This window comes from Azospirillum sp. P4_B5 (genome assembly GCF_056402275.1).
Map to the genome: position 1 here is coordinate 1 of NZ_JBFUHT010000036.1, position 50505 is coordinate 50505.

Consider the following 50505-nt stretch of genomic DNA (forward strand, 5'->3'; position numbering starts at 1 on the left):
CAGGGGAGGGGATTGAACCTCCCTCTCCTGCGAAGCGGGGGAGGGAAGGGGCCCACGGCGTGAGCCGTGGGAAGGGTGGGGGCCCGGCACGACCACTTCCCCCTCACCCCGACCAGTCCGCGCTGAGCGCCTCCTCCTCCAGGTCCAGCCACGCCCCGGCCAGCGGCCCTACCGTCAGGTCGCCGCCCAGGCCCGCGTCGCCCATGGCTCCGGCGAAGCCGTCCTGCATGTCGGCCAGCGCGGCGGAGGACAGACCGCCGCCGGTCTGCAGCGTCACGTCGAACCGCCGCCCCTCCCCCGCCGCGACGAGTTGCACCGCCCCCAGCGCCGGCAAACGCATCTGCAGGACCAGCGCGCTCCCCGTCTGAAGATCGGCCCCGTCGGATATGGCGCAGAGCAGGCCGCGGCAGCCGCCCGCCGCCGTGCCGTCCATCACCGGGATGCTCATCACCCGCCACTCCCGCCCGTCGGCGGTGCGGCGGTGGCGCGGCGCCAGCGCCAGGTCGAGGTCGTCCAGCAGGGCGCCTCCGTCGAGCTGCTCCAGCAGGCGGCAGCGCTTCGGCCCCAGCCACGCCCGCGCGCCGTTGGCGGTCGCCGCCAGGAAGAAGGCCAGCCCGAGACCGAAGGTGGAATCGCAGCGCGGCAGCCCGCCGCGCAGCTCCTGCGCCGCCCGCGGCTCCAGCGCCTCCACCACCGCCAGCAGATGGCCAACCTCGGCGACCGCGTCCGGCATCAGCACACCCATCAGTATACGACGGCCATCAGTAAACGACGGCGTCCGCTTCGTCCGATTGCGGAAGGACGATCGCCCCGTCGTCGGCCATGGCCTTGGCGACCTGCACGATCTCCGCCTGCGCCTCGTTGACGTCGCGCATGCGCACCGGCCCCATGTTCTCGATCTCGTCCTGGAGGATCATGCGGGCGCGCTCGGACAGGACGGACAGGAAATGGTCGCGCTGCAGCGCCTCCGCCCCCTTCAGCGCGATGGCGAGCTGGCCGGTGTCGCAGCGCCGGATCACCGCCTGGAGCGACACCCGGTCGAGCCGCAGCAGATCCTCGAAGGTGAACATGAGTTGGCGGATGCGGTGGGTCGAATCCGGCATCACCGCGTCCAGGTCGGTGAAGATGTCCGCCATGGTGTCGCGGTCGATGCGGTTGAAGATGTCGGCCATCCGCTCGTGCGTATCGGCGCCGTGGGTGCGGGCGTAGTTCGCCATGAACTCGTTGTGCAGGATGGATTCGATGTCCAGCAGCACCTCGCGCTGCACGGATTCGATTTGGATCATCCGCTCGATCACCTCCAGCCGCAGCGCCGGGGCCAGCAGCGGCAGCACCTTGGCGGCGTGGTCGCTGCGCATGCGCGACAGGATGACCGCCGCCGTCTGCGGGTACTCGCCCGCCAGATAGGTGGCGAGCACGCCCTCGTTCACGTTGGACATCTTCTCCCACATGGTGCGGCCGGCCGGGCCGCGGATCTCGCCCATGATTTCCGACACGCGGTCGTCGGGCAGGAAGCGGGAGAGCATGCGCTCCGTGCTGTCGTAGGAGCCGACGACGGAGCCGGTGTTGGCGAAGCGCTCGGTGAAGCTGCGCAGCAGCGCCTCGACGAGGTTGGAGGTGACGTTGCCCAGGCTGGCCATGGCGCGGCTGACCATGCGGATCTCGTCGTCGTCCAGCTTCTCCATCAGGCGGGAACCGCGTTCCTCGCCCAGCGCCAGGAAGATCACCGCGGTCCTCTCCGACCCGCTCAGGCTCTTGAAATTGTCTCGGATCTTGATCGGCATGCCCATGCTGGCACCTCAGAAGAAGCGGTCGGCGGTCAGGGTGGAGTGGTCGGAATCGTCGTCCCGCTCCAGGGGGCGGTCGCCCTGCAGGCGGTCGTGACGGAAGGCGTTCGCCAGGACGCTGCCGGCGACCAGCACCATGCGGTGCGGCACCAGCGGGTTGGGGTCGAGCGCGTTCAGAAGGGTAATGACGGCCGTCTCGTCGTCCACCGTGACACCCCGCCGCCTGGCGAAGGCAGTCACGCTGTCGGCCATCCCCGACGACCCGGCGGGGGGTGCGGCGGGCGGCGCCGACAGGCCGGCGGAGGGAACGGCGGGCAGCAGCCGGGGCTCGGTCATCGCGTCAGGTTCCCCCATAGGAGCGGATCAGGCTGTTGGCGATCAGGAACCAGCCGTCGGTCAGTACGAAGAAGATGATCTTGAAGGGCAGCGCGATCATCACCGGCGGCAGCATCATCATGCCCATCGCCATCAGCACCGCCGCCACCACCATGTCGATCACCAGGAAGGGCAGGAAGATCAGGAAGCCGATCTCGAAGGCGCGGCGCAGCTCCGACAGCAGGAAGGCCGGGACCAGCACGCGCAGGTCGGCGGTGGCCGCCGTCTTCGGCTGCTCGGCCTCCGGCTTGCCGGAGAAGCCGGCGAAGGCCGACAGGTCCTTGTCCCGCACCTGGGAGGCCATGAAGTTGCGGAACGGCTCGACCATCCGCTCCAGCCCCTGCTCCTGGGTCACCTGCTCGTTCAGCATCGGGCGCAGCCCGTCCTGCCACGCCGTGTCGAAGACCGGCCCCATGATGTGGAAGGTCAGGAACATGGCGAGGCTGATCAGCACCATGTTCGGCGGCGACTGCTGAAGCCCGAGCGCGGAGCGCAGCAGCGACAGCACGACGATGATCCGGGTGAAGGAGGTCGCCATGACCAGCAGGCCCGGCGCCACGCTGAGCACCGTCAGCAGGACGATGCCCTGGATGACGCGCCCGGACAGCGATCCGCTTTCCCCCGTGGCGCCGCCGAGGGCGCTGCCGATGGAGGACAGGTCCAGCCCGCCGCTCTGCGCCCAGGCCGCCGCGGGAAGCAGAACGGCGAGCGCGGCGGGAAGGCCGTACAAGGACAGGCGTCGGATCATGGCGGGAACCCGTGGATGCGGTGCCGGGGGTGTCAATCGATCGCCAGATCGGTGCGCACGATCTCGGTCAACGTGACGCCCAGCCGCTGGTCCTCGACGATCACCACCTCGCCGCGGGCGACCAGACGGTGGTTCACCAGAACCTCCACCGGCTCGTCCACCTTGCGCTCCAGTTCCACCACGGCGCCGCGGCCGAGCTTCAGGAGCTGCGCCACCAGCATGCTGGTGCGGCCGAGCACCACCTGCACGTCCACCGGGACGTTGTAGATGGCGTTCATCGAGCCGCCGGCCACGGCGGCGGCCGGGATGCCGGTGGCGTCCTTCTCGGCGGGCTTGGCGTCGTCTTCCAGGACGTCGAGGTTCAATGGGGCCATGATGCGGTGCTTTCCGTGTCGGTGAAGAGGTCATGTTCGGTGGACAGGGCGGCCAGCGCGCGGTCGCACAGGCCGGCGACGGCGCGCTCCACCGCCGCCGGGTCGTAGCGCAGGCCCCCGGCCTCCCAGGCGGCGTCGAGCCCGCCGGGCGGCAGGGACGGGTCGGCGACGACCTCCAGCGCGCCCTTGAAGCCAAGCGAGTCCGAGTCGGCCAGCCGGGCGCGGACGGGCTCCGCCAGATCGGGATGGACGCGCAGCCGCAACCTCGGCGACCCGCCGGCCAGGCGCAGGGCGTCCGCGGCGAGCCGTTCGGTCTCCGCCGCCCCGATCCGCTCCAGCAGCGCCGGGGCGAGGCGGCGGACGAGCGCCAGCATCACCGCCGACCCCTGCGCCTCGACCCCGCGCAGGGCGTCGGCGAAGCGGCCATCCAGAGCGGCCAGTTGCTCGTCGAGGTGGGAGAGCGCCTGCGCCAGCGCGGCGTCGGTGCGCGACGCGGCCTCCGCCGCCCCTTCGCGCCGGCCCTGCTCCACCCCTTCGGCGAAGGCGCGGACTTCGGCGCCGTAGACGGCGGCCTGGAGATGGCGTTCGGAATGGACGATCTCGTCGAGCGGATCGACGGGGTCCGGTTCGGGAGGCGCGCCGAACTCCGCCGCCGCTTGCGCCGCTACCTGGGCCGCGGCCTGGGCCGTGCTGTCGAAGCGCAGGTCGAAGCGGTAGCGCGGGTAGCCCATCAGACCGCCTCCTCGTAGAGCCAGGAGCGCAGGATATCGATCGCCTCATCGGGATACTGGTCGACGATGTCGCCCAGCCGGCGGATGGAGGAGGCGCGCACCCGGCCCTCCACCGTGCGCAGCTCGATGAGCTGGTCCATCGTCTCCTCGATGCCCGGCAGGGCCGCGGTTGCCGGCTCGCCCGCGTCGGTGAGCTGGGCCGCCTGCATGGCGGGATCGCCGCCCATGGCCGGACCGGTGAGCTGCGGCATCGCCGCTCCCGCGGCCAGCGCCGGGGCGGCGGCTTCCGCCGTCACCGGCTCCGGCGCCGGGAAGACGCGGCGGATCAGCGGGCGCAGCCCCAGCACGATCAGCAGCCCGCAGAGCACCAGCAGGATCACCCACTGGATCAGCGTCATCACGTTGCGGCTGAGCGTGTCGACGATCTCCGCCATCGGCTCGCGGGCGCCCAGCTCGGGGGCGAGGTTGACGAACTCCAGGTTGTCGACGGTGACCCGGTCGCCGCGCGCCTCGCTGAAGCCCATGGCGGAGCGCACCAGCTCGGTGATGCGCTGCAGCTCCTCGGGCGAGCGGGACTCGTAGCTGCGCGTGCCGTCCTGCGCCGTCGCCCAGGTGCCATTGACCAGCACGGCGACGCTGACCCGGCGGATGTCGCCCGGCTCGATCACCGTTTCGCGGGCGACGTTGGAAATCTCGTAATTGACCGTCTCTTCCTGGCGCTTGGAGTCGGAGGAGGAGCGGTTGTTCTGGGCCTGGGCGCGGACCTCGCGCTGCGGCAGGTTCTGCTCGGCGGTGACCGGCGGCTCGCCCGTGCTGTCCAGGCTGCGGTCCTGCTCCTGCACCGTCTGGGTGGAGCGGACGACCTGGCTGTTCGGGTCGAAGCTCTGGCTGCGCACGACCTCGCGCTTGGTTTCGACGTCGACAGCAACCTGGACGCGAACATTCCCCTGCCCCAGCCGGGCCACCAGCATCTGTTCGATGGCGCGGGAGATGCGCGTCTCGTGGCCGGCGCGCAGCCCGTCCACCTTCGCCGAGGACCGGGCGTCGCCGTCCTCCTCGGTCAGCAGCACCTCGCCGGAGGCGTCGAGCACGGTCACCGCGCTCGGCTTCAGGTTGGGCACGGCGGCGGAGACGAGGTGGCGGATCGACAGCGCCTGCCGCCGCTCCAGCGGCGCCCGGCCGCGCATGCGCACCACGATGGAGGCGGTCGGGGTGGGGGCGGCGCGCGAGAACTCCTCGCGGTCGGGAAGCACGATGTGGACCCGCGCCGCCTCGATGCCGGACAGCGTCTCGATGGTGCGGGCCAGCTCGCCTTCCATGGCGCGCAGCCGGTTCATCCGCTGCATGAAGCTGGTGATGCCCAGAGGCTTGTCGGTGTCGAACAGCTCGTAGCCGATGCCGCCCCGCGACGGCAGGCCCTTCTCGGCCAGCAGCATGCGCAGCCGCGGCACCTCGGCCTCCGGCACCTGGACGGCGGTGCCGTCGAAGGCGGCGGACACCGGCACGCCCATGGCCTCCACCGCCTTGACGATGCGCCCGGCCTCCGCCGGTTCCAGCCCGGTGTAGAGCGGCGTCATGTGCGGCCGCGACAGCAGCACCGCCATGGTGGCGACCGCCAGGACGATGCCGACGCCCGTGCCGGCCAACACCAGAAGGCGTGTGCGGCCAAGCGTCCGCAGATTGTCGATCAGTCCCGTCACGACACCCGCACCTTTAAAGTTTCCGAAAAGCGGGGACCGTAATGTTCACCCCGTGAGCCTTCACAACCTACCGGGATGACTTTTAAGCGGAGTAAAAGCCGCGAAGATCGACCGGAAGGAAGTCGCTAAAACTTGATCGTTTAAAACAGTCTCTCAAATTTTCGGTATTTTGGAGGCGCCGGCTGCGATGAATACAGATGCTGGAAAGGCAAGGACGGGAACGCCGGGCCGGCAGCGGATGTACGTCATCGTGCTGCCGCTGGCCCGGCTGGCGCTGGGGGCGGCCGCCCTGTGCGGCGTCGCCGCGGCCGGGTTCGGCGGCTACTGGATGGCCGTCGGGCCGGACGGGGTGGCGCGGCTGTTCGAGGGCACGCCCATCGCCGAACCGGCCCAGGCGACGCTCGACCTGCCGGAGCTGCTGGTGAACCTGCGCCCCGACACGCCGTCGCGCTTCATGAAGATCGGGGTGACGCTGGCGCTGGCGCCCAAGGACCGCGGCCGGGTGGAGCAGGCGATGCCCCATCTCGTCAACGCCCAGCAGGAGTTCCTGCGCAACATCGACCAGCACGACCTGCGCGGCTCCGCCGGTCTGCTGCGGCTGCGCGAGGAGCTGCGCCGCCGCTTCAACCTGATCCTCGGCCCGGACACGGTGTCCGACGTCCTGCTGCGCAGCCTTCTCACCCAATAGCCGACCCAGAGGAACGGATGAGCACTCCCATCGACACGGACGGCGGCGGCGGAAACGGCGACGCCGGGGATGATCTGGACTGGGGCCTGGACGCCGGCTCCGGTGAGGCCGAGTCCGAGGCCGCCACCCTGATGGCCGACACCAAGGAGCTGAGCCAGGAGGAGATCGACCGCCTGCTGAACTTCGCCGTCGGGCCGCAGACGGAATCCGTCGGGCAGACCCGCGCCATCGAACGGCTGATCAGCACCACGACGGTCAACAAGGACCGTCTGCCGATGCTGGACGTGGTCTTCGACCGCATGGTCCGGCTGTTGAACACGTCACTGCGCCAGTTCTCCTCGACCAGCGTGGAGGCCAGCCTGCTGCGCATCGACTGGCTGCGCTACAACGAGTTCCTCGACACCATCGAGCTTCCGGCCCTGGTCGGCGTCGCGCGGGCGGAGCAGTGGGACAACCACATCGTCGTGTCGGTCGACAGCGCGCTGATCTACTGCATGATGGACGTGCTGCTGGGCGGACGGCGCAGCCGCGCCCGGCGCATCGACGGGCGCACCTACACCTCCATCGAGCGCAAGATCACCGAGCGGCTGATCCGGGTCATCCTCCAGGACCTCAGCCAGTCCTTCGACCCGATCACGCCCATCGACTTCACCTTCGACCGGCTGGAGACGAACCCGCAATTCGCCACCATCACCCGCGCCACCAACGCGGTGATCCGCGTGCGCATCGCCGTGGAGGTGGAGCGCCGCGTCGGCCACGCCGAGGTGGTCATCCCCTACGCCACGCTGGAGCCGGTGCGCGGCAAGCTGGTGCAGACCTTCATGGGCGAGAAGTTCGGCCACGACACGGTGTGGGAAAGCCACCTGAAGGCCGAGCTGATGCGGGCCAAGCTGGACCTCGTCGCCGTGCTGCAGCAGACGCAGGTCTCGCTGGGCGAGGTGCTGAACTGGGAAAAGGGCACCTCACTGAAGCTGCGCATCGACCCCGACGCGCCGGTGGTGCTGCAAAGCAAGACCACCCCCCTCTTCGCCGGCCACATGGGCCAGCGCAACGGCAACATCTCCGTCAAGATCGACACCGACCTGGAGACCAAGCAGGAGCTGATCGATGGTCTCATTCCTCATTGACGCCGTTCTGGCGGTCATGCTCGTCACCGCCACGGTGTTCCTGGTGATCGTCAACAAGCGGCTGAAGGTGATGCGCTCCAGCCAGGCCGAGATCGGCGCGCTGATCGGCACCTTCTCCAAGACCATCGACGAGACGGAGGCCTCGGTGCAACGGCTGGTCGCCGCCGCGACGGAGGCCTCGGCCAAGCTGTCCGACGGGCTCGACCGCGCCAAGGGCGTGACCGAGGAGGCGGCGCTGGTGCTCGGCTCCTGCGAGCGGGCGTCCAAGCGCATCGAGGCGTCCGTGCAGGAGGCCCGCGCCCTGGTCCGCCGACTGGAAGACGGCCCGGCGCCGCGCCCGCGGCCCCGCCCGGCCCCGCCGCCCACGGCCATGGTGGAACCGGTGCCCACTCCCGCGCCGGACAGCGACGCGCCGGAGGATGAAGACGGCTTCCGCCCGATGCGCGTCGCCGCGCTGGCTGGCGCCGCCGCACGACCGGTGGATGAGTCGCCGCACGCCCCGGAGGCCGCCCCGATGGCCGTCACCGAGACCGCCGAATCCACCGTGGAAACCGGCGCCGCGCGGCAGCAGGCCGCCAACGCCTTTTATGCCCGGTTGCGGGCCATCGGACCGGAGCGCTGAGCCATGCTGCGCGTGCTTCCCATCACTCTGGTGGCGATCCTGATGGTGCTGCCGCTCAAGCTCGGCTCGCTGATGGAAGGACTGCCGGTGGTCGCCCAGCAGTTCGACCGCGAGTTCGGCAAGCATGAGCGCCCCTGGGCCAAGGACCTGAAGGGCGATGCGGAGTCCTCCTCCCCGGACGCCTCGCCAGCGCCGGCTCCCGCTCTGGCGGCACTGCCGATGACCCCGGCGGCCCCGCCCGCGGACGCCGCCCTGCCTGCGGCGAGTTGCACCGACCCCGCCCTGCGCGCCGCCATCGCGGAGCAGAAGGCCGACGTGAGCGCCCGCACCCGCCATCTCGGCGAGGCGGAAGCCGTGCTGGCCGCCGCCGAGACCCGCGCCACCGCCCAGATCCAGAAGCTGAGCGCCATCAAGCGCGACGTGGAGGCGCTGATGCAGCAGCGCTCCAACCTCCAGCAGGAGGATCTGAAGCGCATGGTGACGATCTACGAGACGATGAAGCCGCGCGACGCCGCGCGCATCTTCAACGACCTGGAGACCGACATCATCATCGACGTCCTGGACCGCATGGCCGAGCGCCGCTCCGCCCCGATCATCGCGGAGCTGGAGGACGGCAAGGCGCGCGAGGTCACCCGCCTCGTCCTGCAACGCCGCGCCCTGCCCGGCGACCGCCCGCCGCCGCCCGCCCCGCTGCCCGTCCGCCTGATGCAGACGCCGACGAATTGAACCCGGCCCCGGCTCCCAGACACGCGGTTCTCTCACCAAGAGACATCATGCCCAGCCTTCCCGACGTCATCGCCGCCCCGCCGCCCCGTCCCGCCCGTTCCGCGGAGGCGACGGCGGCGCCGTCCCCCGGAGCGCCGGGCGAGCGCGAGGCGTCCGGCACGCCCTTCGCCGATCTGCTGGACGACGCGGCGGGACGCGGCGCCGACGATGCGGACGGCGACCAAGCGGATTCCCCTGTCCAGACCGGCGGCGCGCCGGCCGGCGCCGACGCCGCCCTGGCGGCGCTCCTGCCGCTGCTGACAACACCGCCGCCCACCACGGCGCCCGGCATCGCGGCGGCCGGGGCTTTGCCGGAGTCCGTGCCTTCGACCAGCGGCCTGCCCGTGGCGCCACCCGTCACGGCTCCCCCGGCGGAGGCCGCCGCGGCGCCTCGGCCGCAGGCCCAACCCGGCCCGCCGCAGCCGACCGCTCCACCGCCCATCGCGCCCATCGCCGCGGTGGTTCCGGACGCCAAGCCGGACGGGACACCGCCGCAGGCCACGACCGACGCCGCGGCACCCGCCACCCCGCCCGTTCCCCTGCCGGCGTCCGGCGCCAAACCGGACTCGGCCCCGCTCTTCCAAACCAAAGACCCCGCAACACCCGCCAAGGCCGAAGCGCCGCAGGCTCCGTCGCCCCAGCTTCAGCAAGCGATAGCACAGGCGGGCGGCAACACCGCGTCCAACGGCGGCACCGGCCAGAATCCGGGCCAGGGGCAAGGCCGCGGCAACCCGCCGGCCGGACCGGAAGCCCTGTCGGCGCTCTCCTCCCCGGCGGACCCCGTCGGCGCGCCGCCGCTGCCCTCCGCCCTCGCCCCGCCGGCGGCCCACGCGGCGGCCCACTACGCGGCGCACCCTGGTGAGAGCGCCGCGGCGCGGCTGCCCGCCGCCCAGGTGGCCAGCCAGTTGGTGCGCGTCGTCGAGGCGGGCGGCGGCGAGTTCCACATCGACCTGAAGCCGGAGGAGCTTGGCCCCGTCCGTGTCGTCGCCGAACTGAGCGGCGCCCGCGTCGCCCTGCATGTCCAGGCCGAAAGCCCGGAGACGCTGGCCCTGCTGCGCCGGGACATCCATCATCTGGAGCGCGCCCTGTCCGACGCCGGGTTCGAGCTGGACGGCGGCACCCTGAACTTCTCGCTGCGCGGCGACGGCGAGCCGCGCGGCTTCGCCTTTTCCGGCCAGGGCGACGGGACGGGCAGACGGGAGGACGGCCCCGGACGGGCCTTCCGCCTCGCCGATTCCTCTGGAGCCCTGCCCCCCGCACGCGCCGCCCGCCCCATCGACGGCCTCGTCGACATCTCCGTCTAGCCGCAAGGACCCGCCATGACCACGACCGCGGCCACCAACACGGCCACCACACCCCCTTCCGCCGCCGCGAAGAAGCAGACGGTGGATTACGAGGCGTTCCTGAAGCTGCTGACCGCGCAGCTGCGCAACCAGGACCCGCTGTCACCCATGGACGCCACCCAGTTCATGACGCAGCTCGCCCAGCTCTCCACGGTGGAGCAGGGCGTGCAGACGAACCAGACGCTGGGGCAGGTGCTGGACACGCTGAAGAACAGCGGCATGCGGCTGGACATGGCCTATCTGGGCCGCAAGGTCGAAGCCGCGTCGGACCGCATCAGCCTGTCGGAGGGCAAGGCGGAAATGGCCTACGCCATCGACGGGGCCGCCGCGTCGGTGAAGATCGAGGTGGTGAACGACGCCGGGCAGGTGATCTACAGCGCCCCGGGCAGCCCGAAGACCGGCCGGCAGACCTTCACCTGGGACGGCAAGCGCAGCGATGGCGCCACCGCCGCGGACGGCACCTACCTCGTGCGCGTGACGGCGAAGGACAAGGCCGGCGCGTCGCTGACCACCGCCACCGTGACGACCGACACGGTGAAGGAGGTTCGCAGCGTCGACGGCGAGACGCAGTTCGTCCTGAAGGGCGGCGCCGTCGTGAAGGGCACGGACATTCTGTCGGCCTCCTAAAAAAATCCGTCTTCAACAAACGAAAAAACCCCTTCTTCCGTCTTGGAAGAAGGGGTTTTTCGTTGTGAATGGCTTTTCGTTGTGATCCGGCGCGTCACTTCGCTGACACGGTTCCGGTCCAGCCGGGCTCGACGCCCTTCATGTCGGGAAGCCGGTGGGCGATGCCCTTGTGGCAGTCGATGCAGGTCCGCTCACCCGTGAACAGGTAGGTCTCGTGCATCTTGGCCGCCCGCGGGTTCTGGCGGGTGATGTCCATGGACTCCGCGCTGTGGCAGTTGCGGCATTCCAGGGAGTTGTTGGATTTCAGCCGGTCCCATTCGTGGGTGGCCAGTTCCAGCCGCTTGTCGAGGAACTTCTCGCGGGTGTCGATGGTGCCGAAGATCTTGCCCCAGACCTCCTTCGACGCCTGCATCTTGCGGCCGATCTTCTGCGTCCAGTCGTGCGGGACGTGGCAGTCCGGGCAGGTGGCGCGCACGCCGGAGCGGTTGGTGAAGTGGATGGTCTGCTTCAGCTCCTCGTAGGGGTTGTTCTTCATCTCGTGGCAGGAGATGCAGAAGGCCTCCTTGTTGGTGACCTCCAGGGCGGTGTTGAAGCCGCCCCAGAACATCACGCCGGCCAGGAAGCCGCCCAGTGTCAGGAAGCCCAGGCTGAAATGCACGCTGGGCCGCGAGAAGACGCGCCAGAAGCGTCCGGCGAGGCTCAGAAGGCCCTTCATTTGGCCCCTTCCTTTCCGCCGGCCTTTCCGCCCGCCAGGATGCTGTCGATGTCGCGGAAGCGGTTGCCGGTGATCGGCTGGGCATCGGTCTGCGGCACGTGGCACTGGGTGCAGAAGTAGCGCCGCGGGCTGACCGCGCCCAGCGTCTGGCCGTCGCGGTCCTGGAAGTGGGTGACCGAGATCATCGGGGCCTGCGAGCCCTCGGTGTTCTTGCGGTCATGGCAGGTCATGCACTTGTTGATGTTCAGGTCGATCTGGTAGTCGCGGATCGCGTGCGGGATCAGCGGCGGCTGGTCGGCGTAGTTCCGCGCCCGCTTGTGATCGTCGGTGATCTCCTTCGCCATCGGGTCGGCGGGGATCTCCTGGGTGATCGGGTGCGGGCCGGAGGGAACCTTCGCGGGGGCGGCCCCGTCCGCGGCGAACACGCCGGACACCAGGAGCGGCATGGCCGCGGCCAGCGCGAGGGCGGCAAAGGTGATGCGGGTCTTCATGGACGGGCTCCTCACGCGACAGGAATGATCTTGACCGCGCATTTCTTGAAGTCGGTCTGCTTGCTCAGCGGGTCGGTGGCGTCCAGCGTCACCTTGTTGATGAGCACCGTGTGGTCGAAGAAGGGCACGAAGACGAGGCCCCGCGGCGGCTTGTTGCGGCCCCGCGTCTCGACCCGCACCCGCACCTCGCCACGGCGGGAGGCGATGCGCACCTCCTGCCCGCGCCGCAGGTTCAGGTCCTTGGCGTCGTCGGGATGGATGAAGACGACGGCGTTGGGGAAGGCCTTGCGCAGTTCCGGAACGCGCAGCGTCATGGAGCCGGAGTGCCAATGCTCGACCACGCGGCCGGTGCAGAGCCAGAACGGGTAATCCTTGTCCGGCGATTCCGCCGCCGGCTCATAGGGCAGCGCGAAGATGTTCGCCTTGCCGTCCTTGTTGCCGTAGAAGCGCACGCCCTCGCCCGCCGGGACGTAGGGGTCGAAGCCCTCGCGGTAGCGCCACTTCGTCTCCTTGCCGTTCACCACCGGCCAACGCAGGCCGCGCTCCTGGTGGTACATGTCGTAGGGGGCGAGATCGTGGCCGTGGCCGCGCCCGAAGGTCGCGTATTCCTCGAACAGGCCCTTATGGACGTAGAAGCCGAAGGCCTGCGATTCGCGGTTCTCATAGGCCGGGTCGCAGTCCGACAGCGGGAAGGCGTTGACCTGACCGTTGCAGTACAGCACGTCGTAGAGCGTCTTGCCGCGGACCTCCGGCTTCTTGGCGATCAGCTCCTCCGGCCACACCTCCTCGATCGCGAAGCGCTTGGAGAATTCGATGATCTGCCAGAGATCGGAACGCGCCTCGCCGGGCGCGCCGACGAGCTGATGCCAGACCTGGGTGCGGCGTTCGGCGTTGCCGTAGCCGCCCTCCTTCTCCACCCACATGGCGGTCGGCAGGATCAGGTCGGCGGCCAGCGCCGTCACCGTCGGGTAGGCGTCCGACACGACGATGAAGTTTTCCGGGTTGCGGTAGCCCAGGTAGGTCTCGTTCGCCGTGTTCGGCGCCGTCTGCATGTTGTTGTTGCACTGGACCCAGTAGGCATTGAGCTTGCCGTCCTTCAGCATACGGTCCTGCTGGACGGCGTGATAGCCGACCTTGTCCGGGATCGTGCCTTCGGGCAGCTTCCAGATCTCCTCGGCGTGCTTGCGGTGTTCCGGGTTGGTGACCACCATGTCGGCGGGCAGGCGGTGCGAGAAGGTGCCGACCTCGCGCGCCGTGCCGCAGGCCGACGGCTGGCCGGTCAGCGAGAAGGGACCGCAGCCCGGCTGGCTGATCTTCCCGGTCAGCAGATGGATGTTGTAGACGAGGTTGTTGGCCCAGACGCCGCGGGTGTGCTGGTTGAAGCCCATGGTCCAGAAGGACATGACCTTCACCTTCGGGTCGGCGTACAGTTCGGCCAGCGCCTCCAGCCGGTTCTTCGGCACGCCCGACAACTCGTGCGCCTTCTCCAGCGTGTAGGGCTCGACGAACTTCGCGAACTCCTCGAAGGAGATCGGGTCGGACTCGTTGGCCTTGGCGACGTTCTTCGCCTTCTGCTCCAGCGGGTGCTCGGGCCGCAGGCCGTAGCCGATGTCGTCGCGGCCGCGCTTGAAGTTGACGTGCTTGGCGATGAACTCCTGGTTCACCCGACCCGTCTTGATGATGTGGTTGGCGATGTAGTTGAGGATCGCCAGATCGGACTGCGGCGTGAAGACCAGGCCGATGTCGGCGAGGTCGAAGCTGCGGTGCTCGTAGGTGGACAGGACGGCGACCTTGCAGCCCTCATGGGTCAGCCGGCGGTCGGTGACGCGGGTCCACAGGATGGGGTGCATCTCCGCCATGTTGGAGCCCCACAGCACGAAGGCGTCGGCCTGCTCCATGTCGTCGTAGCAGCCCATCGGCTCGTCCATGCCGAAGGTGCGCATGAAGCCGACCACCGCCGACGCCATGCAGTGGCGGGCGTTGGGGTCCAGGTTGTTGGAGCGCAGGCCCGCCTTCATGAACTTGGAGGCGGCGTAGCCCTCCATGATCGTCCACTGGCCGGAGCCGAACATGCCCACCGCGGTCGGACCCTTCTTCTTCAGGGTCTCCTTCCACTTGGTGGCCATGATGTCGAAGGCCTGGTCCCAGGAGATCGGGGTGAATTCGCCTTCCTTGTGGAACTGGCCGTCCTTCATGCGCAGCAGCGGCTGGGTCAGCCGGTCCTCGCCGTACATGATCTTGGACAGGAAGTAGCCCTTCACGCAGTTCAGGCCGCGGTTGACCTCGGCCTTCACGTCGCCGTGGGTGGCGACGATGCGCCCCTCCTTCACGCCGACCATGACGCCGCAGCCGGTGCCGCAGAAGCGGCAGGGGGCCTTGGACCAGGTGAGCTTGGCGTCGGCGCCGGCCGTCAGGGTGCCGGCCTCGGCGGGCTGGATGACGGACGGCAGGCTCACACCGGCCGCCGCCGCCGCTGTCACGGCGGCTTGGACCTTCAGATAATCACGGCGGGTCAGGGACATAGGGGGGTGCCTCCTGGGGCGGGTCGTCTTTTCTTGGACGGACGTCAATGGGCGTGAGGGACGAGAGCGGTGTCGGCGGGCATCGGCTCCGCGCAGCGCTCGGCGTCCTCATAGTGGTGGTAGACCAGCGTGGTGGTGTGGACGCCCGCCATGGCGTTGATGTCGGCGATGCGGTCCAGGACCTCGGCCTCCGTCGCGGTTTCCAGCGTGACGATGGCCTTGCCGTTCTCCGACGCGTGCCAGTCGGCGCCGGCGAGTGCCAAGACCACCTCCTTCAGGGCGGCGGTGCGGTCCGGCGCGTGCTGGATGACGAGGCTGGAAATGTGCAGTTCGGGCATGGCCGCCTCACATCCCGCCGGAGTGGGACAGGATCTGGTACATCCAGACGGAGAAGCCGTAGGCCCCGACCAGCCCGATCGCCAGGAACGGCCAGATCAGGATGGACAGGGCGAAGAAGACCAGCCCCTCGAAGCGGCGGGTCGGAGCGGCGGTATCGGCGGTGCGGGCGGGCGGCGCGTTCATGGCGATCCCATGGATTGATCGAACGGTGTCGCCGCGGAGCTTCATCCTTTCGACCCGGAACTGGCTTGACCGAGGTCAAGTGCCGACACCCATTCCATCCCTAAGTACCGGTACTTTCGTCGTTCTGGACGTTTTGCCGCACATGCACGCCATCCCGCCCCAGAAGGGGTTCGCACCGCAGGCGCCGGAAGAGGGGATGGGGCGCCTACGTCAGGGCAGACAGGCCCCGCCCGTATGACGTTTTTGCTGCTAATTCATGACGCCCGGCGTTAAGAGGAAACGGCAGAACCGATCGAGAGAACCGTTTCCATGCTGCTGCTGCGCGCCATCCGCTCCATGATGCCGAAGGAAGAACGGGTCATTGAGCAATTCATCGAACAAGCCCGCCACATCGTCGACGCCGCTGCTGCCCTGGAAGCCGTCATGCAGGCCGGGCCGGAGGAGCGGGGCGAGCGCACCGCCGCGCTGAAGCGGATCGAGAAGGATGCCGACCGCATCGCCAAGGACGCCGGGCGCGGGCTGCACCGCACCTTCATCACTCCCTTCGACCGGTCGGAGATCCAGGCGCTGATCAACGCGCTGGACGACTGCATCGATCTTATGGACGAGGTTCCTGGCCTCGCCGCGCTCTACGGCATCGAGACCTTCGACGACCGGATGATGCGCATGGCGGCGATCGGCCGCCGTCAGGCCGCCCTGCTGTCCGAGGTCATGCCGCTGCTGACCCGCATCACCGTCAACGCCGACCGCATCCTGCACATCTGCGGCCAGATCTCCGACCTTGAGGACGAGGCCGACGAGATTCTGCGCGACGCCATGAAGTCCCTCATCGCCGAGCGCCCGGAGATGATCGACTTCCTGGGCCGCCGCGAGGTCTACGAACTGCTGGAAGCCGTCACCGACCGCTGCGACGACGTGGGCGACCTGATCGAAGGGATCACCCTGGATCAGGCGTAAGGGCCGATCACAGGCAGGAGCCAACACGCTCCGGTTATAGTTAACGGTGCATAAACCAATTCACGGCTAATTTCGAAGCATCGCCGCTCCGATCCCGAGAGATTGCCGCCGTGAAGCTGCGCCTCGTCACCGCCGCCGCCCTTTTCGCCTTCCTCGCGATCCCGGGGGGCATGACCACCGGACGGAGCGCGCAGGCCGCGGGCGACTCCACCCCCTACGGCAACAGCACGGAGGCGGAGGAGGTCGATCGCTTCCTGCGGGCGCTGCGCACCATCCGCGGCCAGTATGTCGAGCCGCTGACCGACCGCGAGCTGGTGGACATCGCCATCAAGGCCATGGCCGGGCGGGACCGCTACTCCACCTATCTGGACGACGGCGAATACCGGCAGTTGCAGGCGTCGAACGACGGCGCCTTCGCCGGGCTTGGCATCCGCTACGAGGCCCACGGCACCCGCGTCCGCATCGCCGAGACCGTTCCCGAGTCCCCGGCGGAGGCCGCCGGGCTGCGCTCCGGCGACGTCATCCTGGCGGTGGACCAGCAGCCGGTGGGCGGGACGGAACTGGCGACCGTCAAGCAGATGCTGAGCGGACCGGAAGGGGCGGCGGTGTCGCTAACCGTCCTGCGCGCCGGAATGCCGGACCCCTTCGAGGTCAGCGTCGTCCGCGGCAAGCTGCGCATCCCCTCGGTTCGGCTGGCCGCCGTCGGGACGGTGGGCTACATCCGCATCGCCCGCTTCGACCGCCAGACCGCAACCGGAGTCAGCACGGCCATCCGCTCGCTGCGCGAGCGGATCGGGCCGGACATCGGCGGCTTCATCATCGATGTGCGCGACAACCCCGGCGGGCTGGTGCAGGCGAGCGTCCGCGTCGCCGACGCCTTTCTCGACAAGGGAACGATCCTGACCGCCCGCGGCCCCGGTCGCGGGGCGGACAAGACCTACATTGCCACGCCGGGCGACGAGACGGACGGCCTGCCGCTGGTGGTGCTGGTCAACGCGAAATCCGCCTCCGCCGCCGAGATCCTGACCGGGGCGCTGAAGGACCACCGGCGGGCGACGGTGATCGGGGCGACGACCTTCGGCAAGGGGATCATCCAGAGCGTCATCCCCTTCGACAGCGGGGCGCTGAAGCTGACCACGGCGCGCTACTACACGCCGTCGGGCCAGTCGATCCACCAGATCGGCATCCAGCCCGACGAGACCATCGCGGAGCCGGCCGCGGAGGAGGGGCCATCCGCCCCGCCCTCCGGCGGCATCCCCAGCGCCGCCGACGATCAGGCCTTCGCCCGCGCGCTGTCCATACTCCGGTCCCGCTGACGGATCAGAAGATCACCTCGCCGGCCAGCAGGGCGAGCACCAGGAAGACCAGGAAGATGATCAGCGCGATCCCGAAGAGGATCTTCGCGACTCCTGCGGTGGCCGATGACACGTTGGTGAAGCCGAGCGCGCCGGCGACCAGAGACACCACGAAAAAGATCAACGCCCATTTCAGCATGGACCGCTCCTGCGCGTTCTGAAACCCAGCCGGCACGTCCGGCAGGGAAGGAACCTCGCGGACCGCCGCAGGTTCCAGCGCAGACCGGTCAGGCTCCCCCTATTCGCTCGGGTCCGGAATTCCGCAGGATGGCCGCGCCGTTGCGGGTTACCACCCGGTGCCGGAGCGGTTCGGCAGGGATTGGCGCGTCATGCCCTGGTCCATGCCGGATTCGTTGGGCGACCGTGTGCGGCTTTGCGGCTCGCTCACCCCGGACCCGCTGTAAGGGCCGGGGCTGGAACTGGTCGCGTTCGGATTGACGTCGGGCTCGTCCACGCCCTGGCTGCCGGACGTGCCGCCGCCCGTAAGGCCACCGCCGGAGCCGCCGCTGTTCATCCCGCTGCCGCTCGTTCCGCCGCCATCCATGCCCGAACAGGCGGCCAGAAGCATCGCGGCCGACGCCGCGATTATCAGATTGCGCATGACGCACTCCCTACGCTGATGTCTTGAGGATATCGCCCCCTCTCAACGGACCCCGTCCGGGAGGGTTCCGATTTTGGGCGCCCGGGCATCAACGGGCGTTTCAGCGTCCGGCGGCTTGGCGGCGCAGGGCCTTCACTTCGTCGAACCGGGCGGTGACGTCGCGCATGACCGCCGCCATCCCCAGCATTGCGCCGTCCGCGTCTTTCAGAGGCACAATGGTGAACTCCACCGAGATGCGGGTTCCGTCCTTGCGCATCGCCGGCACCGACAGCAGATCGCCGCTGCCGTAACGGCTTTCCCCCGTCTTCATCACTTGGTCGTAGCCGTCCCAATGGCGTTGGCGCTGACGGTCCGGAATGATGATGTCCAGCGATTGGCCGAGCGCCTCGTCGGCGGTGAAGCCGAACACGCGCTCGGCCCCCGCGTTCCAGAAGCGGATGATGCCGTCCCGGTCGGAATAGGCGATGGCCTCGGCCGGGCTGTTCAGCAGCGCAAGCCCCAGCCGTTGCAGGTCGTTCTCGGTCATAAATCCCCCCTGTCTTTCCGTTGCGATGTGCCCGATTCAAATGTCCAAGACAAGACGTGCGCTGCGGGCGCGCGACACGCAGATCATCATCGTCTTTCCGGCGGCGCGTTCGGCGTCGGACAGGACGCTGTCGCGATGGTCGGGTTCCCCCTCCAGCACCGTCGTCTCGCAGGTGCCGCAGATGCCCTGCTCGCACGAGGAGGTGACCGGAACGCCCGCGGCGTCGAGCGCGTCGAGCACGCTGGTCCCCTCCTTCACCGCGACGGTCACGCCGGAGCGGGCGCAGATGACTTCGAAGCGATCATCCGGCGCCGCGTCACGCCCCGCATCCGAGCGTGGCGTGAACCATTCGAAGCGCACATCCTGCTGCGCCGGCCGTGCGGCGCTTGCGACCGCGTCCATCAAGCGCTGCGGGCCGCAGCAATAGATCAGGGCATCGTCGGGCGTCGCCGCGAGGAGGTCGGGCACCGCCAGCCGTCGGCCTTCGTCCGCGGCGTGAGCCACCACGTCGCCGTTGCCCAGCTCGCGAAGCTCGGCGAGGAACGGCGCCTCGGCCGCGCTGCGCACGCAGTAATGCAGGACCCAATCGGCTCCCCGGCGCGCCGCCACGCGGATCATCGGCAGCAGAGGCGTGATGCCGATGCCGCCGGCGATGAACAAATAACGCGGTGCGGCGTCGAAGCGGAAATTGTTGCGGGGCGGAGCGATGGCGACGGCGGTGCCGAGCCGCAGTTCCCCGTGGATGAAGCGCGACCCCCGCCCGCCCGGCAGATTCAAGACGGCAATCCGATAGGCGGAGCGATCCGCCGGGTCGCCGCACAACGAGTAGGAGCGCACCGCCCCGTCCGGCAAATGCACGTCGATGTGCGCGCCGGGCTCGTAGGGCGGCAAGGCCTCGCCGTCCGGGTCGCGGAGTTCCACCAGCAGGACTTGCGGTGTGACGCGCGCCATATGATGGACGCGCATCGACCGCGTCATTGCCGGCGACCGCTGCGCATTCTCCCTTAGACCGGTTGTCGTCATTCTTTCGCCCGCCCGGGTGGTTGCTCCATCCTGCACCCCGGCCTGCCCTCGGACGCCCGGACTGAGCGGGGCACCACTGGCATGCCAGATACATTACGGCAACTCTAAAACCTCACCTTAACTTGAGGTCAAGAGCCAATAACGCCCCACCGTTCGGGGAACCGTCCCGGCTCCGCTCGGTTGCCGAAGGGTTGAGCGACTTCATCAAGACCGTTTGCGACGGAGACTCCCGCATGGCGAGCACGGCTTCCGACATCCTGGTGGATGTTCTGGTGGATTGGGGCGTGGACACGATCTTCGGCATGCCCGGTGACGGCATCAACGGCATCGTCGAGGCGTTGCGCCGCCGCCAGGACGAGATCCGCTTCATCCAGGTCCGGCATGAGGAGGCGGCGGCCTTCGCCGCCTGCGGCTACGCCAAGTTCACCGGGAGGCTGGGCGTGTGCATCGCCACCTCCGGCCCCGGCGGGCTGCATCTGCTGAACGGTCTCTACGACGCCAAGCTGGACCATCAGCCGGTGCTGGCGATCACCGGGCTGCAATACCACGATCTCGTCGGCACCTACACCCAGCAGGACGTGGAGCTGGACAAGGTGTTCCAGGACGTCGCGCTCTACAACCAGCGCATCATGGGGGCGGCGCATGTCCGCAACATCGCCAATCTGGCCTGCCGCACCGCGCTCGCCCACCGCGGCGTGTCGCACATCACCATCCCCGTGGATTTGCAGGAGCAGGGCATCGGCGCCGACATGCGGGCGCCGCGCAACGTGAAGGGCCACAACACCGCCCTGTTCGCCCCGCAACTGCCCGTCCCGTCGGAGGCGCAGACCCACCGCGCGGTGGAAATCCTGGACGCCGGCAAGCGCATCGTCATCCTGGCCGGCCAGGGCGCGCTGAAGGCGACCGACCAGCTCGAACGGCTGGCCGACAAGCTGGGGGCGGTGATCGTCAAGGCGCTGCTGGGCAAGGCCGCGGTGCCGGACGACAGCCCCTTCACGACGGGCCAGGTCGGGCTGCTCGGCACCGCCCCCTCGCAGGAGGCGCTGGAGACCTGCGACACGCTGCTGATCGCCGGATCGACCTTCCCCTACATCGAGTATTACCCGAAGCCGGGGCAGGCCCGCGCCATCCAGATCGACATCGACGCGGCGCGCATCGGCCTGCGCTATCCGGTGGAGGCCGGGCTGGTCGGCGACTGCGGGCTGGCGCTGGACATCCTGACCGAGCGGGTGCGGCGGCACGAGGACCGCTCTTTCCTGAAGACGGCGCAGGCGGGCAAGGCGGAGTGGATGAAATTGATGGAGGAGCGCGGCACCCGCCCCGACCTGCCGATGAAGCCGCAGGTCGTCGCGTGGGAGCTGGGCAAGCGCCTGTCCGACACGGCCATCGTCGCCTGCGACAGCGGCACCATCGCCACCTGGTGGGCGCGGCAGATTCCGGCGCGGCGCGGCCAGATGCACTCCCTGTCCGGCAACCTCGCCACCATGGCGCCGGGCGTCCCCTACGCCATCGCGGCCCAGCTCGCCCATGCCGGACGGCAGGTGGTGGCCTATGTCGGGGACGGCGGATTTTCCATGCTGATGGCCGACTTCGCCACGGCGGTGAAGTACAAGCTGCCGATCAAGGTCATCATCAACAACAACAATTCGCTCGGCCAGATCAAGTGGGAGCAGATCGCCATGCTCGGCAACCCCGAGTATGTCTGCGACCTCCAGCCCATCGACTTCGCCAAGGTGGCGGAGGCCTGCGGCGGCAAGGGCTTCACAATCACTGACCCGAAGGACTGCGGCGCCACTCTGGACGCCGCCCTCGCCCATCCCGGACCGGTGGTGGTGGACTGCCTCGTCGACACCAACGAGCCGCCGATGCCGCCGAAGGTCCAGGCCAAGCAGGCCCTGCACTTCACCGAGGCGCTGGCCCGCGGCACCCCCGACGCCCTGAAGATCGCCGCCACCGTCTTCAAGGGCCGCGCCCGCGAGGTGATTTGAGGAACGCATCATTTGCCCTCTCCCCCGCTCATGCGCAAACTTCGTTTGCGCTGACGCGACAGGCGGACCAAAGGTCCGCCGAAAGCGGGGAGAGGGTTGGGTGAGGGGGCGTTTACGCCCGGCAGGGCGGAGAAACATCTCCGCTTCGCCCGCTCGGTGCGCCTTCGGCGCCCCCCTCATCCTGACCTTCTCCCCAGGGGGGAGAAGGGATGGGGCGCCCGTTCACGCGGCGCGCCCCACCCCCTGCTGCGATCCCTGCTGAGGCGCCGCGTCGGTCATCGCGTAGTTGCGCCCGAAGCGGTTGGCGATGAAGTCGGCGTAGCGCACCTCCTCCTGCTTCACGAAGCCCCGCTGCGGCAGCGCGCCGTCGGCCAGCAGGTCGAGCACGGCGCACATGCCCGACGCGGTGGTGATCTGGATGCCGTTGTAGAAGGTGCCGCCGATTTCCCGCCCATAGATCTTGTTGGCGTAGGTTTCCTGGAGCAGCCGGCCCCGCTTCGTCCCGGTCACCGTCACGAAGATCAGCACGACGTCCTGGAGGGTCGCCGGGATCGAGTGTTCGAGGATGTCCTTCAGCAACTCCCGCCGGCTGCCCAGCCGCAGGTCGTGCAGCAGCGCCTTCATCAGGTCGCGGTGCCCCGGATAGCGGACGGAGCGGTAATTCAACGTCCGCACCTTGCCCGCCAGCGTCTCGCACAGCGTGCCCAGGCCACCCGAGGTGTTGAACGCCTCGTACAGCACGCCGTCGAGGGAGAACTCCTCGCGCTCCTCCAGCGGCGGGACGGAGACGAGGCGGCCTTCGACGATGGCCTCGCAAGGCTCCAGATACTCGTTGATGACGCCCTCGGTGCTCCAGGTCAGGTTGTAGTTCAGGGCGTTGGACGGATACTTCGGCAGGGCGCCGACGCGCATCCGCACCGTGTCCAGCGCGTCGAAGCGCGAGGCCACGTCGTTGGCGACGATGGAGATGAAGCCCGGCGCCAACCCGCATTGCGGAATGAAGGCGCAGGGCGCGCCGTCGGCCAGCTCCTTGACGCGCCGCGTGCTCGCCACGTCCTCCGTCAGGTCGAGGTAATGGGTGCCGGCCTCCCGCGCCGCCTCCGCCACGCCAACCGTCAGGTGGTAGGGCAGCGCGCTCAGCACCGCGAACTTGCCGCGCATTGCGTCGGCGAGATCGGCGGGGTCGGCGGCGTCCACCACGCGCGTCTCCATGCGCGGGTGCGTCGGCAGCCGCTCCAGCGCGTCCGCCGAACGGTCGGCGACGGTCACCCGGTAATCGCCCGTGGCCTTCAGGAAGTCGCCGATGGTCTCGCCGATCTTGCCGCCGCCCATCAGAAGAATGTCGCGCATCGTCCCGTACCCCCTGCTTTCTGTCTTGCGTCGTTATGACGCAATCTTGACCGGACGGCCTGTCGATGTGCAGGGTGCAGGGTGCCGAAACGCCTGATATTGATCGGCGGATTGACGGAAAGGCCAGCGATATGATGGACGAGCTGGATCAGCATCTCCTCGACGCGCTTCAGGACAACGCGCGGGAGCCCACCGCCGCGCTGGCCCGCCGCCTGCGCGTGTCGCGCAGCACGGTGCAGAGCCGCATCCAGCGGCTGGAGGAGCGCGGGGTGATCGCCGGCTACACGGTGCGGCTGTCGGACGAGACGGCACGCCGGATGATCCGTGCCCATGTCTCCATCAACCTGTCGCCCAAGCTGACCGCCGCGGTGGTCCAGGCGCTGAAGCGGATTCCGGAGGTGCGGGCGCTCCACGCCATCAGCGGCGCGCACGACCTGATCGCGGTGGTGCGGACCGGAACGATGGAGGAGATGGACGCGCTGATCGACCGCATCGGCGCCATCGACGGCATCGAGCGGACGACCTCGTCGATCATCATGGCGACGAAGTTCGAGCGGTGAGGGTTCGAACGGTGAAGAAAGGTGACAGCCGCCCGGTTGCCGCGGTTAGCGCTTCCCAGCGGGTGTGATCTCCCCCGCCTCTTCCAGCCGCCGCAGGCAGGCGACCAGGGCACGCTGGAAGTTGCGGCCCTCGGAGGGGAGGTTCACCCCCTGGCCGGTCGTCCAGAACTCCACGAAGGCGCAATCGGCCGCGCGGTCCGCGGTCGGCCACTCGACGGCCACGCCCAGCCCGAGTTCCGCCGTGCGGCGGCGGCTGTCGGTGACCAGGATCTTCGCTTCCCAATGCATCCCGCCGCTGCCCGCCTCGGCGCGGCGGTGGCTCCACAGGCGCAGGTAATCGCGGAAACTTTCGGACGAGCGGTCGTGCTGAAGGTAGCTGCCACGGTCCACCACCGCAGGGGCCAGGCGCAGCGTGTAGCGGGCCTGGGCGAGCGCCTGGGTCACCTCCGGGATCAGCCGGTCCATCTCGGCGAAGCTGCGCCGCACATTGTCGGCCAGCGCGGTGGCCAGCGCCTCCCCCTTCAGCGCGCCGGAGGCCGCGCGGTCGGAGCGGTACATCTCGAACAGGTCGTCGCCGTCGCTCATTGCCGTGATGCGTCGCGGAAGGTGGAGAGTTCCTTCGTCTACCGCCAAACCCGTTGAGAAGACATTAAGCTGAATTCCAAACCATCCGGCGCCCGCCCTGTTATGCCCGTTGCGCCGGCTGCGCCGCCCCTCCGTTCTTCAGGCGCAGCACATACATCATCACCTCGGCCACCGCCTGGTAATGCTGGAGCGGGATCACCGCGTCGACCTCCGACGCGGCGTAGAGGGCACGGGCCAGCGGCGGGTTCTCGATCACCGGCACGCCGTTCTCCTCGGCCACCGCGCGGATGCGCAGCGCCACGAGGTCGGCCCCCTTGGCGAGGCAGACCGGCGCCGGCATCTTGGCGCGGTCGTATTCCAGGGCCACCGCGAAATGGGTCGGGTTGGCGATGACCACGGTGGCGCGCGGCACGTTCGCCATCATGCGGCGCTTCGAGCGGTCGCGCCGGATCTCGCGCAGCTTCGCCTTCAGATGCGGATCGCCCTCGGTCTGCTTGAACTCGTCTTTCAACTCCTGGAAGGTCATGCGCAGGCGGCGGCGCCATTCCAGCCGGTTCCACAGCACGTCCACGGCGGCCATCACCACCGTCGCCAGGAGGACGGCCAGCAGCAGCCGCAGGGTCAGGTCCCGCAGCAGGTCGGGAAGCGCCGCAACGTCCATCCCCACGATCCCCTCCGTCCAATCGATGTAGGGCGCCACGGCGAACCAGACGGCGCAGGCGATGATCGCCAGTTTCACGAGACTCTTCACGAATTCGACCAGCGCGTGGCGCGCAAAGATGCGCCGCCAGCCGCTGAGCGGCGACAAATGCGACAGCTTGGGCCGGATGCGGTCGCTGGCGGCCAGAAGCGGCCCCTGCCCCACCGCCGACACCACCGCCCCGCCGACCAGCAGGCCCAGCACCGGCAGCATCGCCACCGCCACCCCGCCGATCAGCCAGCGCAGGCTGTTCATCACGTCGTAGGGGCCGCCGTCGAGCCGGATGTCGTTTGGGTTCTCGATCAGCGGCAGCAGCACCTCGGCGATGCGGGAAGCGGCGAGCGGCCCGCCCGCCGCGGCGATCAGCCAGGCCGCGGCCATGGTGGCGGCCAGACCGACGTCGCGGGCGCGGGGGACGTCGCCCTTGTCCATCGCCTCGCGCAGCCGTTTCTCGGTCGGCTCCTCGGTTTTCTGTTCCTCGTCCTGACCGTCGGACATCGCCGCCCCCTCACCGCCCGCCGAGCCAGCCGGCCAGCGCCGCCAGCGCGGCGGTGACCATGGCGCCCGCCGTCACCAGGAAGACCAGCATCCCGCCGCCGACCATCGCCGGGGTGGCGACGAAATAGACGGGCATGGAGGGCATCACCCGGTTGACCAGGGCCAGCGCCATGTTGGCGATCATGCCGAAGACCAGGAAGGGTGCGGCCATCTGAACGCCCAGCCGGAAGGTGACGCCGACGAGCTGGGCGTAGCGCCCCGCCACCATGCCGGGATCGGGCAGCGTCGCCGCCGGCCAGCTTCCGTAGGAGCGCACCAGCGCGTCGATCATCAGGTAATGCAGATCGAGCGCGAACAGCAGCGCCAGCCCCGAAATGACCAGCGTTCCCGACAGGATCGACCCGCTCTCGAACCCCGCCGCGTCGGTGCCGAAGGGGTTGGCGAGGCCCATCGCCTGGGCGGCGATGTTGCCGGCGACCTGGAGCGAGGCCAGGAACAGCTTGGCTCCCAGCCCGAGGAAGGCGCCGGCCACCGTCTCCGCGAAGAGCTGTTCCAGAATCACCGCGGCGTCGGGCGGCAGGCGGTCGGGCAGGCCGGGCACCGTCGGGGTCAGCGCCAGCGCCACCGGGATCGCGATGCACAGCCGCACCCGCGGCGGCACCGCCAGCTCCCCGAAGCCCGGCAGCAGGCTGACCGCCGCGGCGACGCGGGCGAAGACCAGAAAGGCGCGGTAGACCTCCAGGCTGAGCAGGTCGGCGAGCGTGTCCATCACCGTTCCTTCACACCTGGTCGATCGTCTTGACGGACACCTTGCGGTGCAGCTCGGCGTGACTGATGACCGGGGTCATCGGGCTGACCCGCTCCAGCAGGGAGCGGACGAAGGGCCGCACCTCCGCCCCGACCAGCAGCGCCGGCCAGACCTGCGGCGTGGCGTGCTTCTGGATGGTGATGCGCAGCGCGGTCAGGAACTCCTGCACCTGGGTCGGCGGCATGGCGAAGCGGCGGTCCTCGCCCTCGGCAACGACGCTCTGCTGGAGCGCCTGCTCCCAGCGCGGGGTCAGGACGATGACCGGGACGAAGCCGTCGGGTGCTGTCAGCGACTGGCAGATCTGCTGGCCCAGCCGCGCCCGCACATGCTCGGTGACCAGCGTGATGTTGCGCGTCCAGTTCACCGCCTCGGCGATGGCCTCGACGATGGCCGGCAGGTTGCGGATCGACACCCGCTCCGCCAGCAGCGCCTGGAGCACGCGCTGCACCACCACCAGCGTGATGCGCGAGGGCACCATGTCGGAGATCAGCTTCTGGTACTCCCGCCCCAGCCCGTCCAGCAGCTTCTGCATGGCGGCGAAGGTCAGCAGGGTCGAGAGATGGTCCTTGATGACCTCGGTCAGGTGGGTGGTGATGACGCTTTCCGGGTCGACCACCGTGTAGCCCTTGGCGATGGCCTCCTCGTGCCGGGCCGGATCGATCCAGCGGGCCTGGAGGTTGAAGGTCGGCTCCCGCGTCGCCTCGCCGGGCAGGTCGGGGGCCGCCCCGCCGGACGGGTCGATGGCGAGAAGCTGCTTGGGCCGCACCTCGCCGCTCGCCACCTCGACGCCCATGACGCTGACGACGTAGCCCTTGGGCGGCAGGAAGCTGCTGTCCTTGATGCGCACCGACGGCAGGATGAAGCCGAACTCCTTGGCGAAGCGCTTGCGAAGCGTCTTCACCTTGCCGGTCAGCGGGCCGTTCTTGTTGAGGATCAGCGGGACGAGGTGGTTGCCGACCTCCACCTTCACCTCGTCCACCTTCAGCATGTCCTCCACCGACTCCTCGGCGGCGGCCGTGGGGGCCTTGCGGCTTTCCTCCAGCCGGGCGAGGGCCGCGCGGCGCATCTTGCCGCGCATCGCGTACCAGCCCGCCGCGCCAAAGCCGCCGCCGAGCAGGACGAAGGGGGCGGCCGGCAGGCCCGGCGTCACGCCCAGCGTGCAGAGCAGCCCGCCCGCCACCATCAGCGCCTTGGGGTAGCCGCCGAGCTGGGCGAGCACCGCCTGATCGGCGGAGCCGACGTTGCCGCCCTTGGTCACCAGCAGGCCGGCGGCCAGCGAGACGACCAGCGCCGGGATCTGCGTCGCCAGACCGTCGCCGACCGTCAGGATGGTGTAGACCGACGCCGCGGATTCGAAGGACATGCCCTGCTGCGCCATGCCGATGGCCATGCCGCCCAGCACGTTGATGGCGGTGACGACCAGCCCGGCCACCGCGTCGCCGCGCACGAACTTCGACGCGCCGTCCATGGCGCCGAAGAAGGTGCTCTCGTCTTCCAGCTCCTTGCGGCGGCGGCGGGCCTCGACGTCGTCGATCATGCCGGCGGAGAGGTCGGCGTCGATGGCCATCTGCTTGCCGGGAATGGCGTCCAGCGTGAAACGCGCGCCGACCTCTGCGATGCGGGAGGCGCCCTTGGTGATGACCACGAAGTTGATGACGATCAGGATGGCGAAGATCACCACGCCGATCACGAAGTTGCCGCCCATGATGAACTGGCTGAAGCCTTCGATCACATGGCCGGCGGCGGACGGGCCGGTGTGGCCGTGGCTGAGGATCAGGCGGGTCGAGGCGATGTTCAGCGCCAGCCGCAGCACCGTGACGACCAGCAGCACGGTCGGGAAGGATGAGAAGTCCAGCGGCCGGGAGATCCACAGCGAGACCATCAGGATCAGCACGCTGACCGCCAGCGACAGCGCCAGCCCGAGGTCGAGGAACCAGGTCGGCACCGGCAGGAACAGCACGGCCAGCACCAGCACGATGGCCAGCGCGAACAGCACGTCGCGGTTCGCCAGCCCGGCATCGCCGAGGCTGGTCATCCGGTTCCGAAGGGTGTCCGTGAAAGCCATGCGGGAACTCCAGGGTGCGGCACCGTTGGTACGCTAGCGCCCCGCGGTAAAACCGGCTTTTACGTCGGGGTCAGTCCGCGCCCGGCAGAAGGGGTTTCGCCGCCGCGTTGGCGTAGAGGCTGGACAGGAAGGACAGGCGGCCAAGCTCGGCCTTGCCCCAGGCGGGCAACGCGCCGGGGGCGGCTTGGGAAGCGGCCGCTTGGGGACCGGCGGCCAGCGTCTTCAGGTAATCCATGGCGCCGGCCACCCAGCGCCGGTTGCCGCCGACCCGCTCGCGGTAGGCCGCCCCGCGCTCCGACTGGGCGGAGTGGTAGCGGGCGATGGCGGCGTCCAGCGATCCCTGCGCGCGGTGCAGGTCGCCCAGGAAGCGCGCGGCATAGCGGGCGTTGGCGCGCGGGTCGAAGGCGGTCTCCAGGTCGGGAAAGGCGTCAGGGTGCCATTTCAGGTTCACCTGAAGGCAGCCCACATCGATGGAGCGCGTGCCCCGCGCCTGCGCGGCGCGCACGAAGGCGATGGCCTCCTCCCGCGTTTGGAAATAGCTGGAGGCGCCCTCGGTGTTGACGGTCCAGGGCCAGACGGTGAACAGCCGGTCGGCGGTCATCCGCCCGGCCTCGGTGAAACCCATGGCGAGCAGCATGTGGTCGGTCACCCCCGCCTCGCGCTCCGCCGCCAGGATGGCGTCGATGCAGGCGGCTTCCGGCGGCAGGCTGCGGGAGGGGACGGCGCGTGGCGCGTAGAGGGCGGTGGACCATGTCCCGATCTGCGCGGCGGGCGGCTTCACCTCCGCGGCGGTTGCGGTCCCGGCCAGGAGCAGTGCCGCCAGTCCGGCCAGCCGGCGCATGTCACCGCACCGAGACGATCAGGCTGCCCAGCCGGTCGGCGTAGGTGGTCAGGGCGCCGTACATGAAGGGCAGCGCCAGCACGGTGGTGACCAGGATGGCGACGATCTTCGGCACGAAGGTGAGCGTCATCTCCTGCACCTGGGTCAGCGCCTGGACCAGCGAGATCGCCACGCCCACCAGCACCGCGATGACCAGCGGCGGCGCGGCGATCAGCAGCATCGTCCAGATGCCCGTGCGCAGGACTTCCAGCACGTCGGCTTCGTTCATGGGGGTTCTCCGGTGTTGCCCCCACCCTTCCCACGGCTTCGCCGCGGGCCCCTTCCCTCCCCCGCTTCGCAGGAGAGGGACTTAAATCCCCTCCCCTGCGTTAGCGGGGGAGGGTTAGGGAGGGGGCAATGCGTCCCAACACACGCGCTCAAATCGCCATCCGCATGACGTCCTGATAGGCCTGCACCATGCGGTCGCGGATCGACACGACCGTCTGCACGGTCATCTCGGCGGCGAGCACGGAACGCACGACCTCGTGCGTGCCGGCCTTGCCGGCGACGGCGGCGACGGACATGCGCTCGCCCTCGTTCAGCGTCTCCACCGCCTGCGACACCTGACGGTCGAGGAAGGCGCCGAAGCTACTCTCCGCCGACGCCGACGTCGCGCTGGACGGCGACGCCACAGCAGCCGCCGCGGAAGGCGTGGCGAGCGAGGCGGCGGGCGCCGGCTGGGCCAGGGGCGCGCGGTGGAGGCCGTAGGCGGCGGCGGCGCGGCCGATGGGTTCGATCATGCTCTAATCTCCTCAGCCGCGCAGAAGGTCGATCATGCGGCTCATCATGGTCCGCGACTGTTCGATCACGTTGACGCTCGCCTCGAAGGAGCGGCTGGCCTCGCGCATGTCCATCATCTCGATCAACGGCTGGACGTTCGGACGCTTGACGTAGCCCTTCTCGTCGGCGGCGGGGTGCGAGGGCTCGTAGACGAGCTGGAAGTCGCTGCGGTCGCGCCCGATCTGCTTGACCTTCACGATCTCCGACCCGGCGGCGCGGTCCATCGTGGTGGCGAAGGACACGGTCTTGCGGCGGTAGGGATCGCCGCCCGCCGTCATGGCGGTGGAATCGGAATTGGCGATGTTCTCGGCGACCACGCGCAGCCGGGTGCCCTGCGCCTGCAGGCCCGAACTGGCGATCCGCATCGTCGCGGCCAGGGGATCGGTGAGCATGGGAGGGGACTCCGAAGTCGTCAGCCGGCGCGCCAGGCGGCGCGCAGGATTTGCAGGTTGCGCTGAAACAGACCAGCGGTCAGGGCAAAGGCGTCGCGCGTCTCGCTGCCCTTGGTCATCTCCTGCTCCAGCGACACGGCATTGCCGTCCGGTGTGGTTTCCCACTGCTCGGGCTTGCGCGCCTCCTGCACCGCGCCGGACGGGTTGAAGCCCGTCAGGTGCATCGGCGAGGTGAGCGCGGGCGCCACCGTCTGCGGACCGTCCATCAGCGCCGCGAAGGGCTTCAGGTCCTTCGGCTGATAGCCGGGCGTGTTAGCGTTCACGACGTTGGCGGCGATCAGCTTCTGCCGCTCCGCCAAGTAATCGAGGCGCGCGCCGGTCAGCCGAAACACCGAAATGTTGCTAAAATCCATTGGAACGGCCCTATCGCAAAGCCGGAAGGCAAGGCAGGGCCAAGATGACTCCCGGCGTTTAAAACCGGATTTAAAATCCTCGTGTCAGGATCACCGCATTCCGACACGGCGGAGACGTCCCGGCGATGCGCGTGCTTTCCAACCTTCTATCCGAGATCGAGCGGATGCCGACCCGCTCCTGGCGCGGCGAGATCCGCAGTGCCGCCGGCATGACGCTGGAGGTGGAGGGGCTGCGCCGCGTCCTGGCGGTGGGCGACAAATGCTGGGCGGAGACGGCGCGCGGCCAGCGCCTGCTCTGCGAGACCATCGGCTTCCGCCAGGGCCGCACGCTGCTGATGGCCTTCGACAATCTCGACGGCGTGGCGGAGGGCGGCAGCGCCGTCACCGACGACACCGCCTTCACGCTGCGTCCCGGCCCCGGCTGGCTGGGCCGCGTCGTCAACGCGCTGGGAGAGCCGATCGACGGGCGCGGCCCCTTGCGCAACGGCCATCACGCCCGCTCGCTGCGCGCGGCACCGCCGCCGGCCTACGCGCGCCGCCGGGTGGGGGCGAAGATGGACACCGGCGTGCGCGCCATCGATGTCTTCACCCCCATTTGCCGCGGCCAGCGCATGGGCGTCTTCGCCGGGTCCGGCGTCGGCAAATCCACCCTGCTGTCGATGGTCGCCCGCCACGCCGGGGCCGACGCCATCGTGATCGGCCTGGTGGGCGAGCGCGGGCGCGAGGTGCAGGAGTTCATCCAGGACGATCTCGGCGCCGACGGCCTCGCCCGCTCCGTCGTCGTGGTCGCCACCTCGGACGAGCCGCCGCTGATGCGCCGGCAGGCCGCCCATCTCTGCCTGACCGTGGCGGAGGAGTTGCGCGACCGCGGCCTGCACGTCCTCTGCCTGATCGACAGCGTGACCCGCTTCGCCATGGCCCAGCGCGAGATCGGGCTGGCCGCCGGGGAGCCGCCGACCGCCAAGAGCTACCCGCCCAGCGTCTTCGCCGAACTGCCCAAGCTGATGGAGCGCGCCGGGCCGGGGCAGGATGGCCAGGGCGACATCACCGGCATCTTCACCGTCCTGGTGGACGGCGACGATCATGACGAGCCGATCGCCGACGCGGTGCGCGGCATCCTGGACGGGCACGTCGTTCTGGACCGTCGCATCGCCGAGCAGGGGCGCTACCCCGCCGTGAACGTGCTGCGCAGCGTGTCGCGCCTGCTGCCCGGCTGCCACACGGCGGAGCAGAACGCCCTGCTGCGCCGCGCCCGCAGCCTCGCCGCCACCTACGACAACATGCGGGAGCTGGTGCGGATCGGCGCCTACAAGGCCGGCACCGACGCGGAGGTGGACGACGCCGTCGCGCTGAACCCGGCGCTGGAGGAGTTCCTGCGCCAGGGCAAGGACGACGCCACGCCGTCCCTCGACTCCTTCCGTTTCCTCGACCGCATTCTCGCCGCCCCCACCGGAGTCGTCCCATGACCAACGCCACCGCGCTCGCCGCCCGCGCGCTTGCCCCGACCACCGCCGCACGGGACGCCGTGAAGGCCACAGCGAAACAGGAGGCGACCGACCTCAGCCTGGATTTCGGGGACCTGCTGGACGCGGTGAATCCCCTCCAACACCTGCCGGGGGTGTCGCAGGTCTACCGCCACGCCACCGGCGACGAGATCGGCTTGCCGGCGCGGCTGGCCGGCGGCTTCCTGTTCGGCGGCCCCATCGGCCTGCTGGGCAGCGCCGCCATGGCCGCCTTCGAGGGGGTGACCGGCGACGACCCACTGGGCCACCTCGTCGCGCTGGCGGAGGGCGGCGCGGACGAGACGAAGGCTCCGGCGAAGGACACGCCGTCCAGCGCCCCGCCCCTGCCCTTCCTCGCCGGCCCGGCGCAGGAGCCTCCGGCGGACCATCGCCCATCCCCCGCCGTGCTGGCGGAAGCGCTCGCCCGCAAGTCGCCGGGCAGCGATGCCACGGCGGACACGCCGGCGGCCAAGCCGGAGCAGCCCGCTCCGCAAATCCTGGCAAAGCTCTACGAGCTGCACGCCACCCAGCCGGCGGACCGCCCGGCCGTCCGGCTCTGACCCGGTTCAGCGCAGCGCTTTCGCCAGCGCGTCCATGAACAGCCGCAGCTTCGGCGGCACGAAGCGCGCCGAGGGGTGGACGCCCCACACCGCCAGCGGCTCCAACGCCCCGTCGGACAGGGTGAGCGCCACCAGCGCGCCGCGCGCCACCTCCTCCCGCACGTCCCACTCCGACAGGACGGCGATGCCGAGCCCGGCGAGGCAGATGTCCCGCAAGCCCTCGATGGAGTTGGCGGTGAAGCGGCCGCGCACCCGGATTCGCCGCTCCCGCCCGTCGCCCGCGAAGCTCCAGTGGGTCGTGCCGGACAAGCACAGGCACTCGTGCTCCGCCAGATCCGCGACGGCGGCGGGCGTGCCGCGATCCGCCAGATAGCCGGGCGTGGCGTAGAGCCCCCGCGGGTTGTCGGCCAGCCGACGCGCGATCAGCGCGCTGTCCTTCAGACGCGCGATGCGGATGGCGAGGTCGATCCCTTGCCCGACGATGTCCACCACCGTGTCGGTCAGCAGCAGATCGACCGAGACCTGCGGGTTGTCCTTCAGGAAGTCCGCGACCACCGGCACCACGATCTTGCGCCCGAAGGCGGCGGAGGCGGTCAGCCGCAGCAGCCCCGACGCCCCGGCGGAGGACGGCCGGACGCTGGCCCGCGCCGCCGCCTCGTTCTCCAGCATCGCCTGGGCGAAGGGCAGCATCGCCTCCCCCTCCGGCGTCAGCGCGAGGGAGCGGGTGGTCCGCTGCATCAGCCGCGCGCCCATGGCCTCCTCCAGCGCGGCCAGCCGCCGGGTCGCCATCAGCGGCGAGATGCCCAGCCGCCGCGCCGCCCCGGCGAGGCTGCCGGCCTGGGCGGCTTCCACCAGAACGGCGAATCCGGCGAGGTCCATTGCTTCACATTTCGATGTACAGGCCGTTCATTCTGCATGACTGATGCGGATTATGAAAGTGCGATAGGGTCTGTTTCAGAGATCATCGCCTTGGGCCTCACATAGCCCTCTCCCCTCTGGGGAGAGGGTGGCCCGGAGGGCCGGTGAGGGGGTTGCGCTTGTGCCGAACGTACCAACGCGCGCAACCCCCTCACCCTAACCCTCTCCCCAGAGGGGAGAGGGAATGTTGCAAAAGGACCCCCTGTCATGAGCATCACCGACACAATGCCCCACACATCAGCCCACGCACCGGAGCAGACCCGCCTCGGGCGCGGGCTGACCTTCGCCATGGCGACCGCCGCGGGGCTGGCCGTCGCGAACATCTACTACAACCAGCCCATGCTGGGCCTGATCGAAGGCGACCTGCCCGGCCCGCTGACCGGCATGATCCCGACCGCCACGCAGCTCGGCTACGCCGCCGGCCTGCTGCTGTTGGTGCCGCTGGGCGATCTGGTGGAGCGGCGGCGGCTGATCGTCGGGCAGTTCCTGCTGCTCGCCTCGGCGCTGGTCGCGACGGCGCTGGCGCAGGGTCCCGCCCTGCTGGTCGCCGCCTCGCTGCTGCTCGGCGTCTCGGCGACGGTGGCGCAGCAGATCGTTCCCTTCGCCGCGCATCTCGCCTCGCCGCAGCGGCGCGGGGCGGCGGTGGGAACCGTCATGTCGGGGGTGCTGACCGGCATCCTGCTCAGCCGCACGCTGGCCGGCTTCGTCGGCACGCACGAGGGCTGGCGCGCCATGTTCTGGCTGGCCGTACCGCTGGCGCTGGCTGCAGCCGCGCTGATGGCCGTCATGCTGCCGCGCAGCCACCCGAACGCCACATCGCCCAACGCCGGCCTGCGCTACCCGGCGCTGATGCGTTCGCTGGTCCATCTGTGGCGGGAGTTCCCGGCCCTGCGGCTGGCCGCGGTCACCCAGGGGCTGCTGTTCGCCGCCTTCACCACCTTCTGGACCATCCTCGCGCTGCGTCTGGCCGAGCCGCGCTTCGGCCTGGGCGCCGACGCCGCGGGGCTGTTCGGCATCGTCGGCGCGGTCGGCATCCTGGCCGCCCCGATGGCCGGGCGGATCGCCGACCGCAGCGGGCCGCACCGGGTGATCCTGCTGGGCACGCTGCTGACGCTCGCCTCCTGGCTGCTGTTCGGGCTGTGGACGTCGGTCGCCGGTCTGGTCGCCGGGGTGATCCTGCTCGACTTCGCGGTTCAGGCGGCCCTGGTGTCGAACCAGCACATCGTCTACGCCCTGCGCCCCGAAGCCCGCGCCCGGCTGAACACCATCTTCATGGGCGGCATGTTCCTGGGCGGCGCGCTGGGGTCGAGTGCCGCGACGCTGGCCTGGAACGCCGGAGGCTGGACCGCGGTGACCGGCCTGGGCATCGCCGTCGCCGCGGCGGCCACCGTCCTCCAGCTCGCCGCACGGCGCCGGTAGGAAGCCAGAAAATTGGGAGATTGGGGGGCCTACCGCCCCCCGCTCCGCGCCGAGCGTTCCAGGGAGCGGATGTGCGACAGGCCCGGCAGGATTTCGGAGCGGATGAACTCCAAGCGGCGCACCGGGCCGCCGCCGCTGGCAAAACGGGCCTTCCACAGGGCCATCTTCACCGCCAGCCCGCACAGCACGCCGCCGATGGTGACGTGATGATTGGTGATCAGGTCGCGGATGCTGCGGAAGCTCTGGGCGTTGATGTTGCGCCAGAAGTCCTTGGAGCGGTTGTCGAAGCTCTCGAACCGCCCGGTGATCGAGGCAGCGATCTCCGTCAGGTCGCGGCCCACCTCGTCGAGCATCCGGGCGTGGCGGGCGTCGCGGCGGACCTCGCTGAAGCCGCGCACCGCGTCCATCCAGGCCAGGAAGGCCTGAACGTCGGGGACGATCTCGTCCAGGCACTGCTTGAAATAGGCCAGCGACAGGAAGATGTCGCCGTACTCCTCCAGGAAGGCCGGGATGTCGGCCATGGCGATGTCCAGCCGGTCGGCCATCAGGGTCAGCCGGCGGCGCACCTCCGCCAGATCGGGTTCGGCGAACAGGCGGATCAGGTCCTCGACATTCTGCACCTGCACGTCGTCGCTGCCGTAGACGCTTTCGATCAGCGGCCGGGTGAAGACGCGCATGTAGCGGGTCAGCTGCTCGCGGCGGCGCTGCGACAGGCGGAGCGCGGCGTGCTCGTCCACCGCGATCTTCAGGCGGCGCAGCTCGATGCGCAGGGAATAGACGTCGAAGCTGGCGGCCTGGGCGATCTGCCCGATCATCAGCAGGTCGCGGTCCAGCTCGGGCGAGCGGTTGCCGAAATGCAGCGGCAACTGGCTGGGCATCACCTGCCCGCTGCCGGCGTGGACGTCGTTGAACAGCTCCACCACCGTCTGCAGCCGGACATTCTTGATCAGCCGCGCCCGGCGCAGGCCCGGAGTCTCCAGCGGCAGGATCGTCATCGGCAGGATATGAAGGGAGTCGCGGGCGGTGTCCTCGTCCCGGTCGTCCGGGCCGGGTAGCAGGGCCACGACGTGCGGCCACGCGCCCGGCGGCCTGGCCTGTCGGCTCGGCTGCACAGCCAGTCTCCCGGAATTCGGCTTGCCGGAACGCCGCCGCTCAGAAGCGCGGGAAGTTCAGCAGCGACATGGTGATGGACGGGTCGATGGCGATGATCGAGGAGCGTCCGCGGCTGTTGATCGGCCCGATGTAGGGGAGGTTTGTCGAGGCTCCCGCGGGTCCGCCGTTCTTCAGGTCGTACATGGCCGAGAAGCGGTCCAGGAACTTCCCGAGCTTGGCCGGGTCCTTGAAGTCGGCGATGTCGAAGCGCTTCTTCAGCTTGTCGACCAGCCGGTCGAGGTCGCCCAGCGCCGACTGCTCGGGAATGTCGAGCGCGGTGAAGACCACCTTCTGCAGCGCGCGGTCGGCCATCACCTGATACCAGTTGGTGATGCGCGGCGCCTTGCGGTCGAAATAGAGCGCCAGACGGAGGGCGGGGTTGCTCTCCTCCGCCTTCACCTCCAGCGACACGTCGACATAGCGGTCGACGATGGCCTTGACGATCGCCGGCTCCTTCAGCGTGGCGCCGCCCGTCTCCTTGAAGGACAGGACGGTGGCCATCTCCTTGAACTTGGCGTCGTTCATGCGGTTGGCCAGCGCCTCCGGGTCCTTCACCCCCTGGTCCAGCACCTTGCGGATGAGGGCGCGCGCGTAGGTCTGGCTTTCCAGGTCGAAGGCCACCATGACGAAGCGGTAGAGCTTGTCGTCCTTCAGCAGTTCCTCGGCGCTGGAGATCTTGCCGATGTTGGCCTCGAAATAGGCGATGTTGCGCTTCACGTCGGGCCGCGAGCGGATCATCGCGTCGTAGCGGTCCTGGTTGCGGACGATCTGGCGATAATCCTGGAGCGTGCTCATGCCTTCACCTCCGGGGCCGCCGGCCGTCCGCTCTCCTCCGCCGGGTCGGCGTAGGAGGGCGGGATGCGCAGGATCACCTCGCCGGTGTGGGTGTCGAGCACCTCGGTGGACAGGCGGCCCGTGCCGGGGTCGAGGTTGACGCGGTAGGGCGGGAKGGGGTCGGGCTGGCGGCGGTTGTCGGATTCCGCCGACGCGCGGGTCTCCTCGACCACCTCGGTGGCCTTGACGGCTTCGGCCTGGGCGGCGCGCAAGCGGTCGGCCTGGCGCTGGCGGGCTTCGGCGATCAGGTCGGCGCTGGCGGTGCCGCGCTCGCCGTTGACGCCGGATACGCCGCCGGTCAGCCCCTGGATGGGTGCGGGCATGGCGGTCACGCCTCCATACGGGCTTCGGGAGGGCGAGTCTCGGGGGCACGCTCGTCCCGCGGGGTGCGCTGCGCGTTCAGCAGCCCGTCCTCGTAGGCCATCACCGGCCGCAGGCAGGCCAGCGCCTTGTAATAGTCGCGGTCGCTGACGTTGCGCATCGCCTGCATGATGCGGTCCTGCATCTCCGGATGCATGAAGGCGGTGTAGAGCTTGGCCATCATGCCAGCGACGACGCTGCCGTACTGCTCCGCGGCCTGGGGGTCCAGAAGCATACTCTGGATCACGAAATAGGCGCGGCGGACCGGGGTGTCGGCCTCGTCCTCCTGCATGATGTCGCTGCCGCGGATGATCTGGGCGAAGTTGCTGACCGTCAGCGTGTAGCGACGGTTCTCGTTCTGCACGACGCAGCCGTTGATGACCACACGCTCGCAGGGCTTGAGGCGAAGCTTAAGCGCCATAGGACGCCTCCATCGGAGCGGGGGCCTCCGTGCGGGCCACGCCCTGCAGGCCGCGCATGACCGACCGGTTGATGTCGATCAGCGTGCCCGCGTCGGCTTCGCCGCGCAGCACCTGGGTGGTCTGCCGGGCCACCGAGAAGGACAGCGAGACCAGCCCGGCGCGCAGCACCTCGGGCAGCGCGTTGCCGTCCTCCAGAAGGTCGGCGCGCAGCGTGTTCCAGAGTTCCAGGTTGCGCCACAGCGCGTCCTTCAGCGCCGCCGACCGCCAGCCGGCGTCGCGGTTGTCCTCCAGATCCAGGGTGATGCGGAGGAAGACCAGATATTCGATGCGGCGCGGGTCTTCGCACTCGGCCATCGTCTGCTGGTAGGCGGCGATGCTCATGGTCGCACCTTATGCAACGCGCACGGGGGCGCCGGAATGGGGCTGGGACTGGACGTGAGACGAAAAAGAGGCCGGCGCCCCGTCGGGAGAGGGACGCCGGCCGGACCGGGTTAGCGGAACAGCGAGAGAATGTTCTGCGGACCCTGGTTGGCGATCGACAGCGCCTGGGTGGCGAGCTGCTGCTGGACCTGGAGGGCCTGCAGGCGGCTCGATTCCTCGTTCATGTCGGCGTCCACCAGGGAGCCGATGCCCTTGTTCATCGAGTCGGTCAGCTTCGACACGAAGTCGTTCTGCACCGACACGCGGTTCTCGATGGAACCGATCACCGCGGCCTTGCCGATGGCCTTGTCGAGCAGGCCGTTGATGACCTCGAGCGACTTGGTGGCGTTGGAGGTCACGTCGATCTGCGTCAGGTCGGCCAGGCCGCCGAAGGCGTCGCTTTCCTTCGAGCCGACCCACAGGCTGTCCACCTTGGCGGTGAAGTTGCCATCGGTGTTCAGGTCCTGGTCGGTGAATTCCAGCTTGTCGCCGTTGAAGGCCACCTGGAAGTCGCCGCCGGCCGTGGTCAGGGCCGCGTTGACCGCGGTCTCGATCAGGCCCTGGGTGGTCGCCAGATCCGTGGTGTAGTCGATGCCCGACAGGTCCACCGTCACGGCGGTCTTGGTGCCCGCCTCGTTGGTGACGTTCAGGGTCAGGTTGCCCAGGCCCAGGTTCTGGCCGTCGATGAAGGTGGTGTCCGGCGCACCGATGGCGATGCCGACGCTGGCCTTCAGGTCGTTGGTGGAGTCCACCTGCTGCTCGATCGTGGCCTTGCCGACGATCGAGGTGACCTGCATGTCCTGGCGCTGGAAGCTGATGTAGCTCGGATCGACCGTGCCGGCGCTGCGGCTCAGCGACGCCAGGATGTCAACGTTCTGGTCCTTGGCCGTGCCGTCGTTGGAGTAGGTGATGCGCAGCAGGTTGTCGCCGTTGAAGGAGGCGTCGGCGGCGGCGCCCTTCACCAGCTTGACGAGCTGGTCGATGTCGTTCTGGATCAGCGACTTGTCGACGCCGTTGGTCTGGCCGGCGATGACGCGGGCCTTCAGCGTCTGCAGGTTCTCGACGATGTTCTTGGACGCCACCGACGCGGTGTTGGTCGTGCCCGAACCCAGTTCCAGCGATTCCTTCACCGCCTTGAAGCCGGCGACGTCGGCGCGCATGGTCGTGGCGATCGACCAGTAGGCGGCGTTGTCCTTGGCGTTGTTGACCTTGAGACCGGTCGAGATGCGATCCTGGGTGGTCGCCAGATCGTCGGTCACGCGGCGCAGCGTCTGCAGCGCGGTCATCGCCGAGGTGTTGGTCATGATCGAGGCCATGTGTATCTCCATTCGCGAGATGCAGAGCGCCTTTCTGACGCTGGGGCCGGGTGCGCGGGCCTTCCCACTTGGTTCTTATGGGCGCGCAACCGACCATTCGACTGTGACCGACCCCGTTTAAACCGGAGTAAAAAACCGCAGCATTTCCAGGGTGACGCATTCGTCTTTCAAAGATGGGCATCTTTTAAAAGTAATCGTGCATTTTATAGAAATGCGGCGACCGCGCACAGCGGCTCAGCCGGCGTGCCCGAAGGGCCGCGGCCATGGCGTCTTTCAAAGTGTTGGGGGCAAAATGTCGGAAACGGAGCGTAAGGCGAGACTTTGAAATTAAGGCGCCGTCACTCGGCGGCGACGAGACAGCTGGGGTGCAGGCCGGACGCGGCGAAGGGGATGGCCGGGAAGCGGCGGGCGGCGGTGGCGTGTGCGGCGGCCGGAACAGCCTCTTCATGYTCGGGCGGGGCCTCGAACTTGTAGCCGCGTCCGTAGACGGTCTCGATGTAGCGGGCGCCGCCGGTGGCYTCGGCGATCTTCTTGCGCAGCTTGCAGATGTAGACGTCGATGACCTTGTCCAGCGGGTCGGCGCCGGACAGGCCGTAGACCTCGTCGTAGATGTGCTCCTTGGAGACGACGCGGCGGTGATGGGCGGCCAGCACGCCGAGGATGGCGTGCTCGCGCTGGCTCAGCCGCAGCCGCTCGCCATCGACGTCYGGGTCGCGCCCGTCGAGGAACACCGTCAGCCGACCCACCCGCACCGCGTTGCTCAGCAGGCCGCGCGAGCGCCGCCGCGCCACCTCGATGCGCGCCCGCACCTCGGCGCTGACCACCGGCTTGACCAGCACGTCGTCGGCCCCGGCGTGCAGCAACTCCACGGTCGTCGCCACGCAGCGCCGGTCGAGCAGGCAGAGGATCGCCGCCCCGACCTGATGCGCCCGCAGCGCCGCCACGCAGCGCGCCGGGTCGTCGACGCTGCCCAGGACGATGGCGTCGTAGCCCAGCCCGTCGGCACCCTGCTGTTGCAGAAGCTCCTCCAGCCCGGCCCAGTCCTGGCGATCGTAGCGGATCTTCCCCATGCCGAGCTGACGGCCGAGGGCGTCGGCGATCAACGGATTTGGTTCAACCAGGACAGCACGCATGGGGTTCTCCGCAGAATCGGATCGGCCAGGGCGATTGATTTGCTTTTTAGGAAAAGTCTTTTTCGCGCCTGCAAACATCATTCAAAAAACCAATCGAAATCCGTACTGTCAATCGTTGGTGTTAATACCTTGGCGAGAGGCGGGAGTCGGCGTTAAAGCGGTTTTAAAACCCGTTAACAGAAATGATTTTGGGAAATTTGCCGGTGAAAACCGCGAAAATACAGGACGAATTCTCGGCTCCGCTTTTGCCGGGCTGTCTCCCTGTCCTGGCCTATGGAAAAAGGTCCCTGTGCGCGGCGCGCCGGACGCGCTACTGTGGCGGTGCAGGCCCGACTGTCAGGATAAGCCGCGATGACCGAGATGATGCCGCTCTCCAACGCCGAGGATACGACGCCTCCGCCCGCGGCGCCGGCCAAGCGGACCACCCGTCAGCGCGCGGCAAAGGCGCCGTCGGAGGAAACCACGCAACTCCTGCGCGTCTATGGCGATCAGGTCGCCACGCTGGGCGAACAGATCGCCAAGGCCGAGGCCGCGGCGGACAGCGAACGGGCGGAGCGGCTGCGGGTGATCGCCGAGCACGCCTCCGAACGCGAACGCTGGCGCGAGGCCATCGGGCAGGTGGAGCGGGCGCGCTCCGGGGAGGTCGGGACCCTCCAGGGCGATCGCGACGCGGAGCGCGACCGCATCAATCAACTCGTCGAGACGCTGATCGCCGAAACCTCGGCGCGCGAGCAGGGCATGGCCCGTGCGCTTCAGGACGCGGAGGACCGGCTGTCCGCGGTGAATTCGGAGATCGCCGCCCTGCGCCTGTCCCACGCGGTGGCTCTGGACCGGCTCCAGGCCGACCGGGAGGCGGAGCGCAAGCGCATCGGCGACCTCGTGGAACGGCTGATCGCCGACACGGAGGCGCGGGAACGCGGTTTCCGTCAGCGCATCGAGGCGGCGGAACGCCGCAGCGAGGAGGCGCAAACGGCCTTGGAGCGGGAGCGCCGAACCGGCGCGGAGTTGGAGAAGCGGCTGGAGCGGCTGACCGGCACGCTGGACGGCCTGCGCCGCGACCGCGAGGCCGAGGTCGCTGCCTACGAGGCGATGCGCGACCAGTGCCGCATCCTGGTGACCGAGCTGGCGCGGCGGCAGAGCCCCTGGTGGCGCCGCCTGTTCCGGAGTTGAGCGTCCGGCGCTGAGCGTTATTCGTCCTTTTTCTCGTCGCCGCCGCGGAAGGGCGCGGTCGCCACATGGGCCGTGGCCGACACCACGTCGCCGGCGACGCTGACCGCGGACCCGGCGACGCTGGCCGCCGTGTCCACGGTGGCGACCACCACCCCGCAACCGGTCAGAAGCAAGGCTGCCGGAAGGATCAGGGCGGCGACGGACAAGCCGGATCGGGACAGGGCGGGGCGGGGCATGGTCTTCGACCTTTGAATGGAGTGACGCCGCTCCACTATGCCCCGGACGCGCGATGGCGCGCCTGTGACCAAACGGCGGCGCTCATGCTGTCACGCCGCCGTATCGCTGCCAAGCGGGTCCTGCTTAAGGCAGCTTCTTGAAGACCATGCGCCGCATCGGCTGGTCGAAGGCGGTCATCCCCTCCGCGTCGATCCGCCCGCTGGCGGCGAAGCGGCGGCGGACCTCGGCCTCGACCGGAGGCAGGCGTTCGCGCCGCGCCGGGTCCACGGCGGTGACGTGAGTCAGGTAATGATCGGCGTCGCGGTAGCGCACCACGGTGCCGTAGACCGTCTCGTCCACCGCCTGCAGCGGCAGCGGCGGATGCTTCAGCGTGTCGTAGGCGGCGGCGCGCACCTCCGTCTCGTCCTCGATGGGCAGGATGACCTCGAAATAGGCGCCCTCGGCGATCGGCTCCACCACTACCAGCGTGCCGCCGGGCTTCAGGACCCGCGCCGCCTCGGCCATCGCGTCGGCCATGACCGCCAGCGGCAGGTGGTGGAAGCTGTTGGAGTAAACGACGGCGTCCACCGACGCGTCGGCCAGCGGCAGCGCCTCCCCCTTGCCGACGCGGTAGTCGGCGCCGGCCACCGGCTCCGCCTTGCGGGCGCGGGCGAGCTGGCCCTCGCTGATCTCGATGCCGATGGCCCGGGCGCCGAGTCCCGCGAAATGGCGGGTCAGCGCCCCGTCGCCACAGCCGACATCCACCACGGTCCGGTCCCGCGGGTCCAGAATCTCGGCCAGGGCGTCCTTCAGGGTCATCGTCGTCATGGTGCGTTTCCGTTTTTCTTGATGGTTGGCAGGTGTTGGGGGCGTTCCGGACCCGGTGGGTCAGGGCGCGGCGTTCAGCGTCCGCCGGAAATAGTCGAGGACCTCGTCGTTCAGCCGCGCGTGGAAGCCGGCGCGGTCGAAGCCCGGCGGGTCCTGCACCGTCGCGCCGAAGCGGGCGGCGGCGCTGGCCGGGACCGGCGTCAGGAAGGCGTAGTGGCCGGCGCCGGGCACGAGGTCGTATTCCGGCGGCCGGGGCAGCAGGCCGCGCACCCGCGCCACCTGGAGGGCGCCGCTCTCGTCGCCCTTCTCCGCCTCGTACAGCCGGACCGGAACGGTGACGCGGGACAGCGCGCCGTCCCCGAACAGCGCGCCGACCGGGTCCATCAGCAGCAGCGAGCGGATGCGGGGATCGGTGGCGGCCTCCAGCCGCTTCGGCGCGGCCGCGGCCGTGGTCTTGGCGCCCGCCGGGCAGAGGCTGCGATCGTCCGGATGGGTGGCGCACACCTGGGCCAGCCGCCCCGGATCGGCGACCCCGCCCGCCGCCGCCAGCGCCGCATGGCCCCCGGCTGCGTAGCCGAGCACGCCGATGCGCTGCCGGTCCACCCGGAAGCCCATGGGCGAGGAGGCCAGCACAGCGTCCAGCGCTGCGCGGAGCTGCAGCGGCAGTTCCGGCCACAGCGGGACGGTGCCGATCCGGTCGCCCTTGCCGGCCCTGGGGTCCGCGTCCGGTTCCATGCCGCCGAGATGGGTCACGATGGCGGTCATCATCCCGCGGCGCGCCAGGAACAGGGCGACGCTGACCATCGCCAGCCCGTTGCGCGCCGGTCCCTGGGTCATCATCACCAGCGGCACGGAATCCAGCGCCGGTCCGCCCTCCGGGGCGACATTCAGATGATAGGGTCCCCGGCGGATCGGCTGGACGGGATCGCGCGTCGGGTAGAGCAGCAGGATCGGTACCGTCTTGCCTGCGCCCGGATCGGCGTAGGCGATCTGCGACACCGCCGCCCGGAACTGGGCTGGCGTTTCCGCCCGCGCGGGCAGGACCGGGAGCAGCCCGGTCATCGCAAGAGCCAGAACCCACCGCCGTGTTCGCGGACTCATCGCAACCCCTCCGGCATTATGTCTCGAAGCCTTCCCCGCTAGGGGGGAGTGTGGCCGTCTTGCCGGTCGAACGGCAAGCACGACGTTTCCTGCCTGAACAATGGGATCCGCAAATCATGGCGCCTTGCCAAGGAACGGGCCGCGCTGTACCACGGCGGTGAGCCCAGCGAACCGCCAAGGCACAGGCCGGCCCGTCCCATGTTCGACAGCTTCCTTCTCGCCTTCACGGCGCTGTTCTCGATCGTCAACCCCATCGCCATGGCGCTGATCTTCAGCCAGGTGACGGCGGAGCGCAGCCACGGCGAGCGGGTGCAACTCGCCACGCTGGTCGCCGTCTATTCGGCCATCGTCATGCTGACGGCCCTGTGGGCGGGGTCCTATGTGCTGAACTTCTTCGGCATCTCGCTGGCGGCGCTGCGGATCGCCGGCGGCTTCGTGGTGGCGGAGCGCGCCTGGGCGCTGCTGAGCGCGCCGGAAGCCCACGAGGCCCGCAAGCAGGAGCAGGCCGCACCGGCGGAGGATGCCGGGGAATCCGATGTCGGGGAATCGGCCTTCTTCCCCCTGACCATCCCCTTCACCACCGGCCCCGGCACCATCTCCGTCGCCATCGCGCTCGGCGCCACCCGCCCCAGAGGCACCGAGGGGCTCGCCGAATTCTTCATCGGCGTGTCGGCGGCGGCGCTGGCCATCGCGCTGCTGATCTGGCTGTCCTACCGTTCCGCCGACCGGCTGGTGGCTCTGCTCGGCCACACCCGCGCCCGCGTGCTGACGCGGCTGTTCGCCTTCCTGCTGTTCTGCGTTGGCGTCCAGATCCTGCTGACCGGCATCCTGGACGCCTTCCCCGTGCTGGCCGCGGCGCGTTAAGGCCGATTCAGCGTGCGCGCCCCACGCGCTGGCGGGCCATGCGGTCGGCCACGGCGGCGGTCGGCTTGCGCTCCATGTCGGCGCGGGCGAAGATCTCGGTCAGCGTGTCGGCGATCCGCTCGATGTGGCTCATCACGCGGCTGTGGTCGTAGCCGGCGCGCTCGTAATGGACGTCGATCACCCCGCCGGCGTTGATGACGTAATCGGGGGCGTAGAGGATGCCGCGGTCGGCCAGCGCCTGCCCGTGCCGGGCCTCGGCGAGCTGGTTGTTGGCAGCACCCGCAACGACCGGGCAGGTCAGCCGCGGGATTATGCCGTCGTTCAGAACGGCGCCCAGCGCGCAGGGGGCGAAGACGTCCACCTCCAGATCGAAGACGGCGTCGGCGGACACCGGTGTTGCGCCGACGCGGTCGGCCACGCGGCGGGCCTGCGCCTCGTCGATGTCGGCGACCCACAGCCGCGCCCCGGCCTCGGCCAGATAGCGGGCGAGATGCCCGCCGACGCTGCCCACCCCTTGGATGGCGACGGTCAGCCCTTCCAGGTCGGTGCGGTGCAGGCGATGGCGCACCGCCGCGCGGAGCCCGACGAAGACGCCGTAGGCGGTTGAGGGGGAGGGGTCGCCGCTGCGCGTGCCGCCGCTTGCGGTCGCCTTCTCGACGACGCCGGAGACATGGGCGGTCTCCAGCGCCATGGTCTTGATGTCGGGGACCCCGGTGCCGGAATCCTCGGCGACGATGTAGCGTCCGCCCAGCCGCTCGACGTGGCGCCCCATGGCGCGCAGCAGCGCCTCGCTCTTGTCGGTGCGCGGGTTGCCGATGATGACCGACTTGCCGCCGCCCAGCGGCAGGCCGGCCAGGGCCGACTTGTAGGTCATGCCGCGAGACAGGCGCAGCGCATCGCGCAGGGCCTCCTCGTCGCTGGCGTAGGGCCACATGCGGCAACCGCCCAGCGCCGGGCCGAGCGCGGTGTCGTGGATGGCGATGATTGCGCGCAGGCCGGACGCGGCGTCGGAGCAGAAGACCACCTGCTCATGGTCGTCGAAATCGGGATGGTCGAACAGCTGCACGGTTTCCTCCAAATTTTTTCTTTTTGAAAAGCGGGGATCACCGTGACGCAAAGCTCGGGCGTTGCGCGCGGAAGAGGTTCGCGCGCCGTGCGGTGGTACGGCGTGTCCGCTTTTCCTTGCCCTGTGCTTCACCCCTGCATGGTCGGGCGGGGAAGCGACGGGCTGTTCTCTTGAAGGAAACTAGATGCGCATGAAAATGCTGGCAAGACGGACGGTTGGCCGGCCTGCAAAAAGCAAGGAGATGAGCGCCGGGGCGGTCCGGCGTCGGGAAAGTGTCGCAGACGGGGCCGCGAACGATCATTTCCGGTCCGCTCGGGGGAAGGGGGAAAGAGGCCGGGAACCGGCCGGGCGGTGGGAGGAGGCCGCCCGGCCGGTCCCCGCGGGGATCAGAATTCCTCCTCGTCCCCGCCGAAGCCGCCCCACGAATCCTCTTGGCTGGGGAGTTCCTCGGCGACCTGATCGACGGCGCCCTGGGCCTCCTGGGCGATGGCCTCGCCGCCGCCGGAGAAGGCGCTGGACAGCGCGCTGCCGATCAGCATGCCGCCGGCCACGCCCATGGCGGTCTGCATGGCGCCGGCCATGAAGCCGCCGCCGGCCCGTTGGGGCTGCTGGGCGTAGGCGGCGACGCGAGGGTCGCCATAGGCCGGGGCGGCGCCTGGCGCCTGGCCCCAAGGGGAGTTGCCGGGCGAGCCGCCGGGGCGCTGCTGCGGGGCCGGGGCGGGCTTGGCGCCGCCACCGAACAGGCCGCCGAAGATGCCGCCGCCGCCCGCGGCCGCAGCCGGGCGCTCCTGAAGCTGGCGCTCCAGCTCCTGGTTCTGGTTCTGCGAGGCGGCCAGCGCCTGCTCCAGCATGACGATGGCCTGCGCCATCAGGTAGGGCGCCGCCGGCTGGCGGGCGATGGTGTCGCGGATGTGGGCTTCGGCCTGCGGGTCGCGCGGGCCGGACTGGGCCTCGGCCTGACGCAGCTTGGCGAAGAGGTCGTCAATGATCTGGCGTTCGGTCTGGTCCATGGCGGTGCTCGTGCTCTCGGTGGTTTGCGGGATGGTCCGGGCGTGCCCCGGCGCGTCGTCCGTGGGGCGGGCGGCGTCGTCCGGAGGGGGGCGGAAAGATGTGGAGGGTGTTGGAGAGGTCTGGGGATCGCGGGTCCATGGGAGCATTCAGTCCCTCCAAGTGCGGTCACGCCCGTCGGCGCAAGAGCAGGTGAAGAGATCCGACATCGCGACCACGTCTAAGTCGCCAGAGGGGCCCGGATCACAGGTCCCGGAGACGTGGGGAGGGCCGGGAAACCTGTCAAGAGAGGGGGGCGCCAGAAAAATAACGGAAAACAGCGCTGCGTTATTCCGGCCGGGTGCGCGCCTCGAAGCGGCGGCGGTCGCTTTTGTCGCTGAGCACGAAGGCGAAGGGGCGCAGCGCGTCGATGTGGCTGAGCGCGATGGCGATCAGGACGGTCATCGGAACCGCCAGCACGGTTCCGGCGGCCCCCCACAGCCAACTCCACAGCAGCAGCGAACTGACGATCACCAGCGGGGAGATGGCGAGCTGCTTGCCCTCCAGCCGCGGGCCGATGAAGTTGCCCATCACCTGTTCGATCACCAGCAGCCCGCCCGCGACCATCAGGGCGGTGGACGAACCGCCCTGGGCCAGCGCCATCAGCACGGGCAGCGTGGCCGCTCCCACCGACCCGATCACCGGTATGTAGTTCAGCAGGAAGGCCAGGAAGCCCCACAGGAACAGGAAGTCGATCCCGAACAGCGACAGCCAGCCGATGTAGAGCGCCCCGGTGATCAGGCCCAGCGTCGTGCTGACCAGCAGGAAGCGGCGGAACTGCTGGGCGATGGCGGTGACCGCGGTGACGGTGGTGGCGCAGCGCTCCGGCCCCAGCGTCTTCACGATTTTCTCGCGCCAGACCGGCGCCTCGACCAGCATCAGCAGGGCGAGGAACAGCACGATGACCAGCGTCGAGACGGCCTCCCGCGCCGCCGTCAGCACCGACGCGACGAGGCCGGACAACGCCTCCGCCCCGCCGCCTCCGTCGCTGCCGGAGCCGCCGTCCGAATCGCCGAGAAACTGTTCGCGCAGCCCGTCGATCCAGCCGTTCGCCTGCCCCCACAGGCGTTGCAGCTCCTCGCCGTGGCGCGGCACCTCGCCGGCCACGCGCTGGCCGATGAACCACAGGCCGCCGGCGAAGACGGCCAGCACCAGCAGCACCGTCAGCATGGCGGCGAGCGGGCCGAGCAGGGCCAGCCGCGGCGGCACCCGGTCGCGCACCCAGCGCCCGACCGGCGCCACGGCGACCGCCACGAAGAAAGCCCCGGCCAGCGGGATGAGCACCGGCGAGGCGGCGCCGAGGCCCCACAGGACGGCCAAGGCGGCCAGCAGGCCGAGCAGCCAGAGGCCGAGCGTGATCCGGTCGATGGACCAGCGCCGATTGCCGTCCGCGTCCTCTCGCTGTGCCAAAGCCGTCCGCTCCCCGCTGTTGCGCCGCGCCGCCGGTTGGGCAGCATGAGCTTGACGCGAATCCGGCGCCGAAGTTCCGCCGCGCCCCATTCGGTGCAGGGGGCGCAGAATTGCCGCCGGGGGACGTTGCGGCGCAGCAGGCCCGGCACCAACTCACTGGGGCCGGCTCCGCCGGAGCGGGATTCAGCCTTGGGGACACACGCCATGGACCGCATCAACACGGCTTTCCTGTTCGACCTCGACGGAACGCTGATCGACAGCGTCTACCAGCATGTGCTGGCCTGGCAGGAGGCGCTGGACCAAGAAGGGATCGAGCTGTCGGTCTGGCGCATCCACCGCAAGATCGGCATGAGCGGCGGCCTGTTCGCCAACATGCTGCTGCGCGAGACCGGCCTCGCCATCAGCCCGGAGCTTCTGGAACGGCTGCGCCGCCGCCATGCCGAGGCGTTCCGCGGGCTGGCCGGGCGCGTCCGCCCGCTGCCCGGCGCGCAGGAGCTGCTGTCCCACCTGACGGCGGCGGGCATCCCCTGGGCCATCGCGACCAGCGGGCGGATCGAGACGGCGCGCTCCGGCCTTGAGGCTCTGGGCGTCGACCCCGACAGGATACCGGTGGTGACGCGCGATCAGGTGAAATACGCCAAGCCCGACCCTGACCTGTTCCTGGCCGCGGCGGAGCGGCTGGCCGTGCCCATCGAGTCGGCCATCGTGGTCGGCGACAGCGTGTGGGACATCCTGGCCGCGCGGCGCGCCCGCGCGCTCAGCATCGGGCTGCTGTCCGGCGGCTACGGGCAGGACGAGCTGGAGCGGGCCGGCGCCTTCCGCGTCTATGAGGACCCGGCCAGCCTGCTGGAGCATCTCGACGAGGTGGGAGGCCGACGCTGAGCGCCGACCGACGCCGTGCGCTGCTGATCGTCAACGGGAAGGCCCGCCAGGGGCGGCGCGCGCTCGACGACATCCGGGAGGAGGCCGCGAAGGCGGGAGTCACCCTGATCCGCGCCGAGTGCCGCGAACGGGAGGACATCGCCGAGGCGATTCGTGACCATGCCGACTCGGTGGACATGGTCATCATCGGGGGCGGCGACGGCACGATGAACGCCGCCGCCCCGGCGCTGGCCGACACCGGCCTGCCGCTCGCCATCCTGCCGATGGGCACGGCGAACGATCTGGCGCGCACGCTGGGAATCCCGCTGGATGTGCGGGAGGCGGCGAAGCTGGCCGTCAGCGGCCCGGTCCGCCGAATCGACCTGGGCGAGGTCAACGGCGTGGCCTTCTTCAACGTCGCCAGCATCGGGCTCAGCGTCGAACTGGCCCGCGAACTGACGCGCGAGATGAAGCGGCGCTGGGGCGTGTTCGGCTACGCCGTGGCGGCCTTCCGCGTGGCGCGGCGCATGGCGCCCTTCCGCGCCGAGATCCGCATCAACGGGACGCGGCACCGCGTCAAGTCGGTGCAGATCGGAGTCGGCAACGGGCGCCATTACGGCGGCGGCATGACCGTTCAGGAGAACGCCGCCCCCGACGATGGGCAGCTGGACGTCTACAGCATCGACCTGCGCGGCTGGTGGGAGTGGCCCCTGCTGTACCCGGACTTCCGGCGCGGCCGGCACGGGCACTGGAAGAACGTTCACGCCTGGTACGGGCAGGAGGTGGAGATCACCACCCGCCACCGCCGCCCGGTCAACACCGACGGCGACATCACCACCCACACCCCGGCGCGCTTCCGCGTGCGGCCGGGAGCCGTCGCGGTCATCGCGCCGCCGCGGTGAGGCCTTGCCCTCATAACTCTCCGCAACTCCAGCGCGACATTCCCCCCACGCTCCCAGTGCGTTCGTGAAACAGTTCGCTGAGCGAACATAATCGCTTGCGGGCTAGTGGTATCTGGTATACCGTATCTCCAATCCAAGCCGCTTCCCTTCTCCGGGGCAACGAAACCGCGGCCCAGACCCCTTCAGCCGGGGGCCCTCCCACGCGAGGGGAAAGAAGAGTCAGGGACGGGAACAGCCATGCAGACGATGAGTTTCTCGGTCGCACCCCTGGATCAGGGGATGAGCTTCAAGGCCAAGGCCTACCAGTCGCTGCGCCAAGCCATCACCCAGATGGACATCTACGGCGGGCCGAGCGAGATCCGCCTCGACGAGCGCCAGCTCTGCGA

The 50505-nt window shown here is 69.5% G+C and carries 57 protein-coding genes; 17 read left to right on the forward strand and 40 right to left on the reverse strand.

Features of this window, described 5'->3' with window-relative positions:
* Nucleotides 1–103: 103 nt before the first annotated feature.
* The 7 genes from AC1DVI_RS23695 to fliF are packed head-to-tail and all read right to left on the reverse strand — an operon-like array spanning nt 104 to nt 5715.
* Entirely contained in the window at nt 104–733 is a 630-nt protein-coding gene (locus AC1DVI_RS23695) for a hypothetical protein (RefSeq protein ID WP_476960051.1), read from the reverse strand.
* Nucleotides 734–761: 28 nt separating this feature from the next.
* Complete coding sequence (locus AC1DVI_RS23700) at nt 762–1784, reverse strand: flagellar motor switch protein FliG (RefSeq protein WP_051140248.1); 1023 nt, start codon at nt 1782–1784, stop codon at nt 762–764.
* A gap of 15 nt (nt 1785–1799) precedes the next feature.
* Nucleotides 1800–2123 (reverse strand): hypothetical protein, encoded by a 324-nt coding sequence (locus tag AC1DVI_RS23705; RefSeq protein WP_476960052.1) that lies wholly within the window; start codon nt 2121–2123, stop codon nt 1800–1802.
* Between the two features lie 4 nt (nt 2124–2127).
* On the reverse strand, nt 2128–2910 hold the full coding sequence (fliP, locus tag AC1DVI_RS23710) for a flagellar type III secretion system pore protein FliP (protein WP_145626321.1): 783 nt from the start codon (nt 2908–2910) through the stop codon (nt 2128–2130).
* 32 nt (nt 2911–2942) lie between these two features.
* Nucleotides 2943–3284, reverse strand: coding sequence for a flagellar motor switch protein FliN (gene fliN / locus AC1DVI_RS23715; RefSeq protein WP_476960053.1), 342 nt, complete (start codon nt 3282–3284; stop codon nt 2943–2945).
* On the reverse strand, nt 3272–4015 hold the full coding sequence (locus AC1DVI_RS23720; protein WP_476960054.1) for a FliH/SctL family protein: 744 nt from the start codon (nt 4013–4015) through the stop codon (nt 3272–3274). The genes fliN and AC1DVI_RS23720 overlap by 13 nt, the downstream gene beginning before the upstream one ends.
* Nucleotides 4015–5715: a flagellar basal-body MS-ring/collar protein FliF gene (gene fliF / locus AC1DVI_RS23725; protein WP_476960055.1), complete on the reverse strand. Its 1701-nt coding sequence runs from the start codon at nt 5713–5715 to the stop codon at nt 4015–4017. Before fliF ends, AC1DVI_RS23720 begins: the two co-directional genes overlap by 1 nt.
* 187 nt (nt 5716–5902) lie before the next feature.
* Between fliF and AC1DVI_RS23730 the strand changes: the two genes are divergently transcribed.
* From AC1DVI_RS23730 to AC1DVI_RS23755, 6 genes are read left to right on the forward strand one after another with little or no spacing between them, the layout of a single operon-like run.
* Entirely contained in the window at nt 5903–6403 is a 501-nt protein-coding gene (locus tag AC1DVI_RS23730) for a flagellar basal body-associated FliL family protein (RefSeq protein WP_476960056.1), read from the forward strand.
* Nucleotides 6404–6420: 17 nt separating this feature from the next.
* Complete coding sequence (gene fliM, locus AC1DVI_RS23735) at nt 6421–7530, forward strand: flagellar motor switch protein FliM (protein WP_476960057.1); 1110 nt, start codon at nt 6421–6423, stop codon at nt 7528–7530.
* A complete protein-coding gene (locus AC1DVI_RS23740) occupies nt 7511–8152 on the forward strand; it encodes a DUF6468 domain-containing protein (protein WP_476960058.1) in 642 nt (213 codons plus the stop codon). The genes fliM and AC1DVI_RS23740 overlap by 20 nt, the downstream gene beginning before the upstream one ends.
* A gap of 3 nt (nt 8153–8155) precedes the next feature.
* Nucleotides 8156–8878, forward strand: a complete 723-nt coding sequence (locus AC1DVI_RS23745; protein WP_476960059.1) for a MotE family protein — start codon at nt 8156–8158, stop codon at nt 8876–8878.
* A 47-nt stretch (nt 8879–8925) separates the two neighbouring features.
* The gene (locus AC1DVI_RS23750) at nt 8926–10221 is read left to right on the forward strand and encodes a flagellar hook-length control protein FliK (protein WP_476960060.1); all 1296 of its coding nucleotides are present in this window, start codon (nt 8926–8928) and stop codon (nt 10219–10221) included.
* A gap of 15 nt (nt 10222–10236) precedes the next feature.
* Complete coding sequence (locus tag AC1DVI_RS23755) at nt 10237–10887, forward strand: flagellar hook assembly protein FlgD (RefSeq protein ID WP_476960061.1); 651 nt, start codon at nt 10237–10239, stop codon at nt 10885–10887.
* Between the two features lie 94 nt (nt 10888–10981).
* Here AC1DVI_RS23755 and AC1DVI_RS23760 read toward each other — a convergent pair whose 3' ends face one another.
* Genes AC1DVI_RS23760 through AC1DVI_RS23780 form a run of 5 tightly spaced genes read right to left on the reverse strand, consistent with a single transcriptional unit; the run spans nt 10982 to nt 15137 of the window.
* The gene (locus tag AC1DVI_RS23760; protein WP_145626312.1) at nt 10982–11602 is read right to left on the reverse strand and encodes a NapC/NirT family cytochrome c; all 621 of its coding nucleotides are present in this window, start codon (nt 11600–11602) and stop codon (nt 10982–10984) included.
* Nucleotides 11599–12093 carry a nitrate reductase cytochrome c-type subunit gene (locus tag AC1DVI_RS23765; RefSeq protein ID WP_109070348.1) on the reverse strand — a complete coding sequence of 165 codons (495 nt, stop codon included), beginning with the start codon at nt 12091–12093 and terminating at the stop codon, nt 11599–11601. The genes AC1DVI_RS23760 and AC1DVI_RS23765 overlap by 4 nt, the downstream gene beginning before the upstream one ends.
* Before the next feature lie 11 nt (nt 12094–12104).
* Nucleotides 12105–14615: a nitrate reductase catalytic subunit NapA gene (gene napA / locus AC1DVI_RS23770; RefSeq protein WP_476960062.1), complete on the reverse strand. Its 2511-nt coding sequence runs from the start codon at nt 14613–14615 to the stop codon at nt 12105–12107.
* Nucleotides 14616–14659: 44 nt separating this feature from the next.
* Entirely contained in the window at nt 14660–14953 is a 294-nt protein-coding gene (locus tag AC1DVI_RS23775) for a chaperone NapD (protein WP_476960063.1), read from the reverse strand.
* Between the two features lie 7 nt (nt 14954–14960).
* On the reverse strand, nt 14961–15137 hold the full coding sequence (locus tag AC1DVI_RS23780; RefSeq protein WP_094305783.1) for a periplasmic nitrate reductase, NapE protein: 177 nt from the start codon (nt 15135–15137) through the stop codon (nt 14961–14963).
* 309 nt (nt 15138–15446) lie between these two features.
* Between AC1DVI_RS23780 and AC1DVI_RS23785 the strand changes: the two genes are divergently transcribed.
* Nucleotides 15447–16094, forward strand: coding sequence for a DUF47 domain-containing protein (locus AC1DVI_RS23785; RefSeq protein ID WP_149167356.1), 648 nt, complete (start codon nt 15447–15449; stop codon nt 16092–16094).
* 110 nt (nt 16095–16204) lie between these two features.
* Nucleotides 16205–17410 carry a S41 family peptidase gene (locus AC1DVI_RS23790; protein WP_476960064.1) on the forward strand — a complete coding sequence of 402 codons (1206 nt, stop codon included), beginning with the start codon at nt 16205–16207 and terminating at the stop codon, nt 17408–17410.
* Between the two features lie 4 nt (nt 17411–17414).
* Here AC1DVI_RS23790 and AC1DVI_RS23795 read toward each other — a convergent pair whose 3' ends face one another.
* The 4 genes from AC1DVI_RS23795 to AC1DVI_RS23810 form a co-directional block, all read right to left on the reverse strand.
* Nucleotides 17415–17588: a DUF1328 domain-containing protein gene (locus AC1DVI_RS23795; protein WP_014199667.1), complete on the reverse strand. Its 174-nt coding sequence runs from the start codon at nt 17586–17588 to the stop codon at nt 17415–17417.
* A gap of 147 nt (nt 17589–17735) precedes the next feature.
* A complete protein-coding gene (locus AC1DVI_RS23800; RefSeq protein ID WP_476960065.1) occupies nt 17736–18050 on the reverse strand; it encodes a hypothetical protein in 315 nt (104 codons plus the stop codon).
* Between the two features lie 100 nt (nt 18051–18150).
* Complete coding sequence (locus tag AC1DVI_RS23805) at nt 18151–18576, reverse strand: PAS domain-containing protein (RefSeq protein WP_476960066.1); 426 nt, start codon at nt 18574–18576, stop codon at nt 18151–18153.
* Nucleotides 18577–18612: 36 nt separating this feature from the next.
* On the reverse strand, nt 18613–19542 hold the full coding sequence (locus AC1DVI_RS23810; RefSeq protein WP_476960067.1) for a PDR/VanB family oxidoreductase: 930 nt from the start codon (nt 19540–19542) through the stop codon (nt 18613–18615).
* Between the two features lie 290 nt (nt 19543–19832).
* Between AC1DVI_RS23810 and AC1DVI_RS23815 the strand changes: the two genes are divergently transcribed.
* Nucleotides 19833–21587: a thiamine pyrophosphate-dependent enzyme gene (locus AC1DVI_RS23815; protein ID WP_476960068.1), complete on the forward strand. Its 1755-nt coding sequence runs from the start codon at nt 19833–19835 to the stop codon at nt 21585–21587.
* 222 nt (nt 21588–21809) lie between these two features.
* On the opposite strand, the gene AC1DVI_RS23820 is transcribed toward AC1DVI_RS23815, so the two are convergent.
* Nucleotides 21810–22937 (reverse strand): saccharopine dehydrogenase family protein, encoded by a 1128-nt coding sequence (locus AC1DVI_RS23820; protein ID WP_476960069.1) that lies wholly within the window; start codon nt 22935–22937, stop codon nt 21810–21812.
* Between the two features lie 131 nt (nt 22938–23068).
* Here AC1DVI_RS23820 and AC1DVI_RS23825 point away from each other — a divergent pair, with 131 nt between their 5' ends.
* Nucleotides 23069–23497, forward strand: coding sequence for an Lrp/AsnC family transcriptional regulator (locus tag AC1DVI_RS23825; protein WP_040138311.1), 429 nt, complete (start codon nt 23069–23071; stop codon nt 23495–23497).
* Between the two features lie 45 nt (nt 23498–23542).
* On the opposite strand, the gene AC1DVI_RS23830 is transcribed toward AC1DVI_RS23825, so the two are convergent.
* The 9 genes from AC1DVI_RS23830 to AC1DVI_RS23870 form a co-directional block, all read right to left on the reverse strand.
* Entirely contained in the window at nt 23543–24082 is a 540-nt protein-coding gene (locus AC1DVI_RS23830) for a hypothetical protein (protein WP_476960070.1), read from the reverse strand.
* 100 nt (nt 24083–24182) lie between these two features.
* Entirely contained in the window at nt 24183–25280 is a 1098-nt protein-coding gene (gene flhB, locus AC1DVI_RS23835) for a flagellar biosynthesis protein FlhB (protein ID WP_145626156.1), read from the reverse strand.
* A gap of 10 nt (nt 25281–25290) precedes the next feature.
* A complete protein-coding gene (locus tag AC1DVI_RS23840) occupies nt 25291–26049 on the reverse strand; it encodes a flagellar biosynthetic protein FliR (protein WP_476960071.1) in 759 nt (252 codons plus the stop codon).
* A 10-nt stretch (nt 26050–26059) separates the two neighbouring features.
* On the reverse strand, nt 26060–28153 hold the full coding sequence (gene flhA, locus AC1DVI_RS23845) for a flagellar biosynthesis protein FlhA (RefSeq protein WP_476960072.1): 2094 nt from the start codon (nt 28151–28153) through the stop codon (nt 26060–26062).
* Between the two features lie 70 nt (nt 28154–28223).
* On the reverse strand, nt 28224–28994 hold the full coding sequence (locus tag AC1DVI_RS23850; protein WP_476960073.1) for a lysozyme family protein: 771 nt from the start codon (nt 28992–28994) through the stop codon (nt 28224–28226).
* Nucleotide 28995: 1 nt separating this feature from the next.
* The gene (fliQ, locus tag AC1DVI_RS23855; protein WP_014199655.1) at nt 28996–29262 is read right to left on the reverse strand and encodes a flagellar biosynthesis protein FliQ; all 267 of its coding nucleotides are present in this window, start codon (nt 29260–29262) and stop codon (nt 28996–28998) included.
* Between the two features lie 148 nt (nt 29263–29410).
* Nucleotides 29411–29773, reverse strand: a complete 363-nt coding sequence (fliE, locus tag AC1DVI_RS23860; RefSeq protein WP_476960074.1) for a flagellar hook-basal body complex protein FliE — start codon at nt 29771–29773, stop codon at nt 29411–29413.
* Between the two features lie 12 nt (nt 29774–29785).
* Complete coding sequence (flgC, locus tag AC1DVI_RS23865; RefSeq protein WP_237907852.1) at nt 29786–30205, reverse strand: flagellar basal body rod protein FlgC; 420 nt, start codon at nt 30203–30205, stop codon at nt 29786–29788.
* A gap of 20 nt (nt 30206–30225) precedes the next feature.
* Complete coding sequence (locus AC1DVI_RS23870) at nt 30226–30618, reverse strand: flagellar basal body rod protein FlgB (protein WP_041814267.1); 393 nt, start codon at nt 30616–30618, stop codon at nt 30226–30228.
* Nucleotides 30619–30743: 125 nt separating this feature from the next.
* Here AC1DVI_RS23870 and fliI point away from each other — a divergent pair, with 125 nt between their 5' ends.
* Together fliI and AC1DVI_RS23880 are read left to right on the forward strand one after the other, a co-directional pair.
* Nucleotides 30744–32084 (forward strand): flagellar protein export ATPase FliI, encoded by a 1341-nt coding sequence (gene fliI, locus AC1DVI_RS23875; protein ID WP_476960075.1) that lies wholly within the window; start codon nt 30744–30746, stop codon nt 32082–32084.
* Nucleotides 32081–32680: a hypothetical protein gene (locus AC1DVI_RS23880; RefSeq protein ID WP_476960076.1), complete on the forward strand. Its 600-nt coding sequence runs from the start codon at nt 32081–32083 to the stop codon at nt 32678–32680. Before fliI ends, AC1DVI_RS23880 begins: the two co-directional genes overlap by 4 nt.
* 6 nt (nt 32681–32686) lie before the next feature.
* On the opposite strand, the gene AC1DVI_RS23885 is transcribed toward AC1DVI_RS23880, so the two are convergent.
* Nucleotides 32687–33559 (reverse strand): LysR family transcriptional regulator, encoded by an 873-nt coding sequence (locus AC1DVI_RS23885; RefSeq protein ID WP_476960077.1) that lies wholly within the window; start codon nt 33557–33559, stop codon nt 32687–32689.
* A 246-nt stretch (nt 33560–33805) separates the two neighbouring features.
* Between AC1DVI_RS23885 and AC1DVI_RS23890 the strand changes: the two genes are divergently transcribed.
* Nucleotides 33806–35017: an MFS transporter gene (locus tag AC1DVI_RS23890; RefSeq protein WP_476960078.1), complete on the forward strand. Its 1212-nt coding sequence runs from the start codon at nt 33806–33808 to the stop codon at nt 35015–35017.
* Between the two features lie 29 nt (nt 35018–35046).
* Here the strand turns inward: AC1DVI_RS23890 and AC1DVI_RS23895 are convergent, their stop codons facing one another.
* The 7 genes from AC1DVI_RS23895 to AC1DVI_RS23925 all read right to left on the reverse strand — a co-directional run bounded on the left by AC1DVI_RS23895 (nt 35047) and on the right by AC1DVI_RS23925 (nt 40654).
* Complete coding sequence (locus AC1DVI_RS23895; RefSeq protein ID WP_476960093.1) at nt 35047–36081, reverse strand: hypothetical protein; 1035 nt, start codon at nt 36079–36081, stop codon at nt 35047–35049.
* 88 nt (nt 36082–36169) lie between these two features.
* A complete protein-coding gene (locus tag AC1DVI_RS23900; RefSeq protein ID WP_476960079.1) occupies nt 36170–36964 on the reverse strand; it encodes a DUF1217 domain-containing protein in 795 nt (264 codons plus the stop codon).
* Nucleotides 36961–37326, reverse strand: coding sequence for a FlaG family protein (locus tag AC1DVI_RS23905; RefSeq protein WP_476960080.1), 366 nt, complete (start codon nt 37324–37326; stop codon nt 36961–36963). Before AC1DVI_RS23905 ends, AC1DVI_RS23900 begins: the two co-directional genes overlap by 4 nt.
* Nucleotides 37327–37331: 5 nt before the next feature.
* The gene (locus AC1DVI_RS23910; RefSeq protein ID WP_476960081.1) at nt 37332–37784 is read right to left on the reverse strand and encodes a flagellar biosynthesis repressor FlbT; all 453 of its coding nucleotides are present in this window, start codon (nt 37782–37784) and stop codon (nt 37332–37334) included.
* Complete coding sequence (flaF, locus tag AC1DVI_RS23915) at nt 37774–38166, reverse strand: flagellar biosynthesis regulator FlaF (protein ID WP_476960082.1); 393 nt, start codon at nt 38164–38166, stop codon at nt 37774–37776. Before flaF ends, AC1DVI_RS23910 begins: the two co-directional genes overlap by 11 nt.
* A 110-nt stretch (nt 38167–38276) precedes the next feature.
* The gene (locus AC1DVI_RS23920) at nt 38277–39521 is read right to left on the reverse strand and encodes a flagellin N-terminal helical domain-containing protein (RefSeq protein ID WP_035682206.1); all 1245 of its coding nucleotides are present in this window, start codon (nt 39519–39521) and stop codon (nt 38277–38279) included.
* Between the two features lie 338 nt (nt 39522–39859).
* A complete protein-coding gene (locus tag AC1DVI_RS23925) occupies nt 39860–40654 on the reverse strand; it encodes a response regulator transcription factor (protein ID WP_476960083.1) in 795 nt (264 codons plus the stop codon).
* Nucleotides 40655–41005: 351 nt separating this feature from the next.
* On the opposite strand from AC1DVI_RS23925, the gene AC1DVI_RS23930 reads away from it, so the two are divergent.
* On the forward strand, nt 41006–41824 hold the full coding sequence (locus AC1DVI_RS23930; protein ID WP_476960084.1) for a hypothetical protein: 819 nt from the start codon (nt 41006–41008) through the stop codon (nt 41822–41824).
* A 17-nt stretch (nt 41825–41841) separates the two neighbouring features.
* On the opposite strand, the gene AC1DVI_RS23935 is transcribed toward AC1DVI_RS23930, so the two are convergent.
* The 3 genes from AC1DVI_RS23935 to AC1DVI_RS23945 form a co-directional block, all read right to left on the reverse strand.
* Entirely contained in the window at nt 41842–42060 is a 219-nt protein-coding gene (locus AC1DVI_RS23935; RefSeq protein ID WP_476960085.1) for a hypothetical protein, read from the reverse strand.
* 124 nt (nt 42061–42184) lie between these two features.
* Nucleotides 42185–42868, reverse strand: coding sequence for a class I SAM-dependent methyltransferase (locus AC1DVI_RS23940; RefSeq protein WP_476960086.1), 684 nt, complete (start codon nt 42866–42868; stop codon nt 42185–42187).
* A gap of 60 nt (nt 42869–42928) precedes the next feature.
* On the reverse strand, nt 42929–43930 hold the full coding sequence (locus tag AC1DVI_RS23945; RefSeq protein WP_476960087.1) for an alpha/beta hydrolase family protein: 1002 nt from the start codon (nt 43928–43930) through the stop codon (nt 42929–42931).
* Nucleotides 43931–44167: 237 nt separating this feature from the next.
* On the opposite strand from AC1DVI_RS23945, the gene AC1DVI_RS23950 reads away from it, so the two are divergent.
* On the forward strand, nt 44168–44833 hold the full coding sequence (locus AC1DVI_RS23950; protein WP_476960088.1) for a MarC family protein: 666 nt from the start codon (nt 44168–44170) through the stop codon (nt 44831–44833).
* A gap of 7 nt (nt 44834–44840) precedes the next feature.
* Here the strand turns inward: AC1DVI_RS23950 and AC1DVI_RS23955 are convergent, their stop codons facing one another.
* The 3 genes from AC1DVI_RS23955 to AC1DVI_RS23965 form a co-directional block, all read right to left on the reverse strand.
* Complete coding sequence (locus AC1DVI_RS23955; RefSeq protein ID WP_476960089.1) at nt 44841–45899, reverse strand: Glu/Leu/Phe/Val dehydrogenase dimerization domain-containing protein; 1059 nt, start codon at nt 45897–45899, stop codon at nt 44841–44843.
* 386 nt (nt 45900–46285) lie between these two features.
* Nucleotides 46286–47056, reverse strand: coding sequence for a DUF2076 domain-containing protein (locus tag AC1DVI_RS23960; protein ID WP_476960090.1), 771 nt, complete (start codon nt 47054–47056; stop codon nt 46286–46288).
* A 178-nt stretch (nt 47057–47234) separates the two neighbouring features.
* Complete coding sequence (locus AC1DVI_RS23965; RefSeq protein ID WP_476960091.1) at nt 47235–48356, reverse strand: AI-2E family transporter; 1122 nt, start codon at nt 48354–48356, stop codon at nt 47235–47237.
* Nucleotides 48357–48560: 204 nt separating this feature from the next.
* Here AC1DVI_RS23965 and AC1DVI_RS23970 point away from each other — a divergent pair, with 204 nt between their 5' ends.
* Entirely contained in the window at nt 48561–49238 is a 678-nt protein-coding gene (locus AC1DVI_RS23970) for an HAD family hydrolase (RefSeq protein ID WP_476960092.1), read from the forward strand.
* Nucleotides 49235–50119 carry a lipid kinase gene (locus tag AC1DVI_RS23975; protein WP_476960094.1) on the forward strand — a complete coding sequence of 295 codons (885 nt, stop codon included), beginning with the start codon at nt 49235–49237 and terminating at the stop codon, nt 50117–50119. Before AC1DVI_RS23970 ends, AC1DVI_RS23975 begins: the two co-directional genes overlap by 4 nt.
* Nucleotides 50120–50505: the final 386 nt, after the last annotated feature.

What these genes read in the sequence shown, in the direction of transcription:
- AC1DVI_RS23825 (WP_040138311.1), top strand. Translation starts at nt 23,069, where the DNA reads ATGATGGACGAGCTGGATCAGCATCTCCTCGACGCGCTTCAGGACAAC.
- AC1DVI_RS23880 (WP_476960076.1), top strand. Translation starts at nt 32,081, where the DNA reads ATGACCAACGCCACCGCGCTCGCCGCCCGCGCGCTTGCCCCGACCACC.
- AC1DVI_RS23795 (WP_014199667.1), bottom strand. Translation starts at nt 17,588, where the DNA reads ATGCTGAAATGGGCGTTGATCTTTTTCGTGGTGTCTCTGGTCGCCGGC.
- fliM (WP_476960057.1), top strand. Translation starts at nt 6,421, where the DNA reads ATGAGCACTCCCATCGACACGGACGGCGGCGGCGGAAACGGCGACGCC.
- fliQ (WP_014199655.1), bottom strand. Translation starts at nt 29,262, where the DNA reads ATGAACGAAGCCGACGTGCTGGAAGTCCTGCGCACGGGCATCTGGACG.
- fliE (WP_476960074.1), bottom strand. Translation starts at nt 29,773, where the DNA reads ATGATCGAACCCATCGGCCGCGCCGCCGCCGCCTACGGCCTCCACCGC.
- AC1DVI_RS23870 (WP_041814267.1), bottom strand. Translation starts at nt 30,618, where the DNA reads ATGGATTTTAGCAACATTTCGGTGTTTCGGCTGACCGGCGCGCGCCTC.
- flhA (WP_476960072.1), bottom strand. Translation starts at nt 28,153, where the DNA reads ATGGCTTTCACGGACACCCTTCGGAACCGGATGACCAGCCTCGGCGAT.
- AC1DVI_RS23780 (WP_094305783.1), bottom strand. Translation starts at nt 15,137, where the DNA reads ATGAACGCGCCGCCCGCCCGCACCGCCGATACCGCCGCTCCGACCCGC.
- AC1DVI_RS23720 (WP_476960054.1), bottom strand. Translation starts at nt 4,015, where the DNA reads ATGGGCTACCCGCGCTACCGCTTCGACCTGCGCTTCGACAGCACGGCC.
- AC1DVI_RS23970 (WP_476960092.1), top strand. Translation starts at nt 48,561, where the DNA reads ATGGACCGCATCAACACGGCTTTCCTGTTCGACCTCGACGGAACGCTG.
- flgC (WP_237907852.1), bottom strand. Translation starts at nt 30,205, where the DNA reads ATGCTCACCGATCCCCTGGCCGCGACGATGCGGATCGCCAGTTCGGGC.
- AC1DVI_RS23775 (WP_476960063.1), bottom strand. Translation starts at nt 14,953, where the DNA reads ATGCCCGAACTGCACATTTCCAGCCTCGTCATCCAGCACGCGCCGGAC.
- fliI (WP_476960075.1), top strand. Translation starts at nt 30,744, where the DNA reads ATGCGCGTGCTTTCCAACCTTCTATCCGAGATCGAGCGGATGCCGACC.
- AC1DVI_RS23820 (WP_476960069.1), bottom strand. Translation starts at nt 22,937, where the DNA reads ATGCGCGACATTCTTCTGATGGGCGGCGGCAAGATCGGCGAGACCATC.
- AC1DVI_RS23885 (WP_476960077.1), bottom strand. Translation starts at nt 33,559, where the DNA reads ATGGACCTCGCCGGATTCGCCGTTCTGGTGGAAGCCGCCCAGGCCGGC.
- AC1DVI_RS23900 (WP_476960079.1), bottom strand. Translation starts at nt 36,964, where the DNA reads ATGAGCACGCTCCAGGATTATCGCCAGATCGTCCGCAACCAGGACCGC.
- AC1DVI_RS23740 (WP_476960058.1), top strand. Translation starts at nt 7,511, where the DNA reads ATGGTCTCATTCCTCATTGACGCCGTTCTGGCGGTCATGCTCGTCACC.
- AC1DVI_RS23940 (WP_476960086.1), bottom strand. Translation starts at nt 42,868, where the DNA reads ATGACGACGATGACCCTGAAGGACGCCCTGGCCGAGATTCTGGACCCG.
- AC1DVI_RS23960 (WP_476960090.1), bottom strand. Translation starts at nt 47,056, where the DNA reads ATGCTCCCATGGACCCGCGATCCCCAGACCTCTCCAACACCCTCCACA.
- AC1DVI_RS23765 (WP_109070348.1), bottom strand. Translation starts at nt 12,093, where the DNA reads ATGAAGACCCGCATCACCTTTGCCGCCCTCGCGCTGGCCGCGGCCATG.
- AC1DVI_RS23910 (WP_476960081.1), bottom strand. Translation starts at nt 37,784, where the DNA reads ATGGCGCTTAAGCTTCGCCTCAAGCCCTGCGAGCGTGTGGTCATCAAC.
- AC1DVI_RS23930 (WP_476960084.1), top strand. Translation starts at nt 41,006, where the DNA reads ATGACCGAGATGATGCCGCTCTCCAACGCCGAGGATACGACGCCTCCG.
- flaF (WP_476960082.1), bottom strand. Translation starts at nt 38,166, where the DNA reads ATGAGCATCGCCGCCTACCAGCAGACGATGGCCGAGTGCGAAGACCCG.
- AC1DVI_RS23850 (WP_476960073.1), bottom strand. Translation starts at nt 28,994, where the DNA reads ATGCGCCGGCTGGCCGGACTGGCGGCACTGCTCCTGGCCGGGACCGCA.
- AC1DVI_RS23700 (WP_051140248.1), bottom strand. Translation starts at nt 1,784, where the DNA reads ATGCCGATCAAGATCCGAGACAATTTCAAGAGCCTGAGCGGGTCGGAG.
- fliP (WP_145626321.1), bottom strand. Translation starts at nt 2,910, where the DNA reads ATGATCCGACGCCTGTCCTTGTACGGCCTTCCCGCCGCGCTCGCCGTT.
- AC1DVI_RS23695 (WP_476960051.1), bottom strand. Translation starts at nt 733, where the DNA reads ATGCCGGACGCGGTCGCCGAGGTTGGCCATCTGCTGGCGGTGGTGGAG.
- AC1DVI_RS23810 (WP_476960067.1), bottom strand. Translation starts at nt 19,542, where the DNA reads ATGCGCGTCCATCATATGGCGCGCGTCACACCGCAAGTCCTGCTGGTG.
- flhB (WP_145626156.1), bottom strand. Translation starts at nt 25,280, where the DNA reads ATGTCCGACGGTCAGGACGAGGAACAGAAAACCGAGGAGCCGACCGAG.
- AC1DVI_RS23785 (WP_149167356.1), top strand. Translation starts at nt 15,447, where the DNA reads ATGCTGCTGCTGCGCGCCATCCGCTCCATGATGCCGAAGGAAGAACGG.
- fliN (WP_476960053.1), bottom strand. Translation starts at nt 3,284, where the DNA reads ATGGCCCCATTGAACCTCGACGTCCTGGAAGACGACGCCAAGCCCGCC.
- AC1DVI_RS23920 (WP_035682206.1), bottom strand. Translation starts at nt 39,521, where the DNA reads ATGGCCTCGATCATGACCAACACCTCGGCGATGACCGCGCTGCAGACG.
- AC1DVI_RS23755 (WP_476960061.1), top strand. Translation starts at nt 10,237, where the DNA reads ATGACCACGACCGCGGCCACCAACACGGCCACCACACCCCCTTCCGCC.
- AC1DVI_RS23890 (WP_476960078.1), top strand. Translation starts at nt 33,806, where the DNA reads ATGAGCATCACCGACACAATGCCCCACACATCAGCCCACGCACCGGAG.
- AC1DVI_RS23840 (WP_476960071.1), bottom strand. Translation starts at nt 26,049, where the DNA reads ATGGACACGCTCGCCGACCTGCTCAGCCTGGAGGTCTACCGCGCCTTT.
- AC1DVI_RS23750 (WP_476960060.1), top strand. Translation starts at nt 8,926, where the DNA reads ATGCCCAGCCTTCCCGACGTCATCGCCGCCCCGCCGCCCCGTCCCGCC.
- napA (WP_476960062.1), bottom strand. Translation starts at nt 14,615, where the DNA reads ATGTCCCTGACCCGCCGTGATTATCTGAAGGTCCAAGCCGCCGTGACA.
- AC1DVI_RS23805 (WP_476960066.1), bottom strand. Translation starts at nt 18,576, where the DNA reads ATGACCGAGAACGACCTGCAACGGCTGGGGCTTGCGCTGCTGAACAGC.
- AC1DVI_RS23830 (WP_476960070.1), bottom strand. Translation starts at nt 24,082, where the DNA reads ATGAGCGACGGCGACGACCTGTTCGAGATGTACCGCTCCGACCGCGCG.
- AC1DVI_RS23950 (WP_476960088.1), top strand. Translation starts at nt 44,168, where the DNA reads ATGTTCGACAGCTTCCTTCTCGCCTTCACGGCGCTGTTCTCGATCGTC.
- AC1DVI_RS23760 (WP_145626312.1), bottom strand. Translation starts at nt 11,602, where the DNA reads ATGAAGGGCCTTCTGAGCCTCGCCGGACGCTTCTGGCGCGTCTTCTCG.
- AC1DVI_RS23935 (WP_476960085.1), bottom strand. Translation starts at nt 42,060, where the DNA reads ATGCCCCGCCCCGCCCTGTCCCGATCCGGCTTGTCCGTCGCCGCCCTG.
- AC1DVI_RS23730 (WP_476960056.1), top strand. Translation starts at nt 5,903, where the DNA reads ATGAATACAGATGCTGGAAAGGCAAGGACGGGAACGCCGGGCCGGCAG.
- AC1DVI_RS23745 (WP_476960059.1), top strand. Translation starts at nt 8,156, where the DNA reads ATGCTGCGCGTGCTTCCCATCACTCTGGTGGCGATCCTGATGGTGCTG.
- AC1DVI_RS23800 (WP_476960065.1), bottom strand. Translation starts at nt 18,050, where the DNA reads ATGCGCAATCTGATAATCGCGGCGTCGGCCGCGATGCTTCTGGCCGCC.
- AC1DVI_RS23815 (WP_476960068.1), top strand. Translation starts at nt 19,833, where the DNA reads ATGGCGAGCACGGCTTCCGACATCCTGGTGGATGTTCTGGTGGATTGG.
- AC1DVI_RS23705 (WP_476960052.1), bottom strand. Translation starts at nt 2,123, where the DNA reads ATGACCGAGCCCCGGCTGCTGCCCGCCGTTCCCTCCGCCGGCCTGTCG.
- AC1DVI_RS23945 (WP_476960087.1), bottom strand. Translation starts at nt 43,930, where the DNA reads ATGACCGGGCTGCTCCCGGTCCTGCCCGCGCGGGCGGAAACGCCAGCC.